The sequence below is a fragment of the Mesorhizobium sp. LSHC412B00 genome (genome assembly GCF_000503035.1).
Lineage (GTDB): Bacteria > Pseudomonadota > Alphaproteobacteria > Rhizobiales > Rhizobiaceae > Mesorhizobium.
This window is the reverse complement of record NZ_AYWB01000015.1, coordinates 56,019-106,093: the sequence shown is the minus strand read 5'-3', so window position 1 is coordinate 106,093 and position 50,075 is coordinate 56,019. Positions and strand designations below refer to the sequence as shown.

Annotated in this window: 56 protein-coding genes, 1 tRNA gene and 1 pseudogene (1 of these 58 only partly in view); 33 read left to right on the top strand and 25 right to left on the bottom strand. The window is 63.2% G+C overall.

The window, feature by feature from the left end:
• Together X757_RS1000000168165 and X757_RS141880 are read right to left on the bottom strand one after the other, a co-directional pair.
• Positions 1 to 160: transposase (locus X757_RS1000000168165; protein ID WP_031251523.1), on the bottom strand; the 160-nt coding region annotated here is incomplete at its 3' end.
• A 153-nt stretch (positions 161 to 313) separates the two neighbouring features.
• Positions 314 to 901 carry a TetR/AcrR family transcriptional regulator gene (locus X757_RS141880; protein WP_023711646.1) on the bottom strand — a complete coding sequence of 196 codons (588 nt, stop codon included), beginning with the start codon at positions 899 to 901 and terminating at the stop codon, positions 314 to 316.
• Positions 902 to 1,006: 105 nt separating this feature from the next.
• On the opposite strand from X757_RS141880, the gene X757_RS141885 reads away from it, so the two are divergent.
• Together X757_RS141885 and X757_RS141890 are read left to right on the top strand one after the other, a co-directional pair.
• Positions 1,007 to 1,822, top strand: a complete 816-nt coding sequence (locus X757_RS141885) for an oxidoreductase (RefSeq protein ID WP_023727313.1) — start codon at positions 1,007 to 1,009, stop codon at positions 1,820 to 1,822.
• Positions 1,823 to 1,887: 65 nt separating this feature from the next.
• A complete protein-coding gene (locus X757_RS141890) occupies positions 1,888 to 2,889 on the top strand; it encodes an NADP-dependent oxidoreductase (protein WP_023727312.1) in 1,002 nt (333 codons plus the stop codon).
• A gap of 96 nt (positions 2,890 to 2,985) precedes the next feature.
• Here X757_RS141890 and X757_RS141895 read toward each other — a convergent pair whose 3' ends face one another.
• A complete protein-coding gene (locus tag X757_RS141895) occupies positions 2,986 to 3,882 on the bottom strand; it encodes a polyprenyl synthetase family protein (protein WP_031251522.1) in 897 nt (298 codons plus the stop codon).
• A 229-nt stretch (positions 3,883 to 4,111) separates the two neighbouring features.
• On the opposite strand from X757_RS141895, the gene X757_RS141900 reads away from it, so the two are divergent.
• The 4 genes and pseudogenes from X757_RS141900 (at position 4,112) to X757_RS141910 (ending at position 6,864) form a co-directional block, all read left to right on the top strand.
• Positions 4,112 to 4,819 (top strand): biosynthetic peptidoglycan transglycosylase, encoded by a 708-nt coding sequence (locus X757_RS141900; RefSeq protein ID WP_050593969.1) that lies wholly within the window; start codon positions 4,112 to 4,114, stop codon positions 4,817 to 4,819.
• A gap of 153 nt (positions 4,820 to 4,972) precedes the next feature.
• Complete coding sequence (rpmF, locus tag X757_RS141905; protein WP_008834724.1) at positions 4,973 to 5,155, top strand: 50S ribosomal protein L32; 183 nt, start codon at positions 4,973 to 4,975, stop codon at positions 5,153 to 5,155.
• Between the two features lie 198 nt (positions 5,156 to 5,353).
• Positions 5,354 to 6,269 (top strand): annotated as a pseudogene (locus tag X757_RS01000000165250) (arginase family protein).
• Positions 6,270 to 6,462: 193 nt separating this feature from the next.
• Positions 6,463 to 6,864, top strand: a complete 402-nt coding sequence (locus X757_RS141910) for a hypothetical protein (RefSeq protein ID WP_023670154.1) — start codon at positions 6,463 to 6,465, stop codon at positions 6,862 to 6,864.
• A gap of 122 nt (positions 6,865 to 6,986) precedes the next feature.
• On the opposite strand, the gene X757_RS141915 is transcribed toward X757_RS141910, so the two are convergent.
• From X757_RS141915 to X757_RS141925, 3 genes are all read right to left on the bottom strand, one after another.
• Complete coding sequence (locus X757_RS141915; protein WP_023690074.1) at positions 6,987 to 7,418, bottom strand: heme-binding protein; 432 nt, start codon at positions 7,416 to 7,418, stop codon at positions 6,987 to 6,989.
• A 175-nt stretch (positions 7,419 to 7,593) separates the two neighbouring features.
• Complete coding sequence (locus X757_RS141920; protein ID WP_023684002.1) at positions 7,594 to 7,827, bottom strand: hypothetical protein; 234 nt, start codon at positions 7,825 to 7,827, stop codon at positions 7,594 to 7,596.
• 79 nt (positions 7,828 to 7,906) lie between these two features.
• The gene (locus X757_RS141925; RefSeq protein ID WP_023684001.1) at positions 7,907 to 8,434 is read right to left on the bottom strand and encodes a helix-turn-helix domain-containing protein; all 528 of its coding nucleotides are present in this window, start codon (positions 8,432 to 8,434) and stop codon (positions 7,907 to 7,909) included.
• Between the two features lie 115 nt (positions 8,435 to 8,549).
• Here X757_RS141925 and X757_RS141930 point away from each other — a divergent pair, with 115 nt between their 5' ends.
• The 5 genes from X757_RS141930 to X757_RS141945 all read left to right on the top strand — a co-directional run bounded on the left by X757_RS141930 (position 8,550) and on the right by X757_RS141945 (position 11,442).
• On the top strand, positions 8,550 to 9,383 hold the full coding sequence (locus X757_RS141930; RefSeq protein ID WP_023727309.1) for an alpha/beta fold hydrolase: 834 nt from the start codon (positions 8,550 to 8,552) through the stop codon (positions 9,381 to 9,383).
• 116 nt (positions 9,384 to 9,499) lie between these two features.
• On the top strand, positions 9,500 to 10,156 hold the full coding sequence (locus X757_RS141935; protein WP_023683999.1) for a glutathione S-transferase family protein: 657 nt from the start codon (positions 9,500 to 9,502) through the stop codon (positions 10,154 to 10,156).
• A 5-nt stretch (positions 10,157 to 10,161) separates the two neighbouring features.
• Positions 10,162 to 10,488, top strand: a complete 327-nt coding sequence (locus tag X757_RS0134800) for a helix-turn-helix transcriptional regulator (protein WP_023699361.1) — start codon at positions 10,162 to 10,164, stop codon at positions 10,486 to 10,488.
• A 23-nt stretch (positions 10,489 to 10,511) separates the two neighbouring features.
• Entirely contained in the window at positions 10,512 to 10,886 is a 375-nt protein-coding gene (locus X757_RS141940) for a nuclear transport factor 2 family protein (RefSeq protein WP_032893136.1), read from the top strand.
• Between the two features lie 16 nt (positions 10,887 to 10,902).
• Entirely contained in the window at positions 10,903 to 11,442 is a 540-nt protein-coding gene (locus tag X757_RS141945) for an SRPBCC family protein (protein ID WP_023727308.1), read from the top strand.
• Here the strand turns inward: X757_RS141945 and X757_RS141950 are convergent.
• The 3 genes from X757_RS141950 to X757_RS141960 form a co-directional block, all read right to left on the bottom strand.
• Complete coding sequence (locus X757_RS141950) at positions 11,408 to 11,671, bottom strand: helix-turn-helix transcriptional regulator (RefSeq protein ID WP_023670147.1); 264 nt, start codon at positions 11,669 to 11,671, stop codon at positions 11,408 to 11,410. The two genes, X757_RS141945 and X757_RS141950, sit on opposite strands and share 35 nt — an antisense overlap.
• A 32-nt stretch (positions 11,672 to 11,703) precedes the next feature.
• Positions 11,704 to 12,942, bottom strand: coding sequence for an MFS transporter (locus X757_RS141955; protein WP_023670146.1), 1,239 nt, complete (start codon positions 12,940 to 12,942; stop codon positions 11,704 to 11,706).
• Between the two features lie 96 nt (positions 12,943 to 13,038).
• Positions 13,039 to 13,233, bottom strand: coding sequence for a DUF1192 domain-containing protein (locus X757_RS141960; RefSeq protein WP_023670145.1), 195 nt, complete (start codon positions 13,231 to 13,233; stop codon positions 13,039 to 13,041).
• A gap of 146 nt (positions 13,234 to 13,379) precedes the next feature.
• Between X757_RS141960 and X757_RS141965 the strand changes: the two genes are divergently transcribed.
• From X757_RS141965 to X757_RS141970, 3 genes are all read left to right on the top strand, one after another.
• Complete coding sequence (locus tag X757_RS141965; protein ID WP_032887144.1) at positions 13,380 to 14,390, top strand: NAD(P)H-quinone oxidoreductase; 1,011 nt, start codon at positions 13,380 to 13,382, stop codon at positions 14,388 to 14,390.
• Between the two features lie 357 nt (positions 14,391 to 14,747).
• Positions 14,748 to 14,888 (top strand): DUF1127 domain-containing protein, encoded by a 141-nt coding sequence (locus X757_RS1000000167065; protein WP_023670143.1) that lies wholly within the window; start codon positions 14,748 to 14,750, stop codon positions 14,886 to 14,888.
• A gap of 326 nt (positions 14,889 to 15,214) precedes the next feature.
• Positions 15,215 to 15,907 carry a DUF1013 domain-containing protein gene (locus X757_RS141970; protein WP_023670142.1) on the top strand — a complete coding sequence of 231 codons (693 nt, stop codon included), beginning with the start codon at positions 15,215 to 15,217 and terminating at the stop codon, positions 15,905 to 15,907.
• Between the two features lie 63 nt (positions 15,908 to 15,970).
• Here X757_RS141970 and X757_RS141975 read toward each other — a convergent pair whose 3' ends face one another.
• The 3 genes from X757_RS141975 to X757_RS1000000167060 form a co-directional block, all read right to left on the bottom strand.
• Positions 15,971 to 16,690 (bottom strand): YafY family protein, encoded by a 720-nt coding sequence (locus tag X757_RS141975; RefSeq protein WP_023727307.1) that lies wholly within the window; start codon positions 16,688 to 16,690, stop codon positions 15,971 to 15,973.
• A gap of 126 nt (positions 16,691 to 16,816) precedes the next feature.
• Positions 16,817 to 17,227, bottom strand: coding sequence for a hypothetical protein (locus tag X757_RS141980; protein ID WP_031199867.1), 411 nt, complete (start codon positions 17,225 to 17,227; stop codon positions 16,817 to 16,819).
• A 182-nt stretch (positions 17,228 to 17,409) separates the two neighbouring features.
• Positions 17,410 to 17,580, bottom strand: coding sequence for a hypothetical protein (locus X757_RS1000000167060; protein WP_023670139.1), 171 nt, complete (start codon positions 17,578 to 17,580; stop codon positions 17,410 to 17,412).
• 204 nt (positions 17,581 to 17,784) lie between these two features.
• Between X757_RS1000000167060 and X757_RS1000000167055 the strand changes: the two genes are divergently transcribed.
• Complete coding sequence (locus X757_RS1000000167055; RefSeq protein ID WP_023727305.1) at positions 17,785 to 17,946, top strand: hypothetical protein; 162 nt, start codon at positions 17,785 to 17,787, stop codon at positions 17,944 to 17,946.
• Positions 17,947 to 17,955: 9 nt separating this feature from the next.
• Here X757_RS1000000167055 and X757_RS141985 read toward each other — a convergent pair whose 3' ends face one another.
• The 8 genes from X757_RS141985 to tkt all read right to left on the bottom strand — a co-directional run bounded on the left by X757_RS141985 (position 17,956) and on the right by tkt (position 27,739).
• On the bottom strand, positions 17,956 to 18,216 hold the full coding sequence (locus tag X757_RS141985; RefSeq protein ID WP_023706279.1) for a hypothetical protein: 261 nt from the start codon (positions 18,214 to 18,216) through the stop codon (positions 17,956 to 17,958).
• Positions 18,217 to 18,301: 85 nt separating this feature from the next.
• Positions 18,302 to 19,015, bottom strand: a complete 714-nt coding sequence (locus tag X757_RS141990; RefSeq protein WP_023727304.1) for an SGNH/GDSL hydrolase family protein — start codon at positions 19,013 to 19,015, stop codon at positions 18,302 to 18,304.
• Between the two features lie 63 nt (positions 19,016 to 19,078).
• Entirely contained in the window at positions 19,079 to 19,819 is a 741-nt protein-coding gene (locus tag X757_RS141995) for a thioredoxin family protein (protein WP_023727303.1), read from the bottom strand.
• Between the two features lie 174 nt (positions 19,820 to 19,993).
• Entirely contained in the window at positions 19,994 to 21,019 is a 1,026-nt protein-coding gene (locus tag X757_RS142000) for a class I fructose-bisphosphate aldolase (protein ID WP_023727302.1), read from the bottom strand.
• Between the two features lie 121 nt (positions 21,020 to 21,140).
• Complete coding sequence (pgk, locus tag X757_RS142005; RefSeq protein WP_023727301.1) at positions 21,141 to 22,343, bottom strand: phosphoglycerate kinase; 1,203 nt, start codon at positions 22,341 to 22,343, stop codon at positions 21,141 to 21,143.
• Between the two features lie 145 nt (positions 22,344 to 22,488).
• The gene (locus tag X757_RS142010; RefSeq protein WP_023727300.1) at positions 22,489 to 24,375 is read right to left on the bottom strand and encodes a potassium/proton antiporter; all 1,887 of its coding nucleotides are present in this window, start codon (positions 24,373 to 24,375) and stop codon (positions 22,489 to 22,491) included.
• Positions 24,376 to 24,581: 206 nt separating this feature from the next.
• Complete coding sequence (gene gap / locus X757_RS142015) at positions 24,582 to 25,592, bottom strand: type I glyceraldehyde-3-phosphate dehydrogenase (RefSeq protein WP_023683984.1); 1,011 nt, start codon at positions 25,590 to 25,592, stop codon at positions 24,582 to 24,584.
• 155 nt (positions 25,593 to 25,747) lie between these two features.
• A complete protein-coding gene (tkt, locus tag X757_RS142020; protein WP_023727299.1) occupies positions 25,748 to 27,739 on the bottom strand; it encodes a transketolase in 1,992 nt (663 codons plus the stop codon).
• 273 nt (positions 27,740 to 28,012) lie between these two features.
• On the opposite strand from tkt, the gene X757_RS142025 reads away from it, so the two are divergent.
• The 4 genes from X757_RS142025 (at position 28,013) to X757_RS142040 (ending at position 30,531) form a co-directional block, all read left to right on the top strand.
• Positions 28,013 to 28,285 carry a DUF4164 domain-containing protein gene (locus X757_RS142025; protein WP_023670128.1) on the top strand — a complete coding sequence of 91 codons (273 nt, stop codon included), beginning with the start codon at positions 28,013 to 28,015 and terminating at the stop codon, positions 28,283 to 28,285.
• A 12-nt stretch (positions 28,286 to 28,297) separates the two neighbouring features.
• Positions 28,298 to 28,663, top strand: a complete 366-nt coding sequence (locus X757_RS142030; protein ID WP_023670127.1) for a cell division protein ZapA — start codon at positions 28,298 to 28,300, stop codon at positions 28,661 to 28,663.
• A 190-nt stretch (positions 28,664 to 28,853) separates the two neighbouring features.
• On the top strand, positions 28,854 to 29,513 hold the full coding sequence (locus X757_RS142035) for a peroxiredoxin (RefSeq protein ID WP_023727298.1): 660 nt from the start codon (positions 28,854 to 28,856) through the stop codon (positions 29,511 to 29,513).
• A gap of 145 nt (positions 29,514 to 29,658) precedes the next feature.
• Positions 29,659 to 30,531: an MBL fold metallo-hydrolase gene (locus X757_RS142040; protein ID WP_023727297.1), complete on the top strand. Its 873-nt coding sequence runs from the start codon at positions 29,659 to 29,661 to the stop codon at positions 30,529 to 30,531.
• A gap of 150 nt (positions 30,532 to 30,681) precedes the next feature.
• On the opposite strand, the gene rpoH is transcribed toward X757_RS142040, so the two are convergent.
• Positions 30,682 to 31,593 carry an RNA polymerase sigma factor RpoH gene (rpoH, locus tag X757_RS142045; RefSeq protein WP_023670124.1) on the bottom strand — a complete coding sequence of 304 codons (912 nt, stop codon included), beginning with the start codon at positions 31,591 to 31,593 and terminating at the stop codon, positions 30,682 to 30,684.
• Positions 31,594 to 31,828: 235 nt separating this feature from the next.
• Complete coding sequence (locus X757_RS142050) at positions 31,829 to 32,887, bottom strand: RluA family pseudouridine synthase (protein ID WP_023727296.1); 1,059 nt, start codon at positions 32,885 to 32,887, stop codon at positions 31,829 to 31,831.
• Between the two features lie 26 nt (positions 32,888 to 32,913).
• Here X757_RS142050 and X757_RS142055 point away from each other — a divergent pair, with 26 nt between their 5' ends.
• The 6 genes from X757_RS142055 to X757_RS1000000168160 all read left to right on the top strand — a co-directional run bounded on the left by X757_RS142055 (position 32,914) and on the right by X757_RS1000000168160 (position 36,340).
• A complete protein-coding gene (locus tag X757_RS142055; RefSeq protein ID WP_023690093.1) occupies positions 32,914 to 33,294 on the top strand; it encodes a hypothetical protein in 381 nt (126 codons plus the stop codon).
• Between the two features lie 13 nt (positions 33,295 to 33,307).
• On the top strand, positions 33,308 to 33,715 hold the full coding sequence (locus X757_RS142060; RefSeq protein ID WP_023727295.1) for a VOC family protein: 408 nt from the start codon (positions 33,308 to 33,310) through the stop codon (positions 33,713 to 33,715).
• Between the two features lie 92 nt (positions 33,716 to 33,807).
• Positions 33,808 to 33,882 (top strand) — tRNA-Glu (locus tag X757_RS142065).
• A 593-nt stretch (positions 33,883 to 34,475) separates the two neighbouring features.
• Complete coding sequence (locus X757_RS142070; protein WP_023727294.1) at positions 34,476 to 35,123, top strand: VOC family protein; 648 nt, start codon at positions 34,476 to 34,478, stop codon at positions 35,121 to 35,123.
• 25 nt (positions 35,124 to 35,148) lie between these two features.
• A complete protein-coding gene (locus X757_RS142075; RefSeq protein WP_023696433.1) occupies positions 35,149 to 36,024 on the top strand; it encodes a glutathione S-transferase family protein in 876 nt (291 codons plus the stop codon).
• A 55-nt stretch (positions 36,025 to 36,079) separates the two neighbouring features.
• Positions 36,080 to 36,340, top strand: a complete 261-nt coding sequence (locus X757_RS1000000168160; protein ID WP_032887139.1) for a hypothetical protein — start codon at positions 36,080 to 36,082, stop codon at positions 36,338 to 36,340.
• A gap of 135 nt (positions 36,341 to 36,475) precedes the next feature.
• On the opposite strand, the gene X757_RS142080 is transcribed toward X757_RS1000000168160, so the two are convergent.
• A complete protein-coding gene (locus X757_RS142080; RefSeq protein ID WP_023696431.1) occupies positions 36,476 to 36,691 on the bottom strand; it encodes a hypothetical protein in 216 nt (71 codons plus the stop codon).
• A gap of 532 nt (positions 36,692 to 37,223) precedes the next feature.
• On the opposite strand from X757_RS142080, the gene X757_RS1000000165865 reads away from it, so the two are divergent.
• Complete coding sequence (locus X757_RS1000000165865; RefSeq protein ID WP_245275103.1) at positions 37,224 to 37,892, top strand: DUF2865 domain-containing protein; 669 nt, start codon at positions 37,224 to 37,226, stop codon at positions 37,890 to 37,892.
• A gap of 118 nt (positions 37,893 to 38,010) precedes the next feature.
• Here the strand turns inward: X757_RS1000000165865 and X757_RS142085 are convergent, their stop codons facing one another.
• Positions 38,011 to 38,367 carry a hypothetical protein gene (locus X757_RS142085; protein WP_023693676.1) on the bottom strand — a complete coding sequence of 119 codons (357 nt, stop codon included), beginning with the start codon at positions 38,365 to 38,367 and terminating at the stop codon, positions 38,011 to 38,013.
• Between the two features lie 241 nt (positions 38,368 to 38,608).
• Between X757_RS142085 and X757_RS142090 the strand changes: the two genes are divergently transcribed.
• From X757_RS142090 to phoB, 7 genes are all read left to right on the top strand, one after another.
• Complete coding sequence (locus X757_RS142090) at positions 38,609 to 43,213, top strand: PAS domain-containing protein (RefSeq protein WP_023727292.1); 4,605 nt, start codon at positions 38,609 to 38,611, stop codon at positions 43,211 to 43,213.
• 496 nt (positions 43,214 to 43,709) lie between these two features.
• Entirely contained in the window at positions 43,710 to 44,738 is a 1,029-nt protein-coding gene (locus X757_RS142095; RefSeq protein ID WP_023670113.1) for a substrate-binding domain-containing protein, read from the top strand.
• A gap of 96 nt (positions 44,739 to 44,834) precedes the next feature.
• Entirely contained in the window at positions 44,835 to 46,295 is a 1,461-nt protein-coding gene (pstC, locus tag X757_RS142100) for a phosphate ABC transporter permease subunit PstC (RefSeq protein WP_023706293.1), read from the top strand.
• Positions 46,292 to 47,608 (top strand): phosphate ABC transporter permease PstA, encoded by a 1,317-nt coding sequence (gene pstA, locus X757_RS142105; RefSeq protein ID WP_023683971.1) that lies wholly within the window; start codon positions 46,292 to 46,294, stop codon positions 47,606 to 47,608. The genes pstC and pstA overlap by 4 nt, the downstream gene beginning before the upstream one ends.
• Positions 47,609 to 47,625: 17 nt before the next feature.
• Positions 47,626 to 48,450, top strand: a complete 825-nt coding sequence (gene pstB, locus X757_RS142110; RefSeq protein ID WP_023683970.1) for a phosphate ABC transporter ATP-binding protein PstB — start codon at positions 47,626 to 47,628, stop codon at positions 48,448 to 48,450.
• A gap of 41 nt (positions 48,451 to 48,491) precedes the next feature.
• Positions 48,492 to 49,196 (top strand): phosphate signaling complex protein PhoU, encoded by a 705-nt coding sequence (phoU, locus tag X757_RS142115; RefSeq protein WP_023727291.1) that lies wholly within the window; start codon positions 48,492 to 48,494, stop codon positions 49,194 to 49,196.
• A gap of 16 nt (positions 49,197 to 49,212) precedes the next feature.
• The gene (phoB, locus tag X757_RS142120; RefSeq protein WP_031193203.1) at positions 49,213 to 49,902 is read left to right on the top strand and encodes a phosphate regulon transcriptional regulator PhoB; all 690 of its coding nucleotides are present in this window, start codon (positions 49,213 to 49,215) and stop codon (positions 49,900 to 49,902) included.
• A 30-nt stretch (positions 49,903 to 49,932) separates the two neighbouring features.
• Here the strand turns inward: phoB and X757_RS142125 are convergent, their stop codons facing one another.
• A protein-coding gene (locus tag X757_RS142125) for an ROK family protein (protein ID WP_023683969.1) crosses the window boundary here: on the bottom strand, positions 49,933 to 50,075 show its end. Its footprint extends 1,093 nt past the window's final position; only the last 143 of its 1,236 coding nucleotides appear in the window; its start codon lies beyond the right edge, outside the window — the gene reads right to left on this strand; the stop codon is at positions 49,933 to 49,935.

Genomic DNA, 50,075 nt, shown 5'->3' with positions numbered 1-50,075 from the left:
CGGGCGTGCGCTCGCTCTTCGAGGCGCCCAGCGCCTCGTCCATCTCGGCCTCAAGCACCTCCTGCATCACCGCACGGAGCACTTCGTGCAATCCATCCGGGTTCGAAAGCAAAATGTCTTTGACGGCAGCGCTGGCGGTCTTAACTTCAGTCTTGGTCATGGTGGCGTTCCTTCGCGGGAATCAGGTGACGTGAACAATCACCAGCCTGCCATGACCGCCCCCTCTCAGCGAATTTGCAGAACTCTCAGCACACTACCTAATGCGGCCCGCCATGATGAGGATGTCAGGCTCTTTGCTGCTGCCGCTCTATCTCTAAATGGATGCCTTCTCGCCGTCACGTGGCTGGATCAGCCTGCGCGCGGCATCTGCTCCTGCCGCAAGGAAGCGATCCGACAATTCGGTCCCTGCCACCGCGCGGGCCAGTTGAAGCGCGCCGATGAGGGTCGCAAAGACGCCCATGGCAACGCCTTCCGGATCCCTGGCCTGCGGAAGCGCTGCAGACAACTGGCGCACCAAAACCAGCAAGCGTTCGGTGTAGACTTGGCGCGTTTCGAGCGGCTGACGCGCGAGTTCCGGGAGCAGCGCGGCGTTGGCGCAGCCCGTTCCCGGGTTGTCCCGGTGCGCAGCTGACAGATACGCCGCTATGCCCATCTCCGGACCACCGGCGGCCAATACCTCCTGCAGTTGCTGCACCTGGCTCTCCAGTGCCGCTACCAGGCTTTCACGCACAAGCTCCGCCTTGGATTGGAAATGCGGATAGAAGGCTCCGTTCGTCAGCCCGGCGTCGCCCATAATGGCTGCCAGTCCGGACGCGGCGATGCCGTCACCGCGAAAACGCTGGGCTGCGACCTCCACGATGCGATCGCGGGAGGCGTCCTTTCGGCCCTTTTCGTAGCGCATGGCTGCTATTCCTTTCTGCTATTGCATTACGGTCGTAATTTGATATTATGATCATAATTCAACCAGCGAACGAAAGCTAGCCCCAGTGGCTTTGGAGCATAAAAAATGAATGCGAACTCTGGAAAGACCGCAGTCGTGACCGGAGCCTCTTCGGGCATCGGCCGCGCCAGTGCCGAGGCCTTGGCGCGGGCGGGGTATACCGTCTTCGGGACAAGCCGCAGCAAGGCCGGCAACGGCCCGGCTAAGGTGTCCATGCTGACCTGCGACGTGACCGACGGGGAGTCCGTCAGCGCCCTCGTTGCAACCGTGCTGGCCCAGACCGGCCGCATCGACCTCTTGGTCAACAATGCCGGTGTCGGCCTGCTTGGCGGCGCCGAGGAATCTTCGGTCGCACAGGTGCAGGTTCTGTTCGACGTCAATCTGTTCGGCGTCATGCGCATGACCAATGCGGTGTTGCCGTCGATGCGGCGCCGCGGCCAAGGGCGCATCGTCAACATCGGCTCGATTCTAGGATTGGTGCCCGCGCCATACTCAGCGCACTACTCGGCGGTCAAGCACGCGCTGGAGGGCTATTCGGAATCGCTCGATCATGAGGTTCGCGCCTTCAACATTCGCGTCTCGGTCATCGAGCCGGCATTCGTGCGCACCGTCTTCGACCAGAACGGCATCGAGCCGGATTCCCTGTTGAAGGACTACGATCAGGCGCGCGCCGGTCTCAAGGCGCTGCTTGCCGATGTGATGCCCAAAGCCGATCGGCCGGAAGTGGTGGCGGATGTGGTCGTCAAGGCAGCGACCGACGCCCGTCCGCGACGGCGCTATACCGCAGGGAAGGCAGCGCGCCAGGTCAGCCTGCTACGCCGCTTCGCCCCCGCGGGGATGTTCGACAAGACCTTGCGCAAGCAGTTCCGCTTGCCGGTCTGAACAACGGCGGGACGGAGAATTTCACGCACAAACGGCACCAACAGGCACTTCAGAAAGTCACTGCCATGAAGGCATTCGTTGTCGACAAATATAACAAGAAAGGCATTTTGCGGCTGGCCGAGATGCCGGAGCCGGAACTGCTGGACAATGACGTCTTGGTCGAGGTCCATGCCGCAGGAGTGAACCTGCTGGATTCCAAAATCAGAACCGGTGAATTCAAACTCATCCTTCCCTATCGCCGGCCCTTCATTCTCGGTCACGACGTGGCTGGAAGGGTTGTCAGGGTGGGCTCGAAAGTCCGCAAATTCAAACCCGGCGACGCCGTCTATGCGCGGCCGCGCGACGGCCGGATCGGGACATTCGCCGAATTCATCGCAATCGATGAAGCCGACGTGGCGCTGAAGCCGGCGAACCTCAACATGGAAGAGGCGGCCTCGATCCCGCTGGTCGGTCTGACCGCCTGGCAGGCTCTCATCGAGAGGGCGGGTCTGAAGACAGGCCAGAAGATCTTCATCCAGGCTGGCTCCGGCGGCGTGGGGACATTCGCCATCCAGTTGGCAAAGCATCTCGGCGCGATCGTTGCGACAACAGCGGGCGCGGCAAGCAACGATCTGGTCAGGGATCTCGGCGCCGATGTCGTCGTCGACTACAGGAAGGACGACTTCGAGAAAATCCTGTCGGGCTACGACGTCGTCCTGAACAGCCAGGACGCCAAGACGCTTGAGAAATCCCTGACTGTGCTGAAGCCGGGTGGGAAGCTCATCTCGATTTCCGGTCCTCCGGATCCCGAATTTGCCAGGAAACAGGGACTGAACGTGTTGCTAAGGCTGCTGCTGCGGCTGCTGAGCCGTGGTATCAGGACCAAAGCCAAGCGCCGGGGCGCGGGATTTTCGTTCCTGTTCATGTCGGCGCAAGGTGAGCAACTGAGCAAAATCACGTCCCTCATCGAAGATGGGGCGATTCGCCCGGTCGTCGACAGGGTCTTTCCTTTTGAAGCGACCAATGAGGCGCTGGCTTACGTCGAAACAGGACGCGCCAAGGGCAAGGTCGTCGTCAAGGTCAGATAGCGCGCCCAGTTGCTTTGGGGCATTTGAGAGACACCAAGCAAGGCAGCGCAAGGCCGACAAATTCCGAAAACGGTTCGGCATCCGATTGCCCAAACCTCAGTTGTTGCGGATTGCCACGAAGCTTGCCGCTGCCTTCAGCAAGGCTGCCTGTTCACCGTAAGGCTCGAGCAATTCATGGGCCTGCTTGACCAGCCCATGGAGCTGGCTGCGCGCCCAGTTCGCGCCATGCAGCGCCACCAGCGTCGCCTTGCCGGCGGCTGCGTCCTTGCCGGTCGCCTTGCCCATCTGGCTGGCATCGGCGGTCAGGTCGAGCAGGTCGTCGGCGAGCTGGAAGGCAAGCCCGACCGCCGAGCCGAATTCGGCCAGCCGGTCGCGGTCCTGCGGTGCGGCGCCGGCAATGATCGCGCCGGCTTCGCAGGCGAAGCGGATCAGCGCGCCGGTTTTCATCGCCTGCAGCCGGATAATGCCGGCTTCGTCCGGCCTGCTGCGCTCGGCTTCGAGATCGAGCGTCTGCCCGCCGACCATGCCCCCAGTGCCGGCCGCGCGCGCCAGCGCCAGCACCAGTGCCGCCCTGCGCTCCGCCGGCAGCGCCGTCGCCTCATCGGCGAGGACATCGAAGGCAAGCGTCAGAAGCGCATCGCCGGCAAGTATGGCGGTAGCTTCATCGAAGGCCTTGTGCACGGTCGGCTGGCCGCGGCGCAGATCGTCGTCGTCCATGGCAGGCAGATCGTCATGGATCAGCGAATAGCAATGCACGCATTCGAGCGCCGCCGCCACGCGCATCGCCGCCTCGCCATCGGCGCCAAAAAGGGCGGCACTTTCCATGACCAGGAAGGGGCGCAGTCGCTTGCCGCCGTTCAGCACGCCATGGCGCATGGCAGCCATCAAGCGCTCCGGCCGGGCGATCTCGCCGGCAAGCGTGCGGCCTTCGAGCAGCAGCCTGAGTTCGGTCTCGATCGCCGCCGCCCGNCGGCCGGGCGATCTCGCCGGCAAGCGTGCGGCCTTCGAGCAGCAGCCTGAGTTCGGTCTCGATCGCCGCCGCCCGCCTCAGAAGTGCGGCCTCAAAGGCCAATTGCTCGTCTTTCGTCATGGCCGGGAGCGGTAGCCGACACTCAGACGTTGCGCAAGAAGCCTCGCGCCATTATGCCGGAGGCGGGAGAGTGGCGCGGGTGGGGGCGGCTTGACGGAACCGATCGTCGATCATGAAACCGAAGGGTTTGAGATGGCGCGACCAAGGCGCGTGAACCGCGCCGGTCTGAAGCGCCTGGCACGGCGCGGCCTGGTCGTCGCCGTCGTGCTGGCGGCGATACCCGTTGTGCTGACCTTCCTTTATTTGCCGTCCTTCGTGCATCCGATATCGACCTTGATGGTCAAAGACCTCGCGACCTTTTCCGGCTACGACCGGCGCTGGGTGTCGATCGACGATGTGTCGCCGGTGCTGGCCAATTCGGTGATCATGTCGGAGGACGGTCAGTTCTGCTTCCATCGCGGCATCGATCTCGGCGAATTGCGCGGCGTCGTCGACGATGCGCTGGCCGGCGAGGCGACGCGCGGCGCCTCGACCATCACCATGCAGACGGTGAAGAACCTTTTCCTGTGGTCGCGGCCGCTGGGCTCGGTGCGCAAGGTGGTCGAACTGCCGCTGGCCGTCTATTTCGACGCGGTGATGTCGAAACGGCGGATCATGGAGATCTACCTCAACATCGCCGAATGGGGGCCGGGCGTTTACGGCATCGAGGCGGCGGCCCAGCATCATTTCGGCGTTTCGGCCAAACAGCTGTCGCGGCGGCAGGCGGCATTGCTGGCCGTCTCGCTGCCCAATCCGATCGCCCGCAATCCGGCCAAGCCCGGTCCGGGTCTGCGGCGGCTGGCGTCGCTGATCGAACGCCGCGCCGGCCGTTCGGGCGCGTATGTCGGTTGTCTTGATTAGGTAGAACCGCTGCCAGTTCAAAAAAAATCGCCACGGTGCTGGCCAAAACGGCGCAGGGCGTGTATAGGCACCCGACTTTCTCAGATTATGGCCCTGACGCGGCCCTTTCACGAGGGCTATCGGGGCATTTTGACCATGTAGTGGAGCATATCCATGGCCGTTCCGAAACGAAAAACCTCTCCGTCCAAGCGCGGCATGCGCCGCTCGGCCGACGCTCTCAAGGCCCCGACCTATGTCGAGGACAAGAATTCCGGCGAAATGCGCCGCCCGCACCATATCGACCTGAAGACCGGCATGTATCGCGGTCGCCAGGTGCTGACGCCCAAGGAAAGCTGAGACCAGCTTTCGAAGGGTTTGAATGCCAAAAGAACCGGCCATTGGCCGGTTTTTTTTGCGTTTGGTGCGCCGCGCCGCCAACTATGCCAAAGACCGGGCGTCCGTGGCGATACAAGCTGCGGCGGCGGTGCTGTATTGAGTCCGCATGCCTTGTCGCGGCGCTTCCGCGCGATGATCGACCGGCTTCAGAGGGACCGCATGACCAAGCTCACCACAGCACCCCGCGATGTCTTCCAGACCTTCATGAACTTCCCGCTGGTCGAGGACCTCGATGCGCTGAAGGCGGATGTCGCCATCATCGGCATGCCTTACGGCAGTCCCTACACGATCGACGAGCTGGCGGCGCGCCTCGCAGCGCATCAGCCTCGGGCTCGACCGCTATGATTTCGACATTGGCGGAACCCTGTTCGACGGGCAGGACGTCAAGGTGGTCGATGTCGGCGATGTTCCCGGCGATGCCGCCGGCGGCCACTACAGGTTGGCCGAAACGGCGATCCGCAAGATCCGCGTCGCCGGCGCCTTGCCGATCACCATTGGCGGCGATCACGGCATTCCAATCCCGATCCTGCGGGCGCTTGACGACGAAGGGCCGATCACCCTGGTTCAGATCGATGCCCATCTCGACTGGCGCGACAATGTCAACGGGGTCAGGGAAGGCTATTCCAGCCCCATCCGCCGCGCTTCGGAGATGGCGCATATAGCCGGGATTTTCCAGCTCGGCATCCGCGGCCAGGGCAGCGCCCGGCTCGAGGAGGTCGAGGCGGCCCGCGCCTACGGCTCCAACATCGTCACCGCCAATGAATGGCAGGATATCGGTACGGCGGCGCTGCTCAAGCGCATCCCGGACCGTGGCCGCTATTACCTGACCATCGATGCCGACGGTCTCGATCCCGCTGTCATGCCGGCGGTCGAAGGGCCGGCGCCTGGCGGCATCAGCTACCGGCAGACGATCGAACTGATCAAGGGCCTGTTCGCCAAGGGACGTGTCGTCGGCATCGACATCGTCGAGATCGCGCCGGCGCGCGACGTCAACGAGATCACCTCGATGACCGCCGGCCTTTTCATCCTCAACGCTATCGGCGCCGCCGTGCGGACAGGCCAGTTCAAGCGCTGAATCCCGGCGTGTCGGTGGTCAGCCGGGGCAACTGTGGCTGACAGGGTTGTTTCGCGCGGTCTTTTTCCGTGTTTGCGGGCGCTAGCGAAAAATCTTGACGGCGTGCCTGCGGGGCATTCTACAGAAGGTGCCCCCATTGTTTAGGCAATTCCTTGGGAAACCGCTTTCCTGGAATTGCTAGAGGAGACGCCTGATGTTCGGTGCCATCCCGCTGCTGATCGTGCCCTTCGTGGCCTACAATCTCGGACTCCTCGGAATATTCGGCAGCGGCGACGATCCGTGGGCGACCGAGATCTTCTCGTTCAGCATGATGTCGGGCGGAGTGTTTTCGATGACGCTCGGCGACTTGATGGTCGTGATCGGGCTGATCTTCCTGTTCCTCGAAATGGTGAAGTCGGTGCGCACCACGAACGCTTCGATCATGGACCATCTGTTGTCGACGCTGGTCTTCGTGGCGTTCCTGGTCGAGTTCCTGCTGGTGAAGGGCGCGGCGCACTCCGTCTTCTTCACGCTGATGGTGATCGCCCTGTTCGATGTGCTGGCCGGGTTTTCGGTGTCGATGCGGTCGGCGAGTAGAGACATAAATTTGAACTAGCCGCCTTCGTTGGATGGTCGCATCCGTTCGCGATTGGCGTGGCTGCTCTTTCTGGTCGTCATCCCAGGGTCTTCGCGACGGAGTTTCGCTCCTGCTTCGCCCTGGGATGACGAAGCTCCCCCTCAGCCCGGATCGGCGGTGAAGCCCGCCGCTTCGATGCCGGCGATGGCGGCGGCCTCGTCATTGTCCGACGTATCGCCCGAAATTCCGACGGCGCCGATGACGGCGCCTGCCTTGTCGCGGATCAACACGCCGCCGACGACCGGCAATACGCGTCCACCCGAAACGTCCGAAATGCCGGCGACGAGATGCGGCCGCTCCTTGGCGAAAGCCTCGACACGGCGCGAGCCCATGCCGATGGCCAGCGCCCCATAGGCCTTGCCGGCCGACATTTGCGGGCGCAGGAACGAGGCGCCGTCCTGACGCTGGAAGGCGACGAGATGCGCGCCGGCATCCAGCACGGAAACGCCGAGCGGCTTGAGCTTCAGCTCGGCGCCCTTGGCGAAGGCGGCGTCGATGATGTGCTTGGCTTTTTCGAGGGTCAGTGCGGTCATGGCTGTCTCCTGATCAAAACGCGTCAATCATCGCCTGACATGCGGGATGCGAAATCCCGGTTGCGGTTGAAATTGCTTCGCGTGGGAAAGCGGAAATGGCGGGCATTGCTGATCGTGGCACATGGCCGATACGATCCGCCGGCATCCAGATCGGGCGTCGATGAAGAAGGCCGCGCTATTTTTTCTTGGCTCGGGGCGCTTTCTTGACCGGAACGGCAGGGGCGTTGGCGAGGTCTTCCGCTTCCTTGGCAAGGCGCAATGCCCGGAGCTTGTTGGTCTTGGCCTGGCGGGCGTCGGCCTCGGCGACATACTCCGCCATCGCCTTTTGCCGCACCGTGGCTGCCTCTTCCTGCTTCTTGAAACGCATATCTGCCCTGGCGCGGGCAGTATCCTTAGAGTTCTCGACCAAGAGCGTTATCCAATCCCGTAAATTATGTTTTTCAGCCCCTTGATAGCAGAGCCGGCCTGATAATGGGGAAATAAGTTGGTCAAGCGGCCGGGGCCTCGATGCCGCTCGACGCCTTGCGGGCTACCACCGCCTCATATCCGGCCTGCAATGTAGCGCGGACGGAAGGCTGCGCGGGTGTGGCGACAGGCGTGCCCAGATGGTCGTGGCGCAACTCGTCCATGAACTGCTCCCACATTGGCGGCCCGCCTTTCTCCAGCAGCTCGGCGCGGATCGAAAGCTCCTCGCTCACCGGCAGCCAGACGCGGCCCCAAGCGCCGAGATGCGCCATGATCGGCACCAGCGTGATGGCCATCTCGGTCAGGCTGTAGATCGCCTTCTGCTTGTGCGAGGGGTCGTCGGCCTTGGTCAGCATGCCGAGTTCCATCAGCCGCTTCATCCGGTCGGCCAGGATATTGGAAGCGATGCCCTCGATCGAGCCGTTGAGCAGTTCGCGAAAGTGGCGTTTGCCGCCAAAAATCATGTCGCGCAGGATGATCAGGCTCCAGCGATCGCCGAACACTTCCAGCGACAGATTGATAGGGCATCCCGAGCGGTGTTCGGTTTTCATCCGACTCTCCTCAAAAAACCGGTTGCATTATCGTATCAGTTTTATTATCGTGCAACCGATTGCAAAATGCAACCAGTTTGATTGGCCTTTGATTGGCCGATAGGAGGAGAGTCCCATGACAAGGGCCGCAGCACCCGAAATCGTCTCCCAGACGTTTGGCGATCCCGGAGATCCAGCCATTCTGCTGATCATGGGCGCCATGGCCTCGATGCTCTGGTGGCCGGAGGCGCTCTGCAAAAAGCTCGCCGGCGAAGGCCACTTCGTGATCCGCTACGACAATCGTGACACCGGCCTGTCGACCAAATATACGCCGGGCGAGCCGCCGTATACGTTCGACGACATGGCGGACGATGCGGTGCGCGTCCTCGACAGTTGCGGCATCGGCAAGGCGCATGTGATCGGGATGTCGATGGGCGGCATGATCGCGCAACGACTGGTGTTGAAACATCCCTTGCGTGTCATCTCGCTGACCGTAATCAGCAGTTCGCCGGTGGGGATCGACACATCGCAGCTGCCGGGAACGACCGAAGCCTATATGGAGCACTCGGCCGATGGCGCCAGAGTCGACTGGTCGAACCGCGACCAGGTGGTCGGCTTCGTCGTCAAGGATGCGCGTGCGATCGCCAGCACCGCGCATCCCTTCGACGAGAAGGCGATGCGGGCGTTCGTCGAACGGGACTACGACCGATCCGGCGGCTTCCTGAGCGCGACTAACCATTTCATGCTGAAGAGCTGCGAGGATCTGAAAGGACGCCTGCGCGAGATCAAGGTTCCGCTGCTCGTCATTCACGGGACATCGGATCCGATCTTTCCGGTCGAGCATGGCGCAGCCCTTGCCGACGCTGTTGCCGGCGGGCGGCTTGTCCGCGTCGAAGGCGGTGGCCACGAACTGCATCCCGACGACTGGGGCACGATCGTTGCCGCCATCGTCACGCATACCAAACCCTGAAGGCAGTCTGGAACCTTGACACATTCGCCTCACGGAAATAGTTAAGTAATTGCTTCAGTGTCGGCGCAGGCTGGCACCGCTCCAGCATCGGCGAACCACAAACAGACGAGCAAAAAATGTCCCTGACCTTCCATTTCCATCCGCTGGCATCGTTCTGCTGGAAACCGCTGATTGCGTTCTACGAGAACGACACGCCCTTCACGCCGGTTATCGTCGACCTCGGCGACGAGCAGTCGCGGGCAGCATTCCTGAAGGTGTCGCCGACCGGCAAGATGCCGGCGCTGCGTGACGATGCACGCAATCGCACGGTGCTGGAATCGACCATCGTCATCGAATATCTGGCCGCGCATTATCCCGGGCCGGTCGAGCTCATCCCGGCCGAGGCCGACCTTGCTCTCCAGGTCCGCCAGGCCGACCGTTTCTACGATTTCTACGTGCAGGCTCCGATGCAGAAGATCGTCGGCGACAGGTTGCGCCCGCAGGACAAGACCGATCCGTTCGGGGTCGAGGAAGCGCGCGCGCAACTGCGCAACGCCTATGCGATCATCGAGGAGGAGATGCGTTCGAAAATCTGGGCGGCCGGCCCCACCTTCACCATGGCCGACTGCGCGGCCTCGCCGGCGCTGTTCTACGCCAACAAGGTCGAGCCGTTCGGCGACAGCTATCCGGCCGTGAAACACTACCACGACCGCCTGCTCAAGCGGCCGTCCTTCGCCCGGGTGGTCGAGGAGGCGCAGCCCTACTTCAAGTTCTTTCCCTACAATAACGGCTGATCGCGATGCTGCACGATCCCGCCCAGCTCGACCTGATGTTCCAGGCGCTCGCAGACCCGGCCAGGCGCAGCATGGTCGAACGGCTGTCGCGTGGGCCGGCCTCGGTCAGCCAGTTGGCCGAACCGCTGGCGATGTCGCTGTCGGCCGTCGTCCAGCATCTCAACGTGCTCGAAGCAAGCGGGCTGGTGCGCTCGGAAAAGCTCGGCCGCGTGCGCACCTGCCAGATCGCGCCGCAGGCGCTGCGCAGCGCAGAACACTGGATCAACGAACGGCGGCTGACATGGGAGCGTCGGCTCGACCGGCTCGGCGATTTTCTCGCCGGGACCGAATGACCTGAAGCAGAGGAGAAATGACCATGCCCGGCAAAAGCAGAGCGGAGTTGATCCGCGGCTATTTTTCCGCCTACCAGGCGAATAACAAGGCTGCCGTCGCGGCGGTGCTCGCCGACGATTTCACCTTCACCAGCCCCTATGACGACGCCATCGACCGTGCGACCTATTTCGAGCGCTGCTGGCCGGACAGCCCGGCCTTCAGCTCGATCGTCATCGAGCGGATATGCGAGGACGAGGACGCCGCCTTTGTCCTCTATCGCTGCGAGACGGCGGACGGAAAGACCTTCCGCAACACCGAACTGCATCTGTTCCATGGCGACAGGTTGCGCGCCGTCGAAGTCTATTTCGGCGCGTCCTATCGCGACGGCGTCTTCGTCGCGCAGAAACCATCAAGCTGACCAAGAGGACCCGACCATGGCCGAACGATCCGTCGTCCACTCCACCTTCGTCCTCGAGCGCCTCTATCCAGTTGCGCCGGCGAAAGTCTATTTCGCGCTCAGCGATCCGGCCGCCAAGCGGCGCTGGTTCGCCGACCCCGACAACCCGATGACCCACAGGCACGAAATGGATTTTTGCGTCGGCGGCCAGGAGGTCAATGCCGGCGGGCCGAAGGACGGGCCGATCCACACCTATACCGCCACCTATCAGGACATCGTGCCCAACCAGCGCATCGTCTACAGCTACGACATGCTGTTCGGTGATGTCAGAATCTCGGTTTCGCTGGCGACAATTGAGCTTCGCCCGGAAGGCACGGGCACGCGTCTGGTGCTCACCGAGCAGGGCGCGTTTCTCGATGGGCACGACACACCGTCATCGCGCGAGCATGGTACCGGATTCCTGCTCGATGCGCTGGGCAAGGCNTGGGCAAGGCGCTGGCAACGGACACTTGAAAGCCAGGGAGGCGAGCTGGAATCGCGGCCTATGCTTCCCAGAACTGATCAAGCCAAATATTGAGCTTGAGGAAGCCGCCACTGCTGACTGTATAGACCCGCCTCGTGCCCTCGGCCTTGGCCTGAACCAGACCGGCGTCCAGCAACACTTTCAAATGCTGGGACACGGCCGGGCGGGAGACTGGCAGGCCCGAAGCCAGTTCGTTGACGGTTTTCGGGCCACGCCGGAGCTCTTCCAGAAGATAGCGCCGGTTGGGGTCCGCAATCGCCATGAAGGCGTCAGAAAAGATCATGCCTATACTTGTGGGGCAAAGCTTTTCAAATCTCAACCGTCGGCTTCCGCTTTTCTGAGCCGCAGTGCTTCAGGGGTGACCGAGCGATCGGCCGGCTGGGTCTTGAAGGCGTCGCGGTCTTCGATCGGCACCGGCGCGCGGCGGCTGATGCGCAGCAACGTGTAGGCGGCGAGGCTGAGATGCGCCAGCGCGGTGGCCAGGAACAGGCCTTCGGGGCGGAGCCAACCCATCAGGGCGGCAGCCAGCAGGGGCCCGATCATGGTTCCGAAGCCATACAGAAGCAGCAGGCCGCCCGAGACCTTGACGAAATCCTCCGATCGGGCGTGGTCGTTGGCATGCGCCACGGCGATCGAATAGAGCGTGTAGGCAAAGGCGCCGTAGGCGGCGGCGAAGACAATGACGAGGACGGCGGAACGCGGTTCGAACAGGAAGATCAGGATGGCGAACAGTGCGGCGCCGAAAGCCGCGCCCGCCAGCACGAAACGGCGGTCGGTCTTGTCGGAGAGGCGTCCGGCCGGAAGCTGCATGGCCGCGCCGGCAATAACGACAAGGCTCATCATCAGTGCGATCTGGGCGGTGGAGATGCCGATACGGGCGCCGTAGACGGCGCCAAGCGTGCCCCAGGCGCCATTGGCGATGCCGACCAACAGGCAGGCGATCGCCGACACCGGCGAGTTGGCGTAGAGACCTTTGACGTCGAGCTTGACGTCCTGCAAAGGCTTGGGAGACGAAGCCGACGACACCGCGGTCGGGATCAGCGACAAGCAGAACAATATGCCGGTGATCATGAACAGCGACGCCGATCTGACGTCGCCGCCCGCAACGATCATCTGGCCGCCCATGATCGAGGCATAGGTGACCATCATGTAGAGGCCGAAGACGGTGCCGCGGTTCTCGTTGGTGGCCTTCTCGTTCAGCCAGCTTTCGATGACCATGAAGGCTCCGGCCATGGTGAAGCCGGTGAAGGCGCGCAGCAGGATCCAGACATATTCGTCGATGATCAGGCCGGTAAGCAGCGCCACGATGGCGCCCGAAGCGGCAAAGGCGCCGAACGCCCGGACGTGGCCGGCGCGGCGCACCAGGCGCGGTGCGAAGAAGCAGCCGGTGACGAAGCCACCGGCCCAGGCCGTGCCCATCAGACCGAGCGATGCGGTCGAAAACCCTTCGATCTGGCCGCGCAACGGCAACAACAGGCCGTGCAATCCCGAAGCTGCAAGCAGGAAAGCGGTGCCGCGAAGCAGCGAGAGGATCGGCCTGTAGCTTGCAAACATTGTTTGATCCGTCTGGAGATTCGGTGGCGGGGTCTGAAGACAGGCGCATTCGGGCTTTTCGGCGGCGGATGCTCAACGCCGAAACTAACGCGAAAACTAGCCGCGGCGAAACAGGGCTTCGGCCGCCGATTTGGTGCTGCCCTTGGTCTGGAGCTCGGCTTCGAGCCGGGCAATCTCCTCGCGCAGGATGCTGATCCGTTCGGTAAGGTCACCGACCGAAAGCAGCGACAGATCCTGTCCGATCTCATGCGGGCGGGCTTTCTTTTTGGGTTCGTCGTCGAAGATCGCCATCGTCGCTCCTCCCTATTCAGTATTGGGCTGATTTGGCCATTTGCCTGATCCGGCAATCAGCATACATAGGGCAGGGGCGCAGATGCAAACAGCCGGCAAGAAGCTGGCAGCCGGCGACAGACCGGCGGACCGAGACGGGAAATTTCATGGCGAGCGGACATAAAATTCCAGCCACGATGACGGCCATCGCAATCTCGCAACCGGGCGGGCCGCGGGTGCTGAAACCGGAAACGCGCGACGTGCCGGTGCCTGGTCCCGGCGAAATCCTGATCCGGGTGCGTGCGGCCGGCGTCAACCGCCCCGACGTGCAGCAGCGCAAGGGCGCCTATCCGGCGCCGCCCGGCGCCTCCGACCTGCCCGGTCTCGAGGCATCGGGCGAAGTGGCCGCCCTTGGCGACGAGATATCGCGCTGGCGCATCGGCGACCGGGTCTGCGCGCTGACGCCGGGGGGCGGTTATGCCGAATATGTCAAGGTTCATGCCGGCAGCGTGCTGCCGCTGCCCGCCGGCTTCACCCACACGGAGGCGGCCGCGGTTCCGGAAAACTATTTCACCGTCTGGCACAATGTGTTCGAGCGCGGCGGCTTGAAAAAGGGTGAGACGCTGCTGGTCCATGGCGGCTCATCGGGCATCGGCACCACGGCGATCCAGCTGGCGTCGGCCTTCGGCGCGTATGTCGTCACCACCGCCGGCAGCAAGGAAAAATGCGACGCCTGCCTGAAGCTCGGCGCCGACCGGGCGATCAACTACCGCGAGGAGGATTTCGTCGCGGCGGTCAAGGATGCGACTGGCGGCAAGGGGGCCGACGTCATTCTCGACATGGTCGGCGGCGACTATATCGCGCGCAACTACGAGGCCGCCGCGGTCGAGGGCAGGATCGTCCAGATCGCCGTCCAGGCCGGCGCGGTGGCGAGCGCCGATTTCTCGAAAATCATGGTCAAGCGGCTGACCCACACCGGCTCGACGCTGCGGCCTCGCACGGTCGAGTTCAAGGCGGCGCTCGCCGCCGCACTGGAAGCACAGGTGTGGCCGCTGCTCGGCACCCGGAAGGTAGCGCCGGTGATGGACATGATCTTCCCGCTGACCGACGCCTGGCGGGCGCATGAGCGCATGGAAGAGGGCGAGCATATAGGCAAGATCGTTCTCGACGTCGGCTAGATGGGGCGAGATTCAGGTGAGGCCGGCCTGCGAATGGCGGCTCCCTGCGCTTCCGGCCTTCCGCCGGCCGAAGCCCTCATGAGGGGTTGCGGCAGTTAAGGCTACGGCCGGCGTAGGCCGGTGCTTCGTACTGAAGTACGCTCCGCTCCGGTTCTCGGGAGCCGCCATTCTCTGCTCGGCCTGACCTGAACCTCGCGCCATGCTCCGCGCTCAGCCTGTCGGCAAGATGAACAGAAGCTTAATGCTGCAATGCAGCATTTGCATTGCGGCTATGCAAAGACGTCTGTTCAATTCGTGGGCAGCACTGCCTATCTAAGCGTCATCGAAACGATTTGATCCAACAACTGGAGGACAACCATGAACCCGATCCGCGCTTTCCGTAACTGGCGTATGTACAACGAAACCGTGCGCGAGCTGAACAAGCTCAACGCCCGTCAGCTCAGCGACCTCGGCATCAGCCGCGGCGACATCGAGAGGATTGCCCGCAAGGCCATCTAATTCGAAGCTTGGTCGGCCGATGAGGCCTGACCACGCGGCAGAAGCAAGAGCCGCCGCAGACGGTATCCCGTCGCCGGTTCCGAGCCCGCTGGACCCTGTCCGGCGGGTTTTGTCGTTTTGGACCCCCTGTACAACTCGGCATCAATGATCGCCGGAGCCGAGGTCCTCCTGGCCTCCCCCGCTGTCCGGTGTCCGACGGCTGCGCCCTGCGCCAAAAACATTGCGAAACGGCAGCGGAGCGGTTATACAGGCCGCGAATTTCCCATTTTGGTGGCTCTAAACCACCGCCCGCGCGGGAACGCGGGCGAACGAGAAGGATTTTTGAAATGGCCAATACGCTGCTGATGCCCAAGGCGACCGCCGTCTGGCTGGTCGACAACACCGCGCTGTCCTTCGAGCAGATCGCGCAGTTCTGCGGGTTGCATCCGCTCGAGGTCAAGGCGATCGCCGACGGCGAATCGGCGCAAGGCATCAAGGGCATGGACCCGATCATGACCGGACAGCTGACCCGCGACGAGATCGCGCGCGCCGAGAAGGATCCGAACCAGCGCCTGAAACTGTCCGACCCCAAGGTGCGGGTGCCGGAATCCAAGCGCAAGGGTCCCCGCTACACGCCGTTGTCGAAGCGCCAGGATCGGCCCAACGCCATCCTGTGGCTGGTCCGCAACCATCCGGAATTGAAGGACGCGCAGATTTCGCGCCTGGTCGGCACGACCAAGTCGACGATCGAACAGATCCGCGAGCGCAAGCACTGGAATTCGGCCAATCTGCAGCCGATGGACCCGGTGACGCTGGGTCTCGCTTCGCAGATCGACCTCGACATGGAAGTCAACCGCGCCTCGCGCGGCCGCGAGCAGGCGCAGCCTGTCGGCGACACGCTGCTGCCGGCTGCCGTGACCGAGCGCCTGGTGCCGGCGCCGGAGAAGCCGAAGGACGAGGATGCCGAACTGGACGCCAACGCCGTGTTCGCCAAGCTTTCGGCGCTCAAGTCCAAGAAGGAAGATGCGGACGACGAGTGAGGTTTGCGACAGTTCAACAAAAAAGCCCGCTTCGAGCGGGCTTTTTAACTGATTGTCGAAATCTCAGCTGCGCGCCGCCCGGTCCGCCGTCATGCCATAATCCTCGCTGCGCTCGACCGCGCGGTAGAAGTCGGCAAGCTGCTTGCCGCGCTCAGGCTTGAAGATGCGGCCGGCGATGACCACCGAGGCGATGCGGTCGATGCGGAAGGCGCGGAAATCGTCGCGCATCTCGCACCAGGCAACCAGCGTCCATACCTTGCCCCAGAACCACAGACCGAGCGGACGGATGTCACGCCCGGTGCCGCGGCCGGCCTCGTCGCGGTAGTCGATGGTCAGCACCTGTCGCTTCTCGACAGCGCGCTCGATCACGTCGATCGCCTCACGCGCGGCGTCGCTCACCACCCACATCGGCGTGTGGATCTCGGTGCGGGCGATGCGGTCCTTCTCGGCGTCGGGCAGGACGGCGCCGATCTTGACCAGCGCCTCGTCGGCCGCACGCGCCATGGCCGCGCCGCCAAAGGCCCGCACCATGCGGGCGCCGGCGACCAGCGCGACGATTTCGTCACGCGTGAACATCAGCGGCGGAAGGTCGAAACCCTCCCTCATCATGTAGCCGACGCCGGCCTCGCCGTCGATCGGCACTCCGGTCGACTGCAAATCGGCGATATCGCGGTAGATGGTCCGCTCGGAAACCTCGAGCCATGTGCCGAGCTTCTGGGCGGTGACCAGCCGGCCGCCACGCAGGTGCTGCACGATCTGAAAGAGCCTGTCGGCACGTCGCATCGTATGGTCCCTCGGCTGCTTGTCTATGAATGACATGGTCCCAAAACCGGTTCCGGGTGACATCCATGTCCTGTTTTATGCTTGTCGTTCTCCCAAAAACCGCTGCGCACTTTTGGGCGACACGCATTATGGTTTAAGTCCTTCGCGCTTGCGCTGCACGGCGACGAATTCCGCGCCGAAGGACAACTTCTTCGTTGTCGGCGTGTTCACGTCGAGCACACGCCAGTACGGCGTGATATCGTTCAGCGTCATGCCGCGTTCGAGATCCTCATTGGCGGCTTCGGCGACGGTTCGCAGATGATAGCCGATGGTGACCGGACATGTCACTTGCGCCCCATGCTCGATGGCGAGCGCGGTGCGCAAGGCGCGTACATCCATCTCGAGGCCGTTGGGGATCGTGCGGATGAAATCATCGACCTGACGGGCCGTCGGCACCAGCATCGGCTGGCCCTCGACGACGTCGCCCATTGTGCGTGGCGTCGGCTTCACGCCGTTGACGCCCGGCGTGTTCAGCCTGTCGTTCCAGCTTTTCACCATTCATGTCTCCTGACACGTTTATGGCATGGTGCTCCTGACAGCATTCTGTCAGGAGCCTTCAGCATTGTCCGTAGCAGGCGCCAAAAGTCTTTGCGCCAGCCCAAGGCGTCGCCGCCCGGGGGTCCATGTCAATGATCCGGGCGTTGCGGGGTCCGCATCCAAGCATTGTCATGTAAAACGCCTCAGATCTCGCGAATGCGGCTGTGACCCTCATACATATCCGGCCAGCCAATGTCCTTGCGGATGTCCGCCGGCAAGGAGTTCAGGAAGCGCTGGGTACGGACTTCATTGCGCATCGTGCGGATCTTGCCGACATAGTGCTGTACGCTGTTCAAAATACCAAAGCTGTTCATGACCATCTCCTCTTCTCTGATGGAGACACTATCGCATACCCCTCCTGACAGCAGTCTGTCAGGAGCATGTCAGCTCGTTGAAGAAAGCTGCGAGGTGCTTGGCGGCCGGTTCGGAAACGAGCCTTTTGTCAGGAATGGCCAAGTCGACCGAGACCATGCAAGAACCGCTTTGACAGCCTGTCGCGATGCTGCTCAAAGGCGGGCATGTCGAAACTCCTCGCGCTCGTCATCATCGGCATAATGGCCATTCAGCTGATCAAGCCGCTCGGCTGGCCGGGCCTGAAGCGGCGCGGCGATTTCTGGAAGCTGGCCCTGATCGCCATGGCGGCCATCGCGCTGGCGGGTGCGCTGGGGCACTGGGCATAGCCTTGAGGGTCAGGTCGGGTCCACCGTTCCCATGGCAATCATCCGGATGGCGTTGAGGCTGGGCACGAAGAAGTAATCGCCACCGCGCGTCGTCATGAATTCCGGCAGGTTCGCCGCAATAAAAGGCGTGCCGTTGGCCGGGCCGGCCGGAATGACATGCTTGCTCGATTCGGCGCGGTTGCCGGTCAGCGTGCAGGTGTCGTTGCCGGTTTCGGAATCCAGGCCGTAGCTCATCCATTGCTGCTGGATGATATTCTGGCTCAGATCCATTGGAAGCAGGCTGCAATCAACAGTATTTGAAAATACTCGCGTCACTTCTCTGAAGCCAACCGGCTCGAGCCTGTGCTCACCCTGGTCAATCGGCGAGCACCCATCCGACCAGATGTTCGGCCCAGGCGCGGTAACCGGCTTCCGAGGCATGAAAGCCATCGGAGGCAAAGCCAGCCTCAGGGTTGGTGATCGGCAGCCGTGGCGCCGGCACGGCGCCGCGCTCGAAACAGAGGCGCTCGCCCATGCGGTTCATTGCGGTAGCGCGGATTTCGAGTATCTTGCCGAGCAGCGGCGGCATGGCCGGCGCGCGGGTGAATTCCAGCACCGGCGACCACACCACGCGCGCCTCCGGCCATTTGGCGCGCAGGGCGTAGAGCAGGCCACCGAACTCCTTCTTGAAGCGCGGTACCGAGTGGAAATTCTTGGTGTCGTTGGTGCCGATGGCGAGCACGATGTGCGTCCACGGATCGGCCGACAGATTGGGCAGGACGTGGTCGCGGATCTGGCCCGACGTTGCCGAGTTGAAGCCGGCGGCGCGCCAGCGCACGGCAAGGCCGGTTCGTTTTGCGATCAGCATGGCAAGCTGCGCGGCAAGCCCGTCCTCGGAATTGCCGATGCCGACCGAGGCGGCGGAGGAATCCCCCAGCACCAGCAGCGAGATCGCCGGCGGCTTGCCGGATATCTCATGCATCACCGGCCCTTGTGCCGGCAGCATGCGGGTGGCGCGGCGGCGCACGCCGAGCCCTTGCCAGACATAAACGGGGTAGGCAAGCCAGGTGAGAAGGGCCGGGAAGCGCATGGCGATACCGTTTAGAGATCAGCGGCAGCCTTAGCGCAAGTTTCGCCTGAGGTGAACGAGCTTCTAGTCGCAGCAGTTCGGCTTGTCCGCCTGGTTGTCCTGATATTCGTCATGCAGCCGTACCCAGTCCATCAGGCTATGATAAGGGCCATTTTCGCCGCGGCCCTTCGGTGTCATGTCGAGATAGTCGTAAGTGCCGATCTGGGCCTCGCCGCCGCGGGCGCGCGACATAAAGGTAAGGAATATGTCGCCGTTCTCTTCCTTGTAGAAAACACTGGTGCCGGGAAGGTCCTTTGACGTGCGCGGACGCGTCTCGAAATTGTAGGTGGTGTCGCCGGCCGCGATCTGCTTGTCGGTGAAGGAGACCTGCATGTCGAAGTTGAAATCCGAGGCGTAGGACGACACCCAGTCGAATTTCCAGCCCATACGCTGCTTGTAAGGCAGCAGTTCCGCCAGCGGCGCGCGCGCAACCACCACCAGCGACACGTCGTGGCGCCTGAGATGCTGATCGGCGCCGTCTATATGGTCGGCAAGGAAGGAGCAGCCTTCGCAGCGGTGGTTCGATCCTGGCGTCATCATGAAGTGGTAGACGATCAGTTGGCTGTTGGCGCCGAACAGTCCGGCCAGGTTCTTCGGACCCTGCTCGGTCTCGAAGACATAGTCCTTGCGGATTTTCATCCAGGGCAGTTCACGCCGCTCGGCGGCGATGCGCTCACGCAACCGTGTCAATTCCTTCTCGCGCGCCAGATGCGCCTTGTGCGCCTCAAACCAGTCTTCACGCGAAACCACCTTCTTGCGAGTCATGAAGTTCTCCCTGTCTGTTCACCCAAGGACGTTTGGGGTGGGCAGAAACCGACATCGCCGTCAGCTTTTGCCGAAAAGGAGATAAGGATGGGCGAACTCCATCCCAAGCCCGCCTTGTCATAAACAAAACCCGGGCGCATCGGCCCGGGTTGTATGACAACGGGAGGACTGCGCTCAGGCGGCCTGTTCGAGGCTCGCCGTCCATCGTCCCAGCGCCGCCAGATGGTTCATGTGGGCACGATGGGTGAAGGCGGCCTGGCCGGAGGCGACGTTCGATGCCTTGCCGCTCCAGGCCTTTTGTGGGGCGGCCTGCAAGGCGCGGCCATAGGAGAAGGTCAGCTTCCACGGATGCGGCCCGATGGCGTTGATGGCGTTGAGGTTGGCGGTCGCCTCCTCGTCCGACTGCCCGCCCGAAAGGAAGGCGATGCCCGGCACCGCTGCCGGTACGGTTTCGCGGAACAGTTTTATGGTCTTTTCCGCGACCTCTTCGGGGCTGCTCACCTTGCCCGACTTCCTGCCGGCCAGCACCATGTTCGGCTTCAGGATGGTGCCTTCCAGCACAACGCGCGCCGCATGCAGCTCGTCATAGAGCTTGATCAGCGTTGCCTTCGAGATGTCGTAGCAGGTGTCGATGTCGTGCGCGCCGTCCATCAGCACTTCCGGCTCGACGATCGGCACGATGCCGGCCTCCTGGCACAGTGCGGCATAGCGGGCCAGCGCATGGGCGTTGGAGCCAATCGAATTGACCGAGGGCACGCCCTTGCCGGTGTCGATGTCGATCACCGCGCGCCATTTGGCAAAGCGGGCGCCGAGCTTGTAATAATCCGCGAGCCGTTCGCGCAGGCCGTCGAGGCCTTCGGTAACGGTATCGCCGGGAAAGCCGGCCAGCGGCTTGGCGCCGGCGTCGACCTTGATGCCGGGGATGGCGCCCGCCGCCTTGATGATGTCGACCAGAGGCGTGCCGTCGGCAGCCTTCTGACGGATGGTCTCGTCGTAGAGAATGACGCCGGAGATGTACTTCGTCATCGCGTCCGTGGCGCGGAACATCATCTCGCGGTAGTCGCGGCGGCTGTCGGCCGTCGATTCGACGCCGATGACGTCGAAGCGCTTCTTGATGGTGCCGGAGCTCTCATCGGCGGCCAGCAGGCCCTTGCCGCCGGCCACCATCGCGGCGGCAATGTCTTCGAGACGTTCGCTCATTTTTTCTTCTCCTTGACGGTGTTGTTCCGCGCTTAAGGGAAGTCTACCGCCAAAGGAATGGCATCGGAAAGCTCGAATCGATTGAAAGTTTCCAGCGCCTCGTTTGACGCCCTCGTCCCGATCAGGCCTGCTTCTTCAGGACGTCGACGCCGGGCAGCGGCTTGCCTTCCATCCATTCCAGGAAAGCGCCACCGGCGGTCGAGACATAGGTGAAGTCGTCGGCGACGCCGGCATGGTTGAGGGCGGCCACCGTGTCGCCGCCACCGGCGACCGAGACCAGCTTGCCGGCCCTGGTGCGGGCCGCCGCGTGCCTGGCCGCCGCCACCGTGGCGTGGTCGAAAGGCTCGATCTCGAAGGCGCCGAGCGGGCCGTTCCAGACCAGCGTCGCGGCGCGGTCGATCCATTCACCGATCGTCTTCACGGTCTTTTCGCCGACATCGAGGATCATGCCGTCAGCCGGGACATCCGAAATGGCAACGGTCTCGCTGGCGGCACCCGCCTTGAATTCCTTGGCGACGACACCGTCGACAGGCAGGATGATGGCGCAGCCGGCTTCGGCGGCCTCGATCATGATCTGCTTGGCGGTCGCGGCAAGGTCATGCTCGCACAGCGACTTGCCGACAGCGGTGCCACGCGCGGCGAGAAAAGTGTTGGCCATGCCGCCGCCGATCACCAGCGCGTCGACCTTCTTCACCAGGTTCATCAACAAGTCGATCTTGGTCGACACCTTGGCGCCGCCGACAATGGCGACGACAGGGCGGACCGGATTGCCGAGCCCCTTCTCCAGCGCCTCGAGCTCGGCCTGCATGGTGCGGCCGGCATAGGACGGCAACAGCCGCGCCAGGCCTTCGGTCGAGGAGTGCGCCCGGTGAGCGGCGGAAAAGGCGTCGTTGACGAAGATATCGCCATTGGCGGCGAGCCGCTCTGTAAAGGCCGGGTCGTTCTTCTCCTCGGTCTTGTGGAAGCGGGTGTTTTCCAGCAGCAGCACATCGCCCTTGTTCATGGCGGCGACCGCACTGCCCGCCGTGTCGCCGACGCAGTCGCCGGCAAAGCCGACGGGGCGGCCAAGCACCTCCGCGGCAGCCTTGGCGATCGGCTCCAGCGAGAATTCGGGCGAGGGACCATTCTTCGGGCGGCCGAAATGCGCGAGCAGGATGACCTTGGCGCCCTTGCCGGACAGCTCGGCGATGGTCGGCGCGATGCGTTCGATGCGGGTGGCGTCGGTGACCTTGCCGTCGGCGACGGGCACGTTGAGGTCGACGCGCACCAGCACGCGCTTGCCGCTGATATTGCCGATATCGTCGAGTGTCTTGAAGGCGGCCATGCGGGTTCCTTTCCGTGGAAAATCGCCGGGACCATACCTCGCATCGATGACGATGCAAGGCTTGAGCCGGGGTGCGAGCTAAATTTTGAGATCAAGGCGAAGGCTGTCGTGATGATGCGGGACGTCAGCGTGAACCGATCGCTTGTCAGCCTTCGGTCGTTATCTTTTCCGCCGTCGGCTCAAGGGCCTTCTCATTGGCTGTCGCCTCTGCATTCTGCGTCTCGGTCGGCTTGCGCCAGTTGCGGATGAAGGCGGAGACACGATCGCCGATCTCGCCGGCGCTCAGGAACACCGGAACCCGCGCCACCGGCGCGGTCGGCTCGAAGGAGAGGCCGAGACCGGTGATCTTGCCCTTGTCGTCGACGTCGCGGACGATCAATTCGATCGGGCCGATCAGCACCCGGTCGGCATATTCGGCATGGCCGCCAAGCCTTGCCGTCACCAGCGCGCCGACGGTGAGCTTCTGCTCGGCTTCGCTCAATCCCGGTGTGTATGCGGCCTCGAGCTCTGCGGCCGAGCGGGCGGGATCGACGGCGAAGGCGCCGAAGAAGTCGGCATCCTCGGGGTCGACTACGGCGCGGCTGGCAAACAGCTTGTCAAGCAGGCGCGGATAGCGGTCGGGCACGAAGATGTAAACCTGGTCGCCGGCCGCGAGCCGGCCCATGTCCTGGAAACGCATCGAGCGGCCGTCGCGCAGCACCAACGAGGGCCGTGCCCAGCGCGGGATACGCTCGCCGCGCGCCACCGGGCTGCCGGGCGCCACGCGGTAGGCGAGCAGTTCGTGATGGGCGGAGCCCGGCAGTTCGAGTTCGACCTTGTCGAGCGGCCCGAGCCTCGCCGGCACGATCAGGCCGAGCCGGCGCGCCAGCGGACCGACCGACCAGCCCTGCACCACCAGCGATACCAGCACGATGATGAAGGCGACGTTGAAGATGGTGCGGCCGTTCTCCAGTCCGCCGAGCAGCGGGGTGATGGCAAGCAGGATGGACACGGCGCCGCGCAGGCCGACCCAGGAGACGAAGGCGATCTCGGGACGCGGCAGGCGGAACGGGATCAGGCAGAGCCAGACGGCGACAGGGCGCGCGACAAACATCAGGAATAGGCCGAGCAGCACCGCCGGCACCATGATCGCCGGAAACTGCGAGGGTGTCGCGAACAGGCCGAGGATCAGGAACATGATGATCTGTGCCAGCCACGACATGCCGTCCTGGAAGCGCTTCAGGATGGTGACGGCGCGGATGTCGGAGTTGCCGGCAATGAGCCCGGCGAGATAGACCGCCAGGAAGCCCGAGCCGCCAATGGCGCCGGCCGCGGCGAACACCATCAGTGACAGGGTCAGCACGAAGATCGGCAGCAAGCCATGGTCAAGGTTGAGCCGGTCGACGAGGCGCACGATGCCGAGCCCGCCAAGCACGCCGACGACGGCGCCGAGCCCCATATTGAGCAGGAAGCCGAGGATCAGGTCGGTGACCAGCACATGGGTCTCCGGATTGGCGTGGGCGGCGATGATCTCGACCAGCGTGATGGTCAGGAAGATGGCGATCGGGTCGTTGGTGCCGGATTCGACTTCCAGTGTCGCGCGCACGCGTTCGCGCAGATTGATCTCGCCGGCGCGTAGCAGGAAGAAGACGGCCGCCGCATCGGTCGAGGCGACCGCGGCGCCGAGCAGGAAGGATTCCAGCCAGCTGAGGTCGAGCAGGTAATAGGCGGCGGCGCCGAACAGGCCAGTGGTCAGGATTACGCCGAAGGTCGCCAGCGACACCGCCGGTCCGGCCGCCTGGCGCAGCGCGTTGAGCGGCGTGCCGAAACCGGAATCGAACAGGATGACCGCCAGCGCCAGCGAGCCGGCAAAATATGCCACGCGCGCATTGTCGAATTCGATGCCGAGACCATCGACGCCGCTGGCGAGGCCGATGCAGAGGAAGAGCAGCAGCAACGGGGCGCCGAAGCGGAAGGCGATCAGGCTCGAGAACGCTGCGGCGACGACTAGCGCTGTGCCGACCAGCGTGACGAGATAGATCGCATGCTCCATCCGTGATTTGCCCCTCGAATTCCTCTTTCTACCGATTCACGGGAGAGTGGGGCGAAGGCATGGCCGGTGCAAGGCGCAAGGATGGCTTTTTGCCTTAGGCCGCTGATTTTCCGGCGTTTGGCGGCTCGGCGCGCCTTGCCCGGCGCGCTGACGAAAAACGCCCGGGCACAGCCGGGCGTTCGAAGCTGCGAGACGATGCCTTCAGATCAGGCGATGGTCTTGCCAAAGGCGACCGAGGTGTCGGCCATGCGGTTGGAGAAGCCCCACTCATTGTCGTACCAGGACAGCACCGAAACGAAGTTGCCGTCCATGACCTTGGTCTGGTCGAGCGCCAGGATCGACGAGCGCGGATCGTGGTTAAAGTCGATCGACACATTCGGATGATGGGTGACGCCGAGAATGCCCTTCAGCTTGCCGTTGGAGGCAGCGATCACCGCTTCGTTTATCTCCTGCACGGTGGTGGCGCGCTTGGCGATGAACTTGAAGTCGACGACCGAGACGTTGGGGGTCGGCACGCGGATCGAGATGCCGTCGAGCTTGCCCTTGAGGTCGGGCAGCACCAGGCCGATCGCCTTGGCCGCACCGGTCGAGGTCGGGATCTGCGACAGGGCAGCCGCGCGGCCGCGGTAGAGATCCTTGTGCATGGTGTCCAGCGTCGGCTGGTCGCCGGTGTAGGAGTGGATCGTCGTCATCATGCCCTTTTCGATGCCGACGGTCTCGTGCAGCACTGCGGCGAGCGGCGCCAGGCAGTTGGTGGTGCAGGACGCATTCGAAATGACGATGTGGTCCTTGGTCAGCTTGTCGTGGTTGATGCCGTAGACGACGGTGAGGTCAGCACCTTCGGCAGGCGCGGAGACGACGACGCGCTTGGCGCCGGCGGTCAAATGCGCGGCAGCCTTGTCGCGGGCGGTGAAGATGCCGGTGCATTCGAGCGCGATGTCGATGCCGAGCTCCTTCCACGGCAGCTGCGCCGGGTCCTTGATCGCGGTGACCTTGAAGGTCTCCTTGCCGACGGTGATCTGGTCGCCCGAGACCGACACTTCGTGCGGGAAGCGGCCGTGCACGCTGTCATAGCGCAGCAGATGCGCGTTGGTCTCGACCGGGCCGAGGTCGTTGACGGCGACGACGTCGATGTCCTTGCGGCCGGATTCATGGATGGCGCGCAGGATGTTGCGGCCGATGCGGCCAAATCCGTTGATGGCAACTCTGACGGTCATTTTACTCTCCCTGGGAGCTGGAGGCGGCAGATGGGTCCGCAGCTTCATAGCGGCGGATGGCACAAGAATCCAGCCGCAGAAGGCCGAACTTAAATCGATTAGGTTGGTCCAGCCCCGCGAATCCGCCTTGGAGGTGCGCGGGACTGACCCTGATCTTACTTGCCGTGCAGGCGGGCTTCCGCCGCCTTGGCCGCGGCTTCGGCGGTGATGCCGAAATGCGGGTAGAGCTGCTCGATGGTGCCGGAAGCGCCGAAGCCGGTCATGCCGATGAAGATGCCGTCGGAGCCGATCAGGTGATCCCAGCCCTGACGGATGCCGGCCTCGATCGCCATCTTGATCGGCGCGTTGCCGATCGTCTCCTTGCGATAGGCGTCGCTCTGCTGGTCGAACAGTTCGAAGCAAGGCACCGAGACGACGCGGGTCGGGTGCCCATGCTTTTCAAGCAAATCACGGGCGCCGAGCGCGATCTCGACCTCGGAGCCGGTGGCGAAGATCGTCACCGCCGCTTCGCCGCTCGCCGCGGCCAGTTCATAGGCGCCCTGGCTCGAGAGGTTCCTGGCCGAGTGCTCGGTGCGCACCGTCGGCAGGTTCTGGCGGGTCAGCGCCAGGGTGGACGGGGTCTTTTCCGATTCAATGGCAATCTGCCAGCATTCGGCGGTTTCCACCGCGTCGGCCGGACGGAAGACATTGTGGTTGGGGATGGCGCGGAGCGCCGCCAGGTGCTCGACCGGCTGGTGGGTCGGGCCGTCTTCGCCCAAACCGATCGAATCATGGGTCATGACGAAGATCGAGCGGATGCCCATCAGCGACGCCAGCCGCATCGACGGACGGGCATAGTCAGAGAAGCACATGAAGGTGCCACCGTAGGCGATGAGGCCGCCATGCAGCGTCAGGCCGTTGAGGGCGGCCGCCATGCCATGCTCGCGGATGCCGTAGTGGACATAGCGCTGGCCGTAATCGTCCGGCGTGATGTTCTTGGTCTGGCTGGTCTTGGTGTTGTTGGAGCCGGTGAGGTCGGCAGAGCCGCCGATGGTTTCCGGCACCGCGCCATTGATGACTTCCAGCGCCATTTCCGACGATTTGCGGGTGGCGACCTTCGGCTTGTCGGCCGACAGCTTCTTCTTGTAGTCGGCAAGGACGGCATCGAAATTCGACGGCAGCTTGCCGGCGAGGCGGCGCTCGAACTCGGCCTTCAACTCAGGCTTGGCCTTGGCCAGGCGGCCTTCCCAGTCGGTGCGCGGCTTGACGCCGGCCTTGCCGGCGGTGCGCCAGGCGTCGAGGATGTCGGCCGGAATTTCGAAGGGCGGCGAGTCCCAGTTGAAGAATTTCCGCGCGCCTGCGATCTCGTCGGCGCCGAGCGGCGAACCGTGCGCCTTGTTGGTGCCGGCCTTGGTCGGGGCGCCGAAGCCGATGGTCGTCTTGCAGGCGATCATCGTCGGCTTGTCGGAATGGCGGGCGGCTTCGATGGCGTAGGCGATCGCCTCGGGGTCGGTGCCGTCAATGTGGCTGGCGTTCCAGCCCGAGGCCTGGAAGCGGGCGACCTGGTCGGTGTTGTCTGCAAGCGAAACCGGACCGTCGATCGAGATGTTGTTGTTGTCCCAGAAGACGATCAGCTTGTTGAGCTTGAGGTGGCCGGCCAGCGCGATGGCTTCCTGGGAAACACCTTCCATCAGGCAGCCGTCGCCGGCCAGCACATAGGTGTAGTGGTCGACGAGGTCGTTGCCGAAGGCGGCGTTCATGATGCGCTCGCCGAGCGCGAAGCCGACCGAATTGGCGAGACCCTGGCCGAGCGGGCCGGTCGTCGTCTCGATGCCGGTGGCATGGCCGTATTCGGGATGGCCGGCAGTCTTGGAACCCAGCTGGCGGAAATGCTTGATCTGGTCGAGGGTCATGTCCTCGTAACCGGTCAGATGCAGCAGCGAGTAGAGCAGCATCGAACCATGGCCGGCCGACAGGATGAAGCGGTCGCGGTCCGGCCAATGGGGGTTCTTCGGATCATATTTCAGAAAGCGGGTGAACAGCACTGTGGCGATGTCGGCGCAGCCCATGGGCAGGCCGGGATGGCCGGACTGGGACTTCTCGACGGCGTCCATGGAGAGAAAACGGATCGCATTGGCCATCCGGTCATGTTGTTCACGCGACGTCATGGTACCTCCGGGGTGGGGATTTGTGGGCTTGGCAGAGCCCAGGAAAGAGTGCGCGACACATAGCAGCCACGGGCTTTTAGTCAACAAATCGGCTGCACATTTGCCGGTCTTGTGATGGCTTTGAGACCTTATGGGGCGACCTACATTAGCGTTAACGGGGGACAGTCGCGAGAGCTTTGTTGACGTTGCCTTCACCCGGTGCCTAATGTTTCCTTGTTAACGCGTTCTGAACGCGAAGCGATTCGGTGATGGGCAGGGCACAGGACGAAGGCCATGACCGGCGAAACCACACTCAAGGAAGTCATCCACAGGCTGGGCAAGGCCATCGAGGGGCTGGAAAACGCCGTCGCGGCCAAGCTCGAGCACGAGCGCGACTATTCCGAAGCCGAGGCTGAGGTGCAGCGCATGAACGCCGACCGTTCACGGCTGGCGCAGGAACTCGACAATTCCGAAGCCCGCGCCGAACGGCTGGAAGATGCCAACAAGGAAGTTTCGCGCCGCCTGGTGACCGCTATGGAAACCATCCGCGCGGTGCTGGACAGGTAGGAGCTGCAGGCCATGGCACAGGTCACGGTTTCCATCGACGGCAAGCAGTATCGCATGGCTTGCGACGAGGGTCAGGAAGAGCACCTGATCGACCTCGCCGAGCGGTTCGACCGTTATGTCTCGCATCTGAAGGATTCGTTCGGCGAGATCGGCGACCAGCGGCTGACGGTGATGGCCGGCATCATGGTGATGGACGAGCTTTCGGAGCTGCAGAAGCGGGTCAAGGGCATGGAGACCGAAGTGCAGACGCTGCGCAAGACGCGCGACGAAGCGCTGACCAAGGCCGACAAGAACGACACCGTGCTGACCAGCGCGCTCGGCGCGCTCGCCCAGCGCATGGAAGACCTGGCCACGTCGCTGGCGGTCAACAAGGCCTGAGCCTTCCCCGCACAAACGAAAGATTGTCGGCCCAACGTCGGTCCGTAGAACGAAAGTGCTCGTTCCGTCGCCAATAATAGTTTCCTATTGTCCTGCAGCCGCGATTTTTGCGCTAAGATGCGGGAATGCCGGAGCGTTGACGCCGTCCACGGCCGCTCCTGACGAAATCTGTTGCTGGGGAAATAATGCCATGAGCCTTCGTATCAACGACATCGCGCCTGACTTCACCGCCGAGACCACGCAAGGGCCGATCAAGTTTCATGACTGGATCGGCGACGGCTGGGCGATCCTGTTCAGCCATCCGAAGAATTTCACCCCGGTCTGCACCACCGAGCTGGGCACGATGGCGGGGCTCGAAGGCGAGTTCAAGAAGCGCAACGTCAAGGTCATCGGCATTTCCGTCGATCCCGTTGCGAGCCACGACAAGTGGCAGGCCGACATCAAGACGGCGACCGGCCAGACGGTGAACTACCCGCTGATCGGCGACAAGGACCTCAAGGTGGCCAAGCTTTATGACATGCTGCCGGCGGGCGCCGGCGAGACGTCGGAAGGCCGCACGCCGGCCGACAACGCCACGGTGCGCTCGGTCTATGTCGTCGGGCCGGACAAGAAGATCAAGCTGGTGCTGACTTACCCAATGACGACGGGCCGCAACTTCGACGAGATCCTGCGCGCGGTCGATTCCATGCAGCTGACCGCCAAGCACCAGGTGGCGACGCCGGCCAACTGGAAGCAGGGCGAGGATGTGATCATCACCGCCGCGGTTTCGAACGAAGATGCGGTCAAGCGTTTTGGCGCTTTCGAGACGATCCTGCCCTATCTCAGGAAGACCAAGCAGCCGTCAGCCTAGGTTGTCTCCGTCGGAGCTATTTGGGGCTTCAGTCCTATTTGTGGCAAGGCGTGCTTGACCGGCGCGCTTTGCCAGATGACCATGCTCTTGTTCAACCCGACGGAGAAAACGGTTCCTGTCGGGCAAGGGGCAGGGGGGCCGGACATTGGACATCGCTTCGGCCAAACCTGAGGTCGCCGGCTTCTACGACAAGCCGACCGGCGCCATCCAGTATGTCGTCACCGACCCGGTGACGAGACGCTGCGCCGTCATCGACCCGATCCTCGATTTCGACGAAAAATCCGGCGCGACGGCGACGAAGAATGCCGACGCCTTGCTGGATTTCATCCGCGAAAACGGGCTGGAGCTCGAGTGGATCCTGGACACCCATCCGCATGCCGATCATTTCTCGGCGGCGCACTATCTCCGGGAAAAGACCGGCGCGCCGACGGCGATCGGCGACAGGATCATCGAAGTCCAGGCGCTGTGGAAGGCGATCTACAACTGGCCGGATTTCCCCGCAGACGGCTCGCAGTGGGACCGGCTGTTTGGGGAAGGCGAAACGTTCATGATCGGCAACCTGCCGGTCAAGGTGCTGTTCTCGCCCGGCCACACGCTCGCCTCGATCACCTATGTCATCGGCGACGCCGCCTTCGTCCACGACACGCTGTTCATGCCCGACAGCGGCTCGGCAAGGACGGACTTTCCCGGCGGCAGTGCCGCGCGGCTGTGGCATTCGATCCAGGGCGTTCTGGCGCTGCCGGACGAAACGCGGGTGTTTGTCGGCCACGACTATCAGGCCGGCGGCCGCGAGCCGTGCTGGGAGAGCACGGTCGCCGAGCAGAGGGCAAAGAATATCCACCTCGTTGTGGCGCGCAGCGAAGCCGAGTTCGTCGCCTTGCGCGAAGCGCGCGACAAGACACTGCCGATGCCGCGGCTGATCCTGCATGCGCTGCAGGTCAACATGAATGGTGGACGGCTGCCGGAACCGGAGGCCAATGGGAGGCGGTATCTGAAGTTTCCGCTTGATGGGCTTTGAGAGGGCAGTTGGCAGCTGCCGATCTCCCCCGCAAGGGGGGAGATTGGATGTCAAGAATGCTTTCGCCAATCGCCAGCGTAAGCGTAAGACATAAAAAAAGGCGGCGCCGGTTTCCCGACGCCGCCTTCTGTTCCTTAGCCGAACCCGGCTTTACGCCGCGGGCTGCGCCTCGATCGTGCGCAGCGCCTGCATCTGGCGCTTGGCGGCGGCCTTGACCGCGTCCTGCACCTTCTCGAAGGCGCGCACCTCGATCTGGCGCACGCGCTCGCGGCTGATGTCGAACTCGGACGACAGCTCTTCCAGCGTCAGTGGCTCCTCGGCGAGGCGGCGGGCCTCGAAGATGCGCCGCTCACGATCGTTGAGCACGGCCAGAGCGCCCGACAGCATGCCGCGGCGGTTTTCCAGCTCGTCCTGCTCGATCAGCATGTCTTCCTGGCTTTCGTGGTCATCGACCAGCCAGTCCTGCCATTCGCCGGATTCACCCTCGCTGGCGCGGATCGGCGCGTTCAGCGACGCGTCGCCCGACAAGCGGCGGTTCATCGACACGACTTCGGCTTCCGACACGTTCAGCCGGGTGGCGATCTCGGTGATCTGGTCGGGCTTGAGGTCGCCATCGTCCAGCGCCTGGATCTTGCCCTTCACCTTGCGCAGGTTGAAGAACAGGCGCTTCTGATTGGCGGTCGTGCCCATCTTGACCAGGCTCCACGAGCGCAGGATGTACTCCTGGATCGAGGCCTTGATCCACCACATGGCGTAGGTCGCGAGGCGGAAGCCACGCTCGGGTTCGAATTTCTTGACGGCCTGCATCAGGCCGACATTGCCTTCCGAGATCACTTCGCCGATCGGCAGGCCGTAGCCGCGATAGCCCATGGCGATCTTGGCAACGAGCCGGAGGTGGCTGGTGACGAGCTTGTGCGCAGCGCTGGTGTCTTCATGCTCGGCGTAACGCTTGGCGAGCATGTACTCTTCCTGCGGCTGAAGCATGGGAAAGCGGCGGATTTCTTCCAGGTAGCGGCTGAGGCCGCCTTCGCCGGAAACAATACTGGGTAGTGACTGGGCCATGATTGCGCCCCCTCTCTATTGGAGTGATGCCCCCGAAACGCGGCGGACATGTGACGCGAGCACCAAAAGGCTCGCCCGCGACAACTGATTTATATAGGGACAAAACCAGAAAAGACATGCATTTGTTCAACACGAAACAGTGTGTCACGCTGAAGTGAACAATGCCGCTCAGGTTTTAGCTGGCTTGTTTAGACGCAATTCCGGACGGAAAACCGTTTCACACTTTTCCTGGAATTCAGAGTTTGCGAAAGCCGCCGACGAGTTCCTCCATGTCCCCCGGTATCGGCGCCTCGAACCTCATCGATAAATGGGTAGCCGGGTGCCGAAATGCAAGGAGCCAGGCATGCAAAGCCTGCCTGGAAAATGCCTTGACCTGACCTTTCAGCAGTTCAGGCAGCCGGTTGGCCTTGGTGCGGAAGGCCTGGCCGTAATCGGGGTCACCGATGACGGGATGGCCGATATGGGCCATGTGGACGCGGATCTGGTGGGTGCGGCCGGTTTCCAGCCGGCATTCGACCAGGCTGGCGGTGGCGAACGCCTGCTGGCCCTCGCCGAAACGCTCCTTGACGGTGAAATTGGTCACGGCGTGGCGGGCGTCGTCACGGCCTTCCGGCACGACGGCGCGGCGCACGCGGTCGGCGGCACGGCCAAGCGGCGCGTCGACCGTTCCGGTCGGCCGCGACGGGATTCCCCAGACCAGCGCCAAATAAGCACGTTCGAGGTCGCCGGTGCGGCCGTGGTCGGCAAAGGCCTCCGACAGCGCCTTGTGGGCGCGGTCGGTCTTGGCCACCACCATGACGCCGCTGGTTTCCTTGTCCAGCCGATGGACGATGCCCGGCCGCCTGACGCCGCCAATGCCTGAAAGACTGTCGCCGCAGTGGTGGATCAGGGCATTGACCAGCGTGCCGGTCCAGTTGCCGGCGCCGGGATGGACGACGAGGCCGGCCGGCTTGTTGATGACGATCAGCTCGTCGTCCTCATAAAGCACGTCGAGCGCGATGGGCTCGCCTTGCGGTTCGGCCGGTTCCGGCTCGGGCATGACGACCGATACGCGCTCGCCGGCACTCATTTTGCGCTTGGTCTCGTCGACCGGCTTGCCGTCGATCGAAACGGCACCTTGCCGGATCAGCATCTGCACCCGGCTGCGCGACATGTCAGGCCCGAGGGCGCTCGCCAGCCACTGGTCGAGGCGCTGGCCGGCCGCTTCCGCGCCGGCTTCGAGCACGGTCGGCGCCGCCTCTATGAATTGTCCAGCCTCTATCAATTCAGGGGTCTCTTCGCTATGAGCGCTCATCGAAAAAAGTTCCGGAAAGTTCTGCCATGGCCCGGCCCGTTGCCGATGAAGAAGAAAAGCCGCTCGATCCCGAGATCGAAAAGGTGCGCGGCAGGCTCATCCGTTTCATGGCCATCAATCTCGGCCTGCTTTTGCTGGCCCTTATGGTGGTGATCGCGGCCATTGTCTACAAATCGCGCAAAGCGCCGCCCGCGAACCCGCCGCTCGCCAACGACATTCCAGTTCCGCCCGGCGAGCCGCTCGCGGCCGACATAGTGCTCCCGGTCGGAGCCAAGGTGATCAGCCAGGCTCTGTCGGGCAATCGCATTTCGATCGACGCCGAGCTCAGCGACGGCAGCCGCACCATCTTCGTCTACGACATCGCCGAGCGCCGTATCATCGGTCGCTTCGCCATCCGCAACAAATGAGCGGGCCGAAACAATGACCGGGTTTGCCGACCATCGCCGCATAGCAACCGTTACGCTCGTCGTCGCCGATTATGACGAGGCGATTGCCTGGTATGTCGGCAAGCTTGGCTTTGCGCTCTGCGACGACATCGAGCTCGGTGACGGCAAGCGCTGGGTGACGGTGGCGCCGGCGGTCGGGCAAGGGCCCCGGCTGCTTCTGGCGGAAGCGTTGGACGATGTGCAGAAGAGCCGCGTCGGCGACCAGACCGGAGGCCGCGTGGTTTTGTTTCTCGAAACCGATGATTTTGCCAGGGACCATGCGACGATGCTGGAAAACGGCGTCGACTTCCACGAAACGCCACGCCATGAGCCGTACGGGACTGTGGCGGTGTTCGCCGATCTCTACGGCAATCTGTGGGACCTGATCGAGCCGAAACGCTAGGTTCGCGAAGCGACATTACACAGAAGCGGTCCGGCCGTTCGAAGCCCAGTTGCTTTTTCCAAACCGTCAGCCTATATCGCCGGTTCTTGAACGCGCCCATCGTCTAGCGGTCAGGACACCGCCCTCTCACGGCGGGAACAGGGGTTCGATTCCCCTTGGGCGTACCAAGCAACGACTTTCCTTCCGCATCATCGAAAATTTCGGGCAGCAGCCGCGCGGATCGCGTGTGACCGCGAGGGTCGGCGGCATCAGCGAAATTCGGCAAGTCCGCGTACCCGAATACACCCAATTTAAGTCAGGCCGCGACGCTTGAAAGCGTAGCGATCTCTGTTACTTGCGGTGCGGGGGTAGCATCTGCGGCAACGCGGATTTTTTTGGGCATAGCAGGCATGAATTCGGCAATAATGATATGCCCGTGCTGTCACGGCAGCGGGCAGGTTTTCGATTGCTTGAAATGGCGCGAGTCGAAAGGGCATTGCTGCCCGCAAGGCACGCACCGGGCCGGCTGTCCCGGGCAGACGATGGCATGCGCCGAATGCGCGGGCCTGGGAACGCTGGCGGAAGCCGATCTCAGAGCCGTTGCATAGCCTCAGGTCATGCAACTCAAGCCCCTTTCACCACCCAGCGCCGGCAGTCTCCGCGAGCTTCTGGCGCGGCGCTGCCAATTGCACTAGCATCATGTACGAAGCCTTGCCAAAGGGCTCGTTGCGGCGCGCAAGACGCCGGGGAACATAGGCGAGGGTCGGCGAGGAGGAGACCGATGCAGAAACTGCAGTCGCAGGGCGTCCATCACATCACCCTCGTCGGCGCCGGCCGCCAGACCTCGATCGATTTCTGGGAGGGCGTGCTCGGCATGCCGTTCATTTTCGAGCAGCCCAACCTCGACAAGCCAAGCGAAAGCCATCTTTATTTCGATCCCGGCGACGGCAGGCTGATCACCGTCTTCACCGACGAGAGCCGCACGCCGGTCAAGCGGCGCACGCCGACCGAACCGGGCTGCGTCCATCATATTGCGTTCTCGGTGTCGCGCGTGACCTTCCTGCAGGCGGTCGCTCGGCTCGATGAGCNCCATCATATTGCGTTCTCGGTGTCGCGCGTGACCTTCCTGCAGGCGGTCGCTCGGCTCGATGAGCGCGCCATCAAGCACAGCGGCGTCAAGGATCGCGGCTTCATGGATTCGATCTATTTCGAGGATCCGCTCGGCCTCTTGATCGAACTCGCCTCCTATCGCTTCGATCCGCCGGAAGGTTTCACCCATGCCGACGTGCTGATGCAGGCGCACAAGCTGCGCGTTGCGCGCGGCGACTACAACATCGCCGAAGTACACCTTGCCGACGCGATCCAGACGCTGGTCGAATGGTCGCGCGCGACCTTGTCAGACGACCGGACGCCGAAGAATCCATACTGACGGCCAGCAAAAGGGGAGGACCACAATGGCAAAGACAGTTAAGAGCGCTGGCAAACCAGCGGCCAAGCCAGCAGTAAAAGAGGCAGTGAAGCCGGCGGCAAAAGCGGCCGTAAAGGCCGCGCCGAAGGCTGCCGCAAAGCCGGCCGCCAAAACCGCGACGAGGCCGGCTGCCAGGAAATCCGCGCCGAAGGCCAAGGCGGCGAAAAAACCTGCGCTGAAGCTCTCGATGCTGAAGCCAAGCGTCAACAACATGACCGTTCGGGTGTTTGCCCGTGCAGCCGGGTTCGACGCCGCCGAGACCGACGCCTGGGGCCACACGCGGTCGCCGGAATATATGGCGCGCAATCCGGCGCATCTGACGCCGATGATCGAGGACAAGGGGCTGCCGCGCGGCGTGCTGTGGGAGAGCTGTGCCATCATGCAGTATCTCGCCAACAAGCACGGGCTGGAGAAATTCTATCCCAAGGCACCGGCCAAGCGGGCGATGGTCGACAGCGCCATGTTCTACCTGATCGGCACGCTCTACCCCTATGTGGCGCGCGCCACCTATCCGGCGCTGGGTTTCCCGCACTATGCCGGCGAGGTCGGCCATAGCGACGCTCATCCGGAGAAGAAGTCCGAGGCGCAGAAGGCCGCCATGGCGGCGATTGCCGAGCCGCTGGAGGTGTTTCACTCCTTCTTCAGGGACGGCAAGCCGTTCATCGGCGGCAAGCACCCGTCGATCGCCGACATACGCCTGGCATCGACGCTGGAGTTCCTGGCCGTCATCGACTATGCGCTGCCAAAATGGGCCAAGGAGTATGTCGCGGCGATGGAGAAGAAACTCGGCAAGGCCTATGCCGAGCCGGCCGGCGACGTGCGCGGCTACATCGCCTATGTGAAGTCGCAGGCCAGCGCGTAAAGCTAAGGATTCATTAACCAGAACGCTGTCTATTGAAGGCACCGCGCGACCACGGATGTACTGGCGCAAGGGTGAAGGGAAAGGTCGGCGCAATGCCGGCCTTTTGCTTTTCGCCGATGCGCCATCAGGCCCGTCTCATGCCGTAAAGTCTGACATCAGGATCAAGGTCGATGGCGATGCGGATACCAGGAAGTCGTTCGTCGACGCCGCAACCACTGCCCTGCAAAAGTGCCTGCCGTTGAGCTTCTCGCCGACGCTGGCGCAAGGCGTCGCGGGCAATGTCTTCACCGTGCAATTCGCTTCGCCCAAGCAGTAGGCGAGCGGGCGAGCGTTTCACCGTTTTCACAGAAACGGCGACCCCCTCTCTCGTTGTCTTGACGCAATTCCCAAGGGAAAGCGCTACGCGCTTTTCCCGGAAAAACGACTCACACTTTTCCTGAAGTTGCTCTGATCAGTTGTGCAGGCGTCTGATATCGACATGCCGCTGCAGTTCCGGCGTCTCGAAGACGTAGTCGGCCCAGGCGGATTCCGGAATCTGTCCGGCCAGATAGCATTCCAGCAACAGGCTCTGTTCGGGATCGAGCGCTCTCGGCGCCCGCTCATGGTCCAGCCCCAGCGAGTGGAACAGGTTCCTGGTCAGGCCAGAGACAGTGAAGTGAATAGACATCTTCGTCTCCTTTGCCCGACACAACGCGAGACACCGGAGAAAGGTTTCATCCGCAAGGGCCCGATAACGCGGGATCGATGATTGCGGGCGGCCTGGCTCGCCCGAGCCTGGCTTCGTCTCAGCTTGAAACAAAAGTGTAATAGCGAATTTACAGGAACCGGCATAATACACTCGGCATAAAATACCTGGCGGTTGCTGGCGTCTCTTGAATTAGACTTACCTCCCGCATTGAGGCTCAATCGGCTGGAGCGGCGATCGGCTCCACAGGGGTACAAGGAACCAGGTGTCGCCGATGATGCGTTTGTGGCAGTCGTGACCTTTGCACTGGTGTCGGTAGCGGCAAGCGTCCTCGGCATTTCGGCTTCCCTTGCCGATCCATGCGCCGCGCTCAGGAGCCAGCTGGCACCGTCCGGCCGCAGCGGCGGGATCAGCCCCGAGCTTGCGCAGCTGCGTCGCCAGCTTGCGGCGATCCAGGGGCTGGAGAGGCAACGTCGGTGCACGGCGCAAAGTGCGGTGGGGGCTTCTTCAATGCTTGCGCCGACCTCGCCAAAAGCCGCACACAGGTGCAACGCCAGATCGCGGCGCCGCGATTTCGCGCCGGGATGCGTCCGGACTGCAGGCCAGGCTCGTCGCGCTCGGCTGCACGCCCGCCGCCGGGCAACAAAGACAGCGTCCGGCTGGCGCCCTGATCGGCAGCAATTCGATGCTGTTTTGCGTTCGTCTCTCGGACGGCTATTTCTTCCCGGCGCCGAAATCGCAGTTCGTGCAAGGCGGCGATGTCAAGGAGATGGTCGATCAGTGCCGCTACATCTGCGACGATGCCGGCGTCGACCTGTACACGCTCAGTGATCCAAGCCTTGAAACCGAAGAGATGGTCGCGCTCAATACGCGCACATCCTACAAGGACCTGCCGACGGCCTTCAAATATCGCAATGATGCGAACTTCAGGGCCTGCGACCTCAAGCGCTATCACCGGCGCGTTGCCGAGCTGAGAGCGCGCACGGTGACGCCAGCCAATATGGCCAACGCGATCATTCCTTTGCCGTCAGCGAAGCCGGATCTTGGCACCGTGGCGCAACTTCCCCAGCCTGGCGCAGACGCTGCAGAGGCCAGGGGCGCCGCCCAGCGACAGTCGGCCGAGCCATTGGCCGGCTCGCGGCCGGTCAGGGTGGTCGGGCCGGCTTTCTTCCCGGCGGAGTAACCTGCGCCTAGAGCGTTTGTCCGTTTCACAGAAACGGCGAACCGCTCTATGTCTTTGTTTTACGCAATTCCGGACGGAAAACCGTTTCACACTTTTCCTGGAATTGCTCAAGTACCAGCTATTCGCAAACCATCCTGTAGCGTTTGCCGGGTTCGCTGACATTCTTGCAGGTGAGCGGATTGGCCGGTTCGGAAGCCATGCTGGGAGGGCTGGACCTGACGTGCCGCCTTGGCGCAGCTATTTGTGTTGTGTGCCTGCGTGCCGCGGGCCGGTAGGGCTCCTGCGGCGGCGGCGTCGGAAACACACCGGCTGCCGCCTGCATCCGGCTGGCCTCAGTCTGCGACGGATCGCGATCCCAGACCCGCCTGATATCGAGCGGCTTCGGGATCACCACCGTGCCGTCATAGCTGCGTGCGCAGCCGCTGCCCGCAAGCAGCGCCAGGCACAGGAAACAAGGCACGATCCAACCGGTCATCAGCAACACCCCCGCCGACTTATAGCCCGGCCGGGGTTCCGCCGACAACCGGCGGAATACCGCAGGGCAATGTGGCTCTGGCCGCAGTCTGGATGGTTATGGTTAGCGGATCATTAATGCTTCTCGGGCACATTCCGCCGGCGAACCGCTGAGGGGGTTCGGCCTTGGCTTTCGGGGTGGGAACGGGATGGCTGACGGGACTGTTGGAACACGCGGCGGACGCGGTTCCCGAAAAGGGGTGGTGAACGGCCAGGATACGTCCGTCGGGGTTTCGCCCGAAGCGCTGCGCGAACTGGTCGGGGCCGGCGCCGACTGGGTCTGGGAGACCGATGCCGAGCTGCGCTTTTCCTGGCTTTCGGAGAACTACCAGGCCGCCACCGGCATCGATCCGGCCAGCATTCTTGGCCGTTTCCGCTTCGATTTCCTCAAGCAGATGGTGCACGGCAATCGACACGCCGCCGCGCATCTGGAGGATCTGCAGGCGCATCGGCCGTTTCGCGACTTTGTTTATGAGTTGAAGGGCGGCCGTCCCGGCTGCCGCTGGGTTTCGATCACCGGTTCCCCGCGGTTCGACGGCGAAGGCGAATTCATCGGCTATCGCGGCATCGGCCGCAACGTCACGGCACTGGCCGGTGCGCTGGACGAACTGCGGGAGGAGGAGAGCGATCCGCCGGCCGGCGAGGCCACGCAGCACCTCGCCGATCTCGAGCGGACGATGGATGCCATGCATATGGGCGTCGTGCTGCTTGACGAAAAGCTCGGCACACTCATCGTCAACAAGGCCTATCGCGAGCTCTCCAGGATTCCCGATGGCGCCGTCACTGTCGGCGCGCCGTTCAGTCTGTTGATGGAACTCAACCGCCGCAACGGCATCTACGGCGATCTCGATGAACAGCAGTGGCAGCACTACCTAGCCACCCGCATCGAGGAGATCAGCGCCGGCTCGGTTGCGCCACGCGAATTTCTCCATGCCAATGGCAGGACGATGATGTTCTCCGTGACGGCGTTGTCCGGCGGCAAGCGGCTGTTGACCTACTACGACGTCTCCGAGCTCAAGCGTCGCGACGCCGAGATCGAGAGTGCCAACGCCAAAATTACGGAGACCTTCGCCAATCTTCGCACGATGGTCGACCAGATGCCGATCGGCGTGCTCGTCCTCGATGCGGAGATGCGCGCGGAGGTGATCAACCGCGCCTTCTATGATTTCTGGGAAATCGATCCCCGACGCGCCGGCATCGGCTGCGGCTTCCGCGAACTGATGCAGGCCAGCCGCGATATGGACCCTTACGGTGCTGACGATGCCGAATGGCAGGGCCACATCTCCGAGCGCGAAGCAGAAATCTCGGCCGGCCTGGTGGGCTCCAGGCAACTGCCACGCAATGACGGCCGTACGCTGATTGCCTCGCTGGCGCCGCTCGCCGGCGGCAAAAGGCTGATCTCCTATGTCGACGTCACCAACATGAAGGATCGCGAGGCTGAACTCGCCCAAGCGCTGGAGAAATCGCGGCTGGCCGAGGCGGTGATCAACGGCGTCAAGGACCCGATCTTCGTCAAGGACGACAATCTGCGTTTCGTCTTCGTCAATGAGGCGTTTTCGGCACTGTTCGGACAGAGCCCGCAAGCGATGCTGGGCAGGCCCGGCGGCGACTTCCTCAAGCAAAAGGACGCCGCGCAATTCGAAGACAGCGAACGCGCCGTGCTGGCGACCGGCACGCCCTACGAGGTCGAGGAGACTTTCGACGCCGAGGGCGCCAGCCGCTCGCGCATCGTGCGCAAGAACCGCGTCGGCATGCCCAGCGGCCGCAACTATGTCGCCGGTTTCCTGTTCGACATCTCCGACATGAAGCGCCGCGAGACCGAAGCCGAGGACGCCCGCAAGAACCTCACCACGGTGCTGGAGTCGCTGCCGGCGGCCGTCATCATCTATGACCGCGACGACAAGTTCGTCTTTGCAAACCGCAAGCTGCAGGACACGCTGCCGGAGCTGAAACCGGCATGGCAGCCCGGCCGCAGCTTCCGCGAGGCCCTGGAACTCGGACATTCGGTCGGCTATTTCCGATCGAGCGGCGATCGAGAAATCGATAGGCTCTATGAAGGCGACCCCGATGTCTGGCTCAATGCCATCCTCGCCCGCTATCGCCTGCCCAACTCGTCCTATGAGCGCCTCAATGCGGACGGCCGCTGGTATCAGGTCTACGATATGCGCACCGAGGACGGCACCTTCATCGGCGTGCGCGTCGACATCTCGGAGATCAAGAGCCGCGAAAAGGCGCTGCAGGAAAGCATGCGCCAGATCGACCTGTTCCGCCACGTCATGGACGAACTGCCGGTCGCCGCCTTCATCAAGGCGCAGGATCTGAGCATGGAATTCGTCAACAAGGCCTGGTGCGCGCTGACCGGCATCCCCAAGGAGGAAGTCATCGGCCGGACCGATCTCCAGCTTTTCGGCATCGACGACGCCGAAACCTACACCCATGACGACACCGAGGTCGTCGTCACCGGCCGCGGCCGCGAGATCGAGGAGCCCGTTACCCATCGCGACGGCACGGTGCGGCAATTGATGACGCGCAAGAGCCGGCTGGTGGCGCTCGATGGGTCGGTGCACCTTGTCGGCTCCAGCACCGACATCACCGACGTCAAGGCGCGCGAGCAGGCGCTGGAAGAGAGCATGCGCGAGAACGAGGTGTTCCGCAATCTCATCGACAACGTGCCGGTGTCGATCTACGCCAAGCGCTCCGACCTCAGGCAGTTCAGATCGGAAGAGCACACGTCNAACGAGGTGTTCCGCAATCTCATCGACAACGTGCCGGTGTCGATCTACGCCAAGCGCTCCGACCTCAGGCAGTTCTACGTCAACAAGGGCTGGTGCGACCTCACCGGCCTCCGCAGGGAAGACGCGATCGGCAAGACGGACATCGAGATTTTCGGCGAAGACGGCGAAGCCTTCGTCAACAGCGATCTCGCCGTGCTGCGCACAGGCGATACACAGGAGATCGAGGAAACGGTGACGCTTGCCGACGGCAGCGTGCGCCACCAGTTCGCCCGCAAGGGCGCGATGATCGCGTCCGACGGTTCGCTCTATCTGATTGGGTCGACCACCGACATCACCGAACTGAAGCTGCGCGAGGCCGAACTGCGCGAGGCGCGCCAGCGCGCCGTGCTGGCCGACCGCGCCAAGTCGGAATTCCTGGCCAATATGAGCCACGAGATCCGCACGCCGATGAACGGCGTACTCGGCATGGCCGAGTTGCTGGCCAAATCCGACCTCGATCCCAAGCAGAAGACGTTCACCGATATCATCGTCAAGTCGGGTAACGCGCTCTTGACCATCATCAACGACATACTGGACTTCTCCAAGATCGATGCCGGACAGCTGGTGCTCGACCCTGCGCCCTTCAACCTGCCCGAAGCGATCGAGGATGTGGCGACGCTGATATCGACGCGCGCCAAGGAGAAGGACCTCGAGCTGATCGTGCGCGTCGAGCCGGGCCTGGAAAGCCTGTTCGTCGGCGATGTCGGTCGCGTCAGGCAGATCGTCACCAATCTGGTCGGCAACGCGGTGAAGTTTACCGACGAAGGCCACGTGCTGGTCGACGTGACCGGACAAAGGGGGCCGACGGGGACAAAGCTTACCGTTTCGGTCACCGACACCGGCATCGGCATTCCGCAGCAGAAATTAAAGCTCGTCTTCGAAAAATTCAGTCAGGCCGACACCTCGTCGACCAGACGCCACGAAGGCACAGGGCTCGGGCTCGCCATCACCTCGCGGCTGGTCGAGTTGATGGGCGGCGAGATCGGTGTCGAGAGCGCCGAAGGCAAGGGCTCGACCTTCTGGTTCACCGTGACATTGCCCAGGGCCGAGGAACAGACCGGACGGCGGATCATGCCGGTCGACGTGACCGGCTCACGGGTGCTGATCGTCGACGACAATGCCGTCAACCGATCGATCCTGAGCGAGCAGATGGCGTCATGGACCTTCGATTCCTGCGCCGCCGAAAGCGGACCCGAAGGGCTCAAGGTGCTGGTCGCCGCGGCTGCCTACGGCGTGCCGGTCGACTGCGTCGTGCTCGATTATCAGATGCCGGGGATGAGCGGCGCCGAAATGGCGCGCGTCGTGCGCAACACCGCAGGGCTGGCCGACACGCCGGTCATCATGCTGACCTCGGTCGACCAGTCGCTCGCCAACACCAGCTATCGCGATCTCGGCATCGACGCCCAGCTGATCAAGCCGGCGCGTTCCTCGGTGCTTCTGGAAACGCTGGTCGCCACCATCCAGCGGCACCATCACAATATCACGGACGGCCGTGTGCTGCCGGCGGCAAGCAGCGGTTCCGGCGGCGGCAGGAACGAACCGTCGCCGGCAAAGCCGCCGCTCGCTGCATCGGAACGCGCCTTGCTGCAACCGCCGCCGGTTCGTGCCCGCGCCCGGGCCGCCGGGGATGAACGCCGGCTCGACATTCTCGTTGCCGAGGACAATGAGGTGAACCAGATGGTGTTCACCCAGATAATCGGCGAAACCGGCTACAGTTTCGAAATCGTCGGCAACGGCCGCAAGGCGCTCGACGCCTTCGGCCGGCTTAATCCGCGCATGATCCTGATGGACGTCTCGATGCCGGAGATGAACGGGCTCGAGGCCACCGCCGCAATTCGCCGGCTGGAAGAACATACGGGTATGCATATCCCGATCGTCGGCGTCACCGCGCATGCCTTGAAGGGCGACCGTGAGCGCTGCCTGGAAGCCGGCATGGACGACTATCTGCCCAAGCCGATCAGCCCCAGGGCGCTGCTCGAAAAGGTCGAGCGCTGGGTCGGCATATCAGGCGAAGCCCAACGAGACGCTGGATAGCAACCTGCGGCGCCGCCGGGATTCGGCCGCGCCGCAACAGCCAAGGATATGGTGCGATCGCACCATATCAAAGCTGGCGCCCAGTCAGGACAATGGTCGCAACGAAACCGCTCATTCAGTTACGGGCGGGAGCAAGCGACCGCCGACAAGAAACAGCGTCGAATCTACCCCAACGGACCTGTTTTTGGCGATGGCTCGGCCAAGATTCGCTCTGGTCACGGGCAACGCGCTCCCGTCCGGTTTTTCTTTCTCGGCATCGCGGCCTGCGGTGTGCCGGGACTTGATGCCAGCACGAATTGCGCAAGCGTCTGATTCCAGCGGCAACTTCCATTCCCACAAACCGGCTTAAAGGGTGCGGCCCACAAGACGTCTGTGCGACGTTACCGGGCTGACACGAAACTGTCATGCGACTGTAATAATCGAAGGCTATTGGCCTCAGCGGGCGCCGGTTTGAAGAGGGCGCCAAGAGACCATCTTCCGAACAGGAGCAGGCCACATGAAGAAATTCCTCGTTACGGCATCGGCCGTGGCGGTAGCGTTCGCCGCATCGTCCGGTGTCGCCGCTGCGCGTGACCAGATCCAGGTCGCCGGTTCGTCGACCGTGCTGCCTTACGCCAAGATCGTCGCCGAGCAGTTCGGCGAAACCTTCACCAACTTCAAGACCCCGGTGGTCGAGTCCGGCGGCAGCGGCGCCGGCATCAAGGAGTTCTGCAAGGGCGTCGGCGAAGACACGATCGATATCGCCAACTCCTCGCGCCCGATCAAGAAGGACGAGCTGAAGTCCTGCGCCGACGCCGGCGTCAAGGACGTCCAGGAAGTCCGCATCGGCTATGACGGCATCGTCTTTGCCACCGACATCAAGGGTCCGGACTGGGCGCTGGTTCCCGCCGACATCTACAAGGCGCTCGCCGCCAAGCTGGTGGTCGACGGCAAGCTGGTCGACAACCCGAACACCAAGTGGAACCAGGTCAATCCGAAGCTGCCCGACTGGGATATCGCCGCCTATATCCCGGGTGAGAAGCACGGCACCCGTGAAGTGTTCGAGACCAAGCTGCTCGACGCCGGCTGCGACAAGGCCGCTTTGAAGGCTGCCGGCATCGCCGACGACAAGGAAATCGGCAAGACCTGCATCGCCATCCGCAAGGACGGCAAGGCTGTCGACATTGACGGCGACTACACCGAGACGCTGGCCCGCATCGACTCCAACAAGACCGGCGTTGGCGTGTTCGGCCTCGCCTTCTACGAGAACAATGCCGACAAGCTGAAGGTCGCTACCGTGGAAGGCATCGTGCCTTCGACGCAGACCATCGCCGATGGCACGTACCCCGTGTCGCGGCCGTTGTTCTTCTACGTCAAGAAGGCGCATCTGGGCGTCGTTCCCGGCCTCAAGGAATATGTCGAGTTCTTCCTTGATGACCAGATGATCGGCCCGGAAAGCCCGCTCGCCCAGTACGGCCTGGTTTCCGCTCCCGACGCCGAACGTCAGGGCCAGCGCGACGCCTTCGCCGCTGGAAAGACGATGTAATCAACCGACCGGATCAGGGCGCGGACCAAATCCGCGCCCTGATTTCGCCGCTTGCCGCAACGGTGGCGGCGATCTGAATTTTCCCTGGGGTGGGTGATGTCGTCCTTGCTCGTACTCGCCATAGTCATCGCCATAGGCGTGGTCGCTTTTGTGATCGGCCGCCAGCGCGCAGCGGCGCAGGATACCGGCAAGGTCAAGCCGCATTCGCGCGCGCATTATCATGGCTGGTGGGCCTTTCTGCTCGCGGTCCTGCCTGCCGTCCTTTTGCTCGCCGTCTGGGATATCGGCTCTTCCTTCTATCTCGACCGGCATATCCATGCCGCTTTGCCCGAGCGCACCGCCGACACAAAGGTGGCCAGCGAAGCGCTCGACGCCAGCCTGGTGAAGAGCCTGGCCAAGGGCCTGCGCCGGCTCGATGGCGATACCGCACTTCCCGCTACTTTCGCCGAATTGCAGCCGCTGCTCGCCGCCAAGGGCGTGGCACTGGCCAGCGACACCCAGGACTATATGATCCCGATCGCGGTCGAGGCGAACCAGGTCCAGGACCGGCTCGGCCTGTTCGGCGCCGTGCTGACCTTCGCGCTGTCGGTCGCCGGCGCCTTCTATGCGCTGAGGCAGATCGCGCCGCGCGCCAGGGCGCGCAACAACGTCGAGAAGCTGATGCTGTGGGGGCTGCTTGCGGCCTCGACCATCGCCATCCTGACCACGGTCGGCATCGTGCTGTCGATGCTGTTCCAGACCATCACCTTCTTCGAGAGCGTGTCGCCGATGAGCTTCTTCTTCGGCACGGTGTGGGATCCGCGTTTCGCCGCCGCCGGTTCCGGCGGCAGCCAGGGTCAGTTCGGCCTGATCCCGCTTCTTGCCGGCACGCTCTACATCGCCGCCGTCGCCCTTCTGGTGGCAGTGCCGGTCGGGCTGATGTCGGCGGTCTACATGTCCGAATATGCCTCGCGCGGTGTGCGCTCGGTGGTCAAGCCGGCGTTGGAACTGCTGGCCGGCATTCCGACCATCGTCTACGGCATCTTCGCCGTTGTCACGCTCGGACCGTTCTTGCGCGACCTGTCGGCGGCACTCACCGGCGGCTCGCCCTTCATCCAGGGCCAGAGCATCTTCACCGCCGGCCTGGTGATGGGCGTCATGCTGATCCCGGTCGTGTCCTCTTTGTCCGACGACATCATCACCGCGGTGCCGCGCGCAATGCGTGACGGCTCGCTCGGCCTCGGCGCCACCCGCTCCGAGACGATCAAGCGGGTGATCCTGCCGGCGGCACTGCCCGGCATCGTCGGCGCCATCCTGTTGACGGCGTCGCGCGCCATCGGCGAGACGATGATCGTCGTGCTGGCGGCGGGCGTCGCCGCCAATCTGACGGCCAATCCGTTCGAGGCGATGACGACCATCACCGTCAAGATCGTCAACCAGCTGACCGGCGACCTCGAGTTCAACTCGCCGCAGACGCTGGTCGCCTTCGCGCTCGGCCTGACGCTGTTCGCGCTGACGCTGGTGATGAACATCGTCGCCCTCTACATCGTGCGCAAGTACCGGGAGCAGTACGAATGACCGACATCCCCCTGGACACGATGGCGGGCGCCGTCGCGCGACCGCGCCGCGACATCGGGCTGAAGGCGCGCTATGCCGCCGAACGCCGGTTCCGCATCTATGGCGTGATTGCGATCTCGGTGGGCCTGGCGTTCCTGGCCATCATGCTGATCACCATCGTCTCGAAAGGCTACACCGCCTTCTGGCAGACGACGGTGACGCTGCCGGTCACCTTCGACGAGAAGGTGATCGATCCCTCCGGCAAGCGCGCGACCGACCCTACCGTGCTGATCAAGGCGAACTATCCCAAGCTCGCCGAAAACGCGCTGGTGGCCAAGCTCGGCATCGATCCGGCCAACAAGCCGATGATGCTGAAGCTCAAGGGCTTCCTGTCGGAAGGCGCCCGCGTCCAGCTGCGCGACATCGTCTCCGCCGATCCGTCGGTGATCGGCAGGACGCGTGACGTCGACATCCTGGCTGCCGCGAACCTCGACTCGGCCTTCAAGGGCCAGATCGACCTCGGCGTCGATGAAGCGCGCCGCAAGGTGTCCAACCAGCAGATCGACTGGATGAACAAGCTTAAAGCCGACGGCGTGATGGCCGAGCATTTCAACACCGGCCTGTTCACCTATGGCGCCTCCAGCCGGCCCGAAACGTCGGGCATGGGCGTGGCGATCATCGGCTCGTTCTACATGATGGTGATCGTGCTGTTGCTGGCGCTGCCGATCGGCGTCGCCGCCTCCATCTATCTGGAGGAGTTCGCCAAGAAGAACCGCTTTACGGACCTGATCGAAGTCAACATCAACAATCTCGCGGCGGTGCCGTCGATCGTCTTCGGTCTGCTTGGCCTTGCCGTGTTCATCAACTTCCTCGGCATGCCGCGCTCGGCTTCCTTCGTCGGCGGCCTGGTGCTGACCTTGATGACATTGCCGACCATAATCATCGCCACGCGCGCCGCCCTCGCCGCGGTGCCGCCGTCGATCCGCTCGGCGGCCCTAGGTCTCGGCGCCTCCAAGATGCAGATGGTGTTCCATCACATCCTGCCGCTTGCCGCCCCAGGCATCCTTACCGGCACCATCATCGGCCTGGCGCGTGCGCTCGGCGAGACAGCACCGCTGCTCTTGATCGGCATGGTCGCTTTCGTCGCCGATTATCCGACGACGCCTTTCGATCCGGCGACCGCGCTGCCGGTTCAGATCTATATGTGGGCAAACGAGGCTGAGCGCGCTTTTGTCGAGCGCATGTCCGGCGCCATCATCATCCTGCTCGTCTTCCTCATGGCCATGAACATCACCGCGATCGTGCTCCGGCGCCGCTTCGAGCGGCGCTGGTAGAAAAAAGGCAATTTGGTATGAACATCATGACCGAACAGTCCCTTGAGAATGCAGTGGGCGACAAAATGAACGCCAAGTCGAACGAAGTCATCAAGATGCGCGGCGACAAGGTCGGCGTCTTCTACGGCGAGAAGCAGGCGTTGTTCGACGTCAATCTCGACGTGCGTCAGAACCAGGTGACGGCGCTGATCGGCCCGTCCGGCTGCGGCAAGTCGACCTTCCTGCGCTGCCTCAACCGCATGAACGACACCATCGATTTGGCGCGGGTGACCGGCAAGATCACGCTCGATGAAGACGACATCTACGACAAGAACATCGATGTCGTCGAACTGCGCGCCCGCGTCGGCATGGTGTTCCAGAAACCCAACCCGTTCCCGAAGTCGATCTACGAGAACGTCGCCTACGGCCCGCGCATCCATGGGCTGGCCAAGCGCAAGTCCGACATGGACCAGATCGTCGAGCAGAGCCTGAAGAAGGCGGCGATCTGGAACGAGGTCAAGGACCGCCTGCAGGAGCCCGGCACCGGCCTGTCCGGCGGCCAGCAGCAGCGCCTGTGCATCGCGCGCGCCATCGCCGTGTCGCCGGAGGTGATCCTGATGGACGAGCCCTGCTCGGCGCTCGATCCGATCGCCACCGCCCGTGTCGAGGAGCTGATCGACGAACTGCGCCAGAACTACACGATCGTCATCGTCACCCACTCGATGCAGCAGGCGGCGCGCGTGTCGCAGCGCACGGCGATGTTCCATCTCGGCTATCTCGTCGAGGAGGGCGCCACCGACAAGATGTTCACCAACCCCGACGACAAGCGCACCCAGGACTACATTACCGGCCGCTTCGGCTGAGCCGTCCGGCGGGTGAATTTTCAGGCACGAGGACCAAGATCATGGGTGAACATACCGTCGCCTCCTTCGATGAAGAGCTCGGGCAGATCAGCAAGCTGATCGGCGACATGGGCGATCTGGCAGGCTCGATGGTCAGCGGCTCGACCAGGGCGCTGCTCAATTCGGACAATGCGCTGGCACAGCGTGTCGTTTCCGACGACGCCATCATGGATGCGCGCCAGCGCGAACTGGACGACCGCGCCATCACGCTGATCGCCAAGCGCCAGCCGATGGCCAACGATCTGCGCGCCGTGGTCGGCTCGATCCGCATGGCCGGCGACCTCGAGCGCATCGGCGATCTCGCCAAGAACATCGCCAAACGCGTCGGCACCGTGGGCTTGAGCGTCACGCCGCGCGACCTCTCGCACTCCATCGATGCCATGGCGCAGCTGGTGCTGATCCAGGTGCAAGGCGTCGTCGAGGAATATGCCGCCACCGATGCGGCAGCTCTTGCAAAACTCAGGAATGACGACGAGCGCATCGACGTCAAATACACGTCCGTGTTTCGTGAGCTCTTGACCTACATGATGGAAGACCCTCGCAACATCACCGCCTGCACGCATCTCTTGTTCTGCGCCAAGAATCTTGAGCGCATCGGCGATCATGTCACCAACATCGCCGAAAATGCGTATTATGTGCTGACCGGCCAGCAATTGCCCGCCAATCGTCCGAAGCAGGACGAGACGGCGATGGCCACGCCGGCCTGATGAGGGTGAACTGCCTATGATCGCGCCACGCATCATGGTCGTGGAGGACGAGGAGCCGCTAGGCGTGCTCCTCCGCTACAACCTCGAATCCGAAGGCTATCACGTCGAGGTGGTGACACGCGGCGACGAGGCCGAGATCCGCCTGCAGGAAAACGTGCCCGATCTCCTGGTGCTCGACTGGATGGTGCCCGCTGTTTCCGGCATCGAGCTCTGCCGGCGGCTTAGAGTGCGGCCCGAAACCGAGCGGCTGCCGATCATCATGCTGACCGCGCGCGGTGAGGAAAGCGATCGCGTGCGCGGCCTGTCCACCGGTGCCGACGACTATCTGGTCAAGCCATTCTCGACGCCGGAGTTCATGGCGCGCGTGAAGGCGCTGCTGCGCCGGGCCAAGCCGGAAGTGCTGTCCAGCGTGCTCAAGGTCGGCGACATCGTGCTCGACCGCGAGTCGCACCGTGTCTACCGCAAGAAGAGCGAGATCAGGCTCGGACCGACCGAGTTCCGGCTGCTCGAATTCATGATGCGCCATCCCGGCCGCGTGTTCTCGCGCAGCCAGCTGCTCGACAATGTCTGGGGCGAGACGATCTACATCGACGAGCGAACCGTCGACGTCCATGTCGGGCGCTTACGCAAAGCGGTCAACAACGGCCGCATGCCGGATGTCATCCGTACCATTCGCGGCGCCGGCTACGCGATCAGGGAAGACTAGGATGCTGCGCGTCGCGCCGTTGCCGGCCATTCAGGCGACATGCTTGCCGGATTTGGCCTGAATGCCCGGCGCGAAAATCTCCTGATCGACGAAGCCGAGCGCGCGCATGGCACAGCCTTCGCGGATCAGCGGCAGCTCGTTGGGCTCGGTGTCGAAGGAGATCGATTTCGAGT

Coding starts and splice junctions, on each gene's coding strand:
- X757_RS141880 (WP_023711646.1), bottom strand. CDS start 901: ATGCGCTACGAAAAGGGCCGAAAGGACGCCTCCCGCGATCGCATCGTG.
- X757_RS141885 (WP_023727313.1), top strand. CDS start 1,007: ATGAATGCGAACTCTGGAAAGACCGCAGTCGTGACCGGAGCCTCTTCG.
- X757_RS141890 (WP_023727312.1), top strand. CDS start 1,888: ATGAAGGCATTCGTTGTCGACAAATATAACAAGAAAGGCATTTTGCGG.
- X757_RS141900 (WP_050593969.1), top strand. CDS start 4,112: ATGGCGCGACCAAGGCGCGTGAACCGCGCCGGTCTGAAGCGCCTGGCA.
- rpmF (WP_008834724.1), top strand. CDS start 4,973: ATGGCCGTTCCGAAACGAAAAACCTCTCCGTCCAAGCGCGGCATGCGC.
- X757_RS141910 (WP_023670154.1), top strand. CDS start 6,463: ATGTTCGGTGCCATCCCGCTGCTGATCGTGCCCTTCGTGGCCTACAAT.
- X757_RS141915 (WP_023690074.1), bottom strand. CDS start 7,418: ATGACCGCACTGACCCTCGAAAAAGCCAAGCACATCATCGACGCCGCC.
- X757_RS141925 (WP_023684001.1), bottom strand. CDS start 8,434: ATGAAAACCGAACACCGCTCGGGATGCCCTATCAATCTGTCGCTGGAA.
- X757_RS141930 (WP_023727309.1), top strand. CDS start 8,550: ATGACAAGGGCCGCAGCACCCGAAATCGTCTCCCAGACGTTTGGCGAT.
- X757_RS141935 (WP_023683999.1), top strand. CDS start 9,500: ATGTCCCTGACCTTCCATTTCCATCCGCTGGCATCGTTCTGCTGGAAA.
- X757_RS0134800 (WP_023699361.1), top strand. CDS start 10,162: ATGCTGCACGATCCCGCCCAGCTCGACCTGATGTTCCAGGCGCTCGCA.
- X757_RS141940 (WP_032893136.1), top strand. CDS start 10,512: ATGCCCGGCAAAAGCAGAGCGGAGTTGATCCGCGGCTATTTTTCCGCC.
- X757_RS141950 (WP_023670147.1), bottom strand. CDS start 11,671: ATGATCTTTTCTGACGCCTTCATGGCGATTGCGGACCCCAACCGGCGC.
- X757_RS141955 (WP_023670146.1), bottom strand. CDS start 12,942: ATGTTTGCAAGCTACAGGCCGATCCTCTCGCTGCTTCGCGGCACCGCT.
- X757_RS141960 (WP_023670145.1), bottom strand. CDS start 13,233: ATGGCGATCTTCGACGACGAACCCAAAAAGAAAGCCCGCCCGCATGAG.
- X757_RS141965 (WP_032887144.1), top strand. CDS start 13,380: ATGGCGAGCGGACATAAAATTCCAGCCACGATGACGGCCATCGCAATC.
- X757_RS1000000167065 (WP_023670143.1), top strand. CDS start 14,748: ATGAACCCGATCCGCGCTTTCCGTAACTGGCGTATGTACAACGAAACC.
- X757_RS141970 (WP_023670142.1), top strand. CDS start 15,215: ATGGCCAATACGCTGCTGATGCCCAAGGCGACCGCCGTCTGGCTGGTC.
- X757_RS141975 (WP_023727307.1), bottom strand. CDS start 16,690: ATGCGACGTGCCGACAGGCTCTTTCAGATCGTGCAGCACCTGCGTGGC.
- X757_RS141980 (WP_031199867.1), bottom strand. CDS start 17,227: ATGGTGAAAAGCTGGAACGACAGGCTGAACACGCCGGGCGTCAACGGC.
- X757_RS1000000167060 (WP_023670139.1), bottom strand. CDS start 17,580: ATGAACAGCTTTGGTATTTTGAACAGCGTACAGCACTATGTCGGCAAG.
- X757_RS1000000167055 (WP_023727305.1), top strand. CDS start 17,785: ATGTCGAAACTCCTCGCGCTCGTCATCATCGGCATAATGGCCATTCAG.
- X757_RS141985 (WP_023706279.1), bottom strand. CDS start 18,216: ATGGATCTGAGCCAGAATATCATCCAGCAGCAATGGATGAGCTACGGC.
- X757_RS141990 (WP_023727304.1), bottom strand. CDS start 19,015: ATGCGCTTCCCGGCCCTTCTCACCTGGCTTGCCTACCCCGTTTATGTC.
- X757_RS141995 (WP_023727303.1), bottom strand. CDS start 19,819: ATGACTCGCAAGAAGGTGGTTTCGCGTGAAGACTGGTTTGAGGCGCAC.
- X757_RS142000 (WP_023727302.1), bottom strand. CDS start 21,019: ATGAGCGAACGTCTCGAAGACATTGCCGCCGCGATGGTGGCCGGCGGC.
- pgk (WP_023727301.1), bottom strand. CDS start 22,343: ATGGCCGCCTTCAAGACACTCGACGATATCGGCAATATCAGCGGCAAG.
- X757_RS142010 (WP_023727300.1), bottom strand. CDS start 24,375: ATGGAGCATGCGATCTATCTCGTCACGCTGGTCGGCACAGCGCTAGTC.
- gap (WP_023683984.1), bottom strand. CDS start 25,592: ATGACCGTCAGAGTTGCCATCAACGGATTTGGCCGCATCGGCCGCAAC.
- tkt (WP_023727299.1), bottom strand. CDS start 27,739: ATGACGTCGCGTGAACAACATGACCGGATGGCCAATGCGATCCGTTTT.
- X757_RS142025 (WP_023670128.1), top strand. CDS start 28,013: ATGACCGGCGAAACCACACTCAAGGAAGTCATCCACAGGCTGGGCAAG.
- X757_RS142030 (WP_023670127.1), top strand. CDS start 28,298: ATGGCACAGGTCACGGTTTCCATCGACGGCAAGCAGTATCGCATGGCT.
- X757_RS142035 (WP_023727298.1), top strand. CDS start 28,854: ATGAGCCTTCGTATCAACGACATCGCGCCTGACTTCACCGCCGAGACC.
- rpoH (WP_023670124.1), bottom strand. CDS start 31,593: ATGGCCCAGTCACTACCCAGTATTGTTTCCGGCGAAGGCGGCCTCAGC.
- X757_RS142050 (WP_023727296.1), bottom strand. CDS start 32,887: ATGAGCGCTCATAGCGAAGAGACCCCTGAATTGATAGAGGCTGGACAA.
- X757_RS142055 (WP_023690093.1), top strand. CDS start 32,914: ATGGCCCGGCCCGTTGCCGATGAAGAAGAAAAGCCGCTCGATCCCGAG.
- X757_RS142060 (WP_023727295.1), top strand. CDS start 33,308: ATGACCGGGTTTGCCGACCATCGCCGCATAGCAACCGTTACGCTCGTC.
- X757_RS142075 (WP_023696433.1), top strand. CDS start 35,149: ATGGCAAAGACAGTTAAGAGCGCTGGCAAACCAGCGGCCAAGCCAGCA.
- X757_RS1000000168160 (WP_032887139.1), top strand. CDS start 36,080: ATGTACTGGCGCAAGGGTGAAGGGAAAGGTCGGCGCAATGCCGGCCTT.
- X757_RS142080 (WP_023696431.1), bottom strand. CDS start 36,691: ATGTCTATTCACTTCACTGTCTCTGGCCTGACCAGGAACCTGTTCCAC.
- X757_RS142085 (WP_023693676.1), bottom strand. CDS start 38,367: ATGACCGGTTGGATCGTGCCTTGTTTCCTGTGCCTGGCGCTGCTTGCG.
- X757_RS142095 (WP_023670113.1), top strand. CDS start 43,710: ATGAAGAAATTCCTCGTTACGGCATCGGCCGTGGCGGTAGCGTTCGCC.
- pstC (WP_023706293.1), top strand. CDS start 44,835: ATGTCGTCCTTGCTCGTACTCGCCATAGTCATCGCCATAGGCGTGGTC.
- pstA (WP_023683971.1), top strand. CDS start 46,292: ATGACCGACATCCCCCTGGACACGATGGCGGGCGCCGTCGCGCGACCG.
- pstB (WP_023683970.1), top strand. CDS start 47,626: ATGAACATCATGACCGAACAGTCCCTTGAGAATGCAGTGGGCGACAAA.
- phoU (WP_023727291.1), top strand. CDS start 48,492: ATGGGTGAACATACCGTCGCCTCCTTCGATGAAGAGCTCGGGCAGATC.
- phoB (WP_031193203.1), top strand. CDS start 49,213: ATGATCGCGCCACGCATCATGGTCGTGGAGGACGAGGAGCCGCTAGGC.